Below are 56,171 nucleotides of genomic sequence, written 5' to 3' on the forward strand. Positions count from 1 at the left end.
GGGCTGGGCCACGGGCCGGATGTTCATCAGGTAGCCGTAGATCAGGTCCGAGTCTTCGCGGCTCATCAGGTGGTAGGAGGCATAGGGCATGGCCGGGTAGAGCTGGCGCCCGCCCGGTGCCGTGCCGCGGGTGACGGCGGCGTGGAATTCCTCGGCCGTCCAGCGGCCTATGCCGTGGTCCGGATCGGGGGTGATGTTGGTGCCGTAGAGGGTGCCGAAGGGCGTGGGCAGGGGCTTGCCGCCCGCAAAGGGCTGGCCTTCCCGGGCGCCACCCATGCCACCCACCCCGTCATGGCAGGCCATGCAGTCGGCGGCGCGCGCCAGGTACAGGCCCTGGGCCAGCTGCTGGGGGCTGCGGTGAACGGCCTGCGGCTCGCGCTGCGGCACATGGGGCCGGTTGCCCCAGACGGCGGCAATGGCAAACAGCACGGCCAGCAGCAGGAGGACGAGCAGCAGCCCGCGCCAGCGGCGCCTGGGCCTGCGCGGTGGCGGGGGGCGGGCACCGCTGTAGTCGGCAGGTGGCGCGGCGGTGGCGGAGCCGGTGGCGGCGGCAGGGGCGGCTGCGCTGGGGTCGGCGGCGGACATGGCGCTCATCCTTTCAAGGTCAGCCCGGGCGTGTTCAGGACCAGGTCCTTCACGGCCGCGTAGTAGCGCACATAGCCGGTGCAGCGGCACAGGTGGGGCTGCAGCGCCTCGCCCACGACCTGTTCCACATCGGCCGCGCGGATGGGCGCCTTGGCCAGGCGCTCGACCAGCACCGTGGCCGCGATGACGAAGCCCGGCGTGCAGTAGCCGCACTGGAAGCTGAAATGCTCCAGGTACTTCTGCTGCACGGGGCTGATGGCGATGACCTTGCGCGGCTGGCCCGAGGCGCCGGGCGGGGGCGGGGGCGCGGTGTCCGCGCCGGCCGGGTCGGCAATGCCTTCGATGGTGCGGACCTTGCGGCCCTGGAAGTAGTGGGCGCCGGTGATGCAGGTGCGCATCTCGCGGCTGCCCTCGGGACCGTCCACGATGATGGTGCAGGCCCGGCATTCGCCGATGCCGCAGCCCAGGCGCGAGCCGGTGAGGTTCAGGTATTCGTGCAGGAAGTCGATCATGGGCATGCCTTCGGGCACGTCCATGGGGCCGACGCTCTGGCCGTTGACGGTCAGCGACAAGGGGCGCGGGACAAGGCTCATGGTGCGAGTGCCTCCCTGATCTTTTGCGGGGTCACGGGCAGGTCGTGGAAGCGCTTGCCAATGGCGTGGTGCAGTCCGTTGACGATGGCGGCGACGATGGGAATCATCACCACCTCGGCAATGCCCTTGGGCGGATCGGTGTCCGACAGCGGTGCCAGCAGCTCGGCCGTCTGCTTCCAGACCGCCACCTCGCTGCCGCGCGGCAGGTGGTAGCGGTGGAAGTTCCAGTTGCCGTCGCCGGGGCCGCCCTCGTACAGCGGCATGGTTTCGTACAGGGCGTGGCCTATGCCCATGGCGATGCCGCCTTCAAGCTGGCCGTGCACCAGCTCGGGCACGATGGGCCGCCCGCACTCCATGATGGAGTGGTGGGCCAGCAGCTCGACCGCGCCCGTGCCCGTGTCCACCGCCAGCTCGACCAGGGCCGCATTGGCGCTGTAGTAGGTGACGCCCGCGTTGTTGCGCTGCATGGGCGGATAGAACAGGTTGCGCCGCGCAATCATGCGGTAGCCGGCGGCGCTGCGCCGCGCTGTGAGAGAGGCCTCGACGGGCGTGGCCGCCTGCGGCGTGTCGGTGGTGTCAGGGGCAGGCGTGACGGCGCCGGCATCGGGCGCGCTGCCCAGGCGCACGGCCAGCGCGTCCAGCGGCCGGCGCGCGCTGGTGCCCAGGATGTCGAAGTCGGCCTCGGCCCATTGCCAGCGGTTGAAGGTATGGCCCACGGCGCCCGTGACCAGCTGCATGGCATGGGCCTTCTGGGCCAGGGCCTGCAGGGACAGCGGCTGCATGCCGTTGGCCGTGAGCATGCCGTTGACCCAGCGCGCGTCCTCGCGGCGCACCACGTAGGGCGCCTTCTGGCCGCCGCCCGTGCCCTGGCTCCAGATGGCGACGGCGGCCGGCCACAGGCCGTGCTCGAAGACCACGCGCGCCGTCTCGCTGGTGGCGTGGCTGTAGTAGTAGGCCGAGTTGCTGGCGCTGGCCGGCGAGGCGTAGACCGGCGTCCACAGCGGCCGGGCGGCGAAGCGGTCCTGGTCGGCCTGGGGCATGGTGTAGTTGTCGCCCTCGGCCTTGAGCGGCAGCTCCGGCCAGTCCAGGCAGGCGGTCTGCAGCTCGTCGGCGGGCTTGCCGAACCACTGCACGCACAACTGGGCCTGCGAGGTGCCCATGCCCGTGCCGATCTCGGTGCCCGAATGGTGCAGCAGCACGCGGCCCTGGGGCGATATCTCGATGCGGGCGAAGGCCGCCTCGCCGCCCGTGCCGAAGTCCTTTTGCACGCAGGCAAAGCCCACGCCGTAGCGCTGGCCCGGGTGGCTGGCCTCGTAGGCGGTCTTGCGCTTGGCGCGCTCGGTCCACAGCGGATGGCGGCGGGCGCGCTCCAGCACCTCGTCGGCGCGCAGTGCGCCAGCGGCAATGGCGCCCTGGGTGTTCTTGGCGCCCGAGGTCAGCACGTTGCGCAGGCGCAGCTCGATGGGGTCGATCTGCAGCAGTTCGGCGATTTCGTCCACCATCATTTCGGTGGCCGCCATGCTCTGCAGCGTGCCGTAGCCGCGTGCCGAGCCCGCGTCCAGCGCGCGGCTGGCAAGAGCCACGGCGGTGATGTCGTTCTTGGGAAAGTAGTAGATGGACTGCGCCGCCGTGCCGCCCACCATGGCGACCGAGGGCGAGAAGTTGGCCCGGCCGCCGCCATTGGCCGTCATGTTGGCCACCAGGCTCTGGAAGAGGCCGGTCTTCCTGTCGATGGCCATGGTGTAGTCGATCTCGAAGGCATGGCGCTTGAGCGAGGACTGGAACTGCTCGAACCGGTCATTGGCCAGGCGCACGGGCTTGCCGTCCGCATACAGCGCGCAGACCAGGCCGTAGTAGGGCATGGGCGCGTGGTCCTTGGAGCCGTAGCCCACCGTGTAGCACGGGTGCACGAAAAGGTTCTTGAGCGGGAACCTGCTGGCCTGCACCATCTGCGCAGCCCATTCGGCCACTTCGTGCGGCGATTGCGTGGCCAGCACCATGTGCAGGCTTTGCGTGGCCGCGTCATACCAGCAGTTGGCGTTGTCGGGTTCCAGCGCGGCCGTGTCCACCGATTGCGTGGCGTAGTGGCGCTGCAGCACCAGCCAGTCGGCGGGCGGCGTGGCCAGCTCCTGGGCGATCTGCTCGGCCGCGCGCAGGCCGCGTGCCGTGACCGCGTCGGCCTTGGAGATCTGCGGCCAGACCAGCGGCTTGCGTTCGGCGGGGAACAGCGGGGCATCGCGCAGGCTGGAGAACACGTCGTCGTCAAAGGCCGTGGCGCCGCCCTGGCGCACATAGCGGAACACGCCCCAGGGCGGACGGTCCAGCGCGCCCGTGATGCGGCCGTAGCGGATGACGCCGGCCGTGGCCTGCAGCCTTTCCTTGGCAAAGCGAAAGCGCGCGAAGTCGTGGTAGATGAGGATGGCCACGGCCTGGCCCAGGTAGGCGGGGGTCTTGCCTGCGGGCAGCAGCATGTCCTCGCCATAGAACTCGGGAAAGGCCAGGCCGTCGCGCGCCAGGTCTTCGGCGGTGACCACGCGGTCGGGCGCCAGCTCGCCGTCCAGTGCGGAAAGGTCCATGCCGTCGAACAGCCGGTCGGCCAGCGTGGTGCGCACGATGAAGGCATGGGATTGCTGCTGGGGCCAGTGCGGCATGTCGCGTGCGCGGATGTCGCGGGCGAAGACCTTGGCGCCCATGACCTTGGAGCGGCCATCGAGCCGCATGCGCGGCAGCTGCGTGGCCGGCTCGCGGGCCACGCTGCCCAGGACGCGGTCTTCAAAGAGGGCTGCATAGGCCTGGCTGGCCAGCGGCGCCACCCAGACGCTGACGCCTGCGATGCTGGCGGCCTGCAGAAAGCCGCGCCGCGACAAGGGAGCCGTGCCGGCCTGGCTGCCGGCGCCGGAGTGTTGTTCTGGGCGCATGGCGCTCTTCTCCTGTGGGGTTGAGCCCACTGTAGGAGGGCGCATGCCGCGCGGCCTGTCAGCAAAGGCTGCTTCTGGCGTCAGCGCGGCGGCAGCGGCAGGTGCGTGCCATCATCAAAAGCAGGAGCGGGCCGGGGCCGCCAGGCCGAGACGGCAGCGTGCCGGCCGCGCTGTCAATCAGACGCCGCCGCAAGAAGGGCCTTGCCGCAGTGCTCCGTGGCGCCGCGCATAGCCCGGCAGGGCAAGGGCGTGTCCACATTCAGGCATAGTTGAGGGTTGTGCAGAAAGTAGTGAAGTCCCGGGCATAACCGGAGCTTCTTATTACTTTATTTTTTTATAGTTTGCGTTTTTATACGCGCAACCTATATTTGCTCCCACTTCCCAACAATGCGCAGCGGCGTCCCCAGGCCGTCCTGCGCCGCGGCGTTTTTTCATGATCGAGATTCGGGATCTTTCCCTGACCTACAAGGGCCCCACCGGGCCCGTCCATGCCTTGCGGGGCATCAACCTGCAGATCGAGTCGGGCGAGGTGTTCGGCATCATCGGCCGCAGCGGCGCGGGCAAAAGCTCGCTGGTGCGCTGCCTGAACCTGCTCAACCGCCCGACCTCCGGCCAGGTGCTGGTGGGCGGCCGTGACCTGATGCAGCTCAGCGATGCCGAGCTGCGCACGGCGCGCCGCGACATCGGCATGGTGTTCCAGCATTTCAACCTGCTGTCCTCGCGCACGGTGTTCGACAACGCCGCGCTGCCGCTGGAGATGGCGGGCATGTCGGCCGACGACATCAAGAAGCGCGTGGACCCGTTGCTGGACCTGGTGGGCCTGAGCGCGCTGCGCGACCGCTATCCGGCACAGATCTCGGGCGGGCAAAAGCAGCGCGTGGGCATTGCGCGCGCGCTGGCCAGCCACCCCAAGGTGCTGCTGTCCGACGAAGCCACATCGGCCCTGGACCCCGAGACCACGCGCTCCATCCTGGACCTGCTGCGCAAGGTCAACCGCGAACTGGGCCTGACCGTGGTGCTGATCACGCACCAGATGCAGGTGATCAAGCAGATCGCCGACCGCGTGGCCGTGATCGACGGCGGCGAGATTGCCGAGCTGGGCCCCGTGATCGACGTGTTCACGCGCCCGCAGCAGGCCATCACGCGCAGCCTGATCGACGAGATCGTGCCCCAGCAACTGCCCGAGTCGGTGGCCGTGCGCGTGAATGCGCTGGCCGCCCAGCTGGCGCCGGGCCAGCAAGGCCGGCTGCTGCGCCTGTCGTATGCGGGCGAGAGCGCCTACCAGCCCATCCTGTCGCACCTGATCCGCGAGCTGGGGCTGGACCTGTCCATCCTGCATGGCCAGATCGACGAGATCCAGGAGCAGACCTTCGGCTCGCTGGCTGTCTTCGCCAGCGGCGACGCGGCAAAGATCGATGCCGCCGTGGACCATCTGCGCGCCACCGGCGTGCAGGTGCAGATCGTTTCGACCAGGGATTGAGCGATGTTTGAGAATTTTTCGGAAATGATGCTGGAGCTGTTCGTCAGCTCGCTGTGGGAGACCATCATCATGGTCGGCATCTCGGGCCTGGTGGGCGGCCTGATCGGCATTCCCCTGGGCGTGTTCCTGCGCCTGACCGACCACGGCGGCGTGCTGCAAAACGGCCCGGCCAACAAGATCGTGGGCTGGATCGTCAATGCCCTGCGCTCCACTCCCTTCATCATCCTGCTGGTGGCCATCATCCCGCTGACGCGGCTGATCACGGGCTCGTCCATTGGCACCTGGGCGGCCGTGGTGCCGCTGACCATTGCGGCAGCGCCCTTCGTGGCGCGCCTGGTGGAGACCGCGCTGCGCGAGGTGGACAACGGCCTGGTGGAAGCGGCCCAGTCCATGGGCGCCACCACGGGCCAGATCGTCTGGAAGATCCTGCTGCCCGAGGCGCTGCCCGGCATCGTGGCGGGCCTGACCATCAGCTTCGTGAGCCTGACCGGCTACTCGGCCATGGCCGGCGCCATTGGCGGCGGCGGCCTCGGTGACCTGGGCATCCGCTACGGCTACCAGCGCTTTTTGCCCGACGTGATGCTGGCCGTGGTCATCATCCTGATCTTCTTCGTTCAGGCCATCCAGAGCCTGGGCGACTGGGCGGTGCGCAGGCTCAGCCACCGCTGATCCAAACACCCCGGCGGCCGGCGCGGCCGGGGCGGCAAGCTGCCGCGAGACTGTCTGAAAGAGGGATTCCATGAAAAAGCGCGCATTGCTTCAATCGCTGGCCCTGGCCGCCATCCTGCCCCTGGCGGGAATGGCCGCGCTGCCGGCCCATGCGGCCGACGGCTCTGTCACCATCGGCGTGACCTCGGGCCCGCATGCCCAGATCGCCGAGGTGGCCAGGAAGGTGGCCGAGAAGAACGGCCTGAAGGTGAAGCTGGTCGAGTTCGGCGACTTCATCCAGCCCAATGCGGCGCTGTCGCAGGGTGAGCTGGATGCCAACATCTACCAGCACCAGCCCTTCATGGACGCCCAGAACAAGGACCGCGGCTACAAGCTCGTGCCCGTGGCCCGTGCGGTCAACCAGCAGATGGGCGTGTACTCCAAGAAGATCAAAAGCCTGGCCGACCTCAAGAGCGGTGCGCGCGTGGGCATCCCCAACGACCCCACCAACGGCTCGCGCGCACTGATGGTGCTGGCCGCGCAAAAGCTGATCGAACTGAAGACCGGCGCGGGCGCCCGTGCCTCGGTGCTGGACATCACGGCCAATCCGAAGAAGCTGCGCTTCGTGGAGCTGGAGGCCGCCCAGCTGGCGCGCTCGCTGGACGATCTGGACGCCGCCGCCGTCAACAGCAGCTATGCCGTGGCCGCAGGCCTGTCGCCGCAAAAGGATTCGCTGGCGCTGGAAGCCACGGACACGCCCTATGTCACCGTGCTGATCGCCACGCGCGCCGGCCATGAAAAGGACGCGGGCCTGCAGGCCTTCGTCAAGGCCTACCAATCGCCCGAGGTGCGCCAGTTCATCGACACGCAGTTCAAGGGCGCCTACACGGCGGCCTGGTAAGACCATGGGCGCCCTCGCATCCCACCGGGTTTCCGACACGGACTTCGTGGCCGCCATCGGCGTGCAATGGCAGCACCGCCCGCTGGCGCCCGAGCCCGGCCTGGCCGCGCTGCTGGCGCAGGCCCAGCTGGACGATGGCGGCAAGGCCACCGTGGTCCAGGCCGTGGGCATGCTGGTGGTCGACGAATGCGTGGCCCATGGCTACCACAGCATGGACCTGGTTGTGCTGCACCCGGGCACGCAGGGCCTGGACGAGGCGCTGGAGCGCTTCGACAAGCCCCACACCCATGCCGATGACGAGGTGCGCTACATCCTCGAAGGCGAAGGCCTGTTCGGCTTCTTCGATGCCGGCGGCCAAGAGCGCGTGCTGCGCGTGCAGCCCGGCGACTACCTGCGCATACCGGCCGGCGTGGAGCACCGCTTCACGCTGACCGCCACGCGGCGCATCAAGGCGCTGCGCCTGTTCGCCGATACGGCGGGCTGGGTGGCGCAATATACCCAGCGGCCCGCCGCTGCCATGGAGGTGCCTGCATGAGCCTGCCTGTCCCGACACTGTTCCAGACACTTGACGAGGCGCTGTTCACGCGCGCCCAGGACCTGCTGGACGAGGAATGGCTGGCCAAGGATGCCGACCTCGCTCCTGTGCTTCCCGTGGTGCTGGCGCGCGGCGTGGGCCAGGACTGGCACAAGGCCGGCACCTTCCGCCACCACCTGGCGGGCGTGGCCCGTTCGCTGGCGCTGTGGCGCCAGCCGCGCGACGTGCGCCTGCTGGGCCTGCTGCACAGCGTCTACGGCAACGCCTTCGTGGACCTGGTCAAGTTCGACGCGGGCAGCGAGCGCGGCCGCCTGCGCGAGCTGGTGGGCGAGGGCGCCGAGCACCTGGTCTACCTGTTCTGCACCATGAGCCGCACGCAGTTCATGCAGAAGATCCTGGCCGGCGACCTGGCCGAAGACGGCTCCATGGCGCTGGAATCCGCCGGCCGCAGCCAGCGCCTGAGCGCCTATGAGGTGGCGGCCTTCACCATCGTGAGCATGGCCGATGCCATGGAGCAGTGGTTCAGCTGGCAGGAAGACATCTATTCGCAGTTTCCGCAGGTGCAGAACCAGCGGCAGCAGGGCGTGCACTGGGCGGCCTCGCTGTGGCCCGGTCCCATGCGGCCTGCCAGCCGCATGCTCAGCCAGATCAGCGACCTGGGCCTTGCGCTGCAGCATCCGGCGCTGCGCGCCCAGCTGCCGCTGCCGCCGGTGTTCGACCATTGCAGCCGGCAGCTGCCGCCCGGCGACGAGGCCGCTGCCGTGTCGCTGTACTGGTCGGTGATCCAGCTGGACCAGCCGCTGGTGGACCTGGATGCCGCCACGGCCGTGCTGGAAAGCGCCGTGCGCCTGAACCCCTGGGTGGGCGAGCCGCAGATGGTGCTGGCCCAGCTCTACCTGTCTGCCGGCCGTGCCGACGACGCCGCGCGCGCAGCCACCAGCGCGCTGCAGTGCTTCAGCGGCTGGGGCAATGCCTGGGACAAGCGCGTGCAGTGGGACGCCTGGATCGCCTGGACGCGCATCCTGCTGCAGTCGGCGCAGCAGGGAAGCTGGCCCGAGCGCCTGGACAAGCTCAACAACCTGGCCCTGAAGGGCTGAGATGCAAAAAAGCCTGGCGCGAGAGCCAGGCTTTTTTGTGATGGGAACGCGCCCGCGCCTTATTTGGCCGGCGCCGTTTCGGCCTTGGCGGCCGGCGCAGCGCTGGCGGGCACGGCGCCATCATCGATCGCCTCGGGGTGCATGGGCCGGCGTGCATAGCGCTGGGCCAGCACGGCGCAGACCATGAGCTGCAACTGGTGGAAGACCATCAGCGGCAGCACGATGGCGCCCACGGCGCTGGACTCGAACAGCACCTTGGCCATGGGCACGCCGCTGACCAGGCTCTTCTTGGAGCCGCAGAACACCAGGGTGATCTCGTCCTCCTTGGAAAAGCCCAGGCGGCGCGCCGTCCATGACGTGATGACCAGCACCAGGGCCAGCAGAATGGACGACAGCAGCAGCAGGCCCAGCAGCGCAGGCAGGGGCGTCTGCTGCCACAGGCCGCTGATGACGGCGGCGCTGAAGGCCGTGTACACCACCAGCAGGATGGAGCCCTGGTCCACGAACTTCACGCGCTTGGCATGGCGCGAGATGAAGCCGCCGATCACGGGCCGCAGCAGATGGCCCAGCACAAAGGGCAGCAGCAGCTGCAGCGCGATCTTGCCGATGGCCTGCAGCGCGTCGCCCCCTTCGGCGCTCTTGTGCAGCAGCATGCTGACCAGGATGGGCGTGATCACGATGCCCATCAGCGTGGAGGCCGATGCGCTGCACACGGCAGCGGGCATGTTGCCGCGCGCCATGGCCGTGAAGGCGATGGCCGACTGCACCGTGGCCGGCAGCGTGCACAGGAAGAGCACGCCCATGTACATCTCGGGCGTGACCAGGGGCTCCAGCACGGGGCGCAGCGCCCAGCCCAGCAGGGGAAAGAGCACGAAGGTGGCGGCAAAGATGGTCAGGTGCAGGCGCCAGTGGCCTATGCCGGCAAAGATGGCCTCGCGCGAGAGCTTGGCGCCGTGCAGGAAGAACAGCAGGCTGACCATGAGCGTGGTCGCCACCTCCAGCCATTGCGAGACGGCGCCCGAGGCGGGCAGGAAGCTGGCCAGTGCCACGGTGGACAGCAGCATCAGCGTGAAATTGTCAGGGGCGAAGCGGGGGCGTGCCATGGGAAAACTCTCTCCAACTAACTATCGGTTCGTGCAGCCAGGCTGCAAGGCCCCGATTGGACGCCACGGCCATTGAAAAGAGAAATGGATTTATCTGATGGTTTTATAATTTTTCCGTATGAATATCAGCCTGCGCCAGCTGCGCGCCTTCCTGGCCGTGGCGGAAAGCCGCAACTTCAGCCGTGCCGGCGAGCTGATGGCGCTCACCCAGCCCGCCGTCAGCCGCAATGTCACCGAGCTGGAGCAGGCCCTGGGCGTGCAGCTCTTGCACCGCACCACGCGCGAGGTGGAGCTGACCGACGCCGGCCGCCTGCTGCAAGGCCATGCCACGCGCGTGCTGGACGCGCTGGATGAATGCCTGCTCGAAGTCAGCGGCCTAGCCACCCAGCGCCTGGGCAAGGTGCGCGTGGCCAGCAGCCCCACGCTGTCGGCCCACCTGATGCCGCGCTGCATTGCGCGCTGCCGCGAGCAGGCGCCGGGCATCGAGCTGCTGCTGCTGGACCGCATCCAGAGCGATGTGCTGCAAAGCGTGCGCAGCGGCGAGGTGGACTTCGGCGTGGTCATTGACCCGCAAGGCCGCGATGACCTGCACTGCGAAACCATACTCAGCGAGCCCTTTTGCCTGGTCTGCCCGGCCACGCACAGGCTGGCCCGCAAGCGCCAGGTGGCCTGGAGCGACCTGGCCGGCCAGCCGCTGGTACTGCTGGACCACGCCTCGGGCAGCCGCCGCCTGATCGACGCCGCGCTGCAGGCCCACGACGCCGAGGCCGCCGTGGTCCAGGAAGTCGGCCACACCACCACCATCTTCTGCATGCTCCAGGCGGGCCTGGGCCTGAGCGTGGTGCCGGAACTGGCCGTGCCGCAGGAATGGCGAACTCCCGCGAGTGGCGCCACCCCCCCCGATGCCCTCGCCAGCCGCCCCCTCCTGCCGCGCGTGCAGCGCGACATCATGCTGGTGCGCCGCCGCCAGCGCGAACTGTCGCCGGTGGCGCAAAGCGTGTGGGATTTGATCAGGGGGGAGGCGGGGCAGCTGTGAGGCTGTGGCCACAAGCCGCCGCATACGGCCTGATCGCTTCGCGCACGCGGTCCAGCACCAGCGCGTGGGGCGAGGGGGCCAGCCGCCCGGCGCGCACGGCCTGGTATTGGGCGGGGAGGAACTGGCTGAGCATGTTCTCGGGCAGGGCGCAGGCGGACAGGTTGTCCAGCAGCCGCGCCACGGCGGCGTTCACCGCGGGGTCGGCCCAGTAGTAGCGGATGCGGTCGCTGTAGCTGTAGATGCGCAGCAGCCTTTGGGCGCCGGGATCCGGCTGCTCGCCGCGGTAGTAGCGTTCCCAGCTGGCGGGGCGGCCCAGCATGGCGGACTCCAGCACGGCGGGCAGGTGGGAGCGCTGGTGCGCGTCGATGAGCTGCTCTTCGATGGAGGCCAGCGCGAACAGCACCTCGCGCAGCGCAAAGGTGGCGCCGGGGCCGACCTTGAGGATGGCAAAGCCGTCCTGCACCAGCTGGCGCAGGGCCTCGGGCCGCTGGTAGTCGGTGGAGTGGGCTTCGAAGACCAGTTGCGGGTGCTGGCGCAGCAACTGCTTGAGGTCGGCCGCTTCACCGGGCGCGTAGTCCACCACGCGCGTGTGATCGAACTCCACGCCGGGCTGGACCACCATGGCAATGATGCGCGGCCAGACGGGGTCCAGCCCCTGTTGCGCGAAGACTTCACGGTGCACCTGCAGCGTGCGCTGGGCGTCGGCGCGGGCAGTGACTTGCACATGCTCCAGCGCATGCGCGGCGCCGCCGGGCACGGGCACTTCGGTGCCGATCACGTAGACGGGGCCGGGCGCCGGGCAGGTGCTGCCGCGCTCGGCCGCCTGGCAGAGCAGGGCAGCGCGGCGGGCCACGGTTTCGTCGTCCAGCGCCTGGGGGTCGTCTGCGCAGGCCATGCTGGCGTCCAGGTGCAGCTTCACGAAGCCGGCCGCCGCATAGGCGTGTACCAGGTCTTGCGCCAGATCCATGGCCTCGGCGGCTGGAAGATCGGTCCACGCCGTGGGGCCCAGGTGGTCGCCGCCCAGCAGCACGCGGTCGGGCGGCAGGCCGACGCGGTGGGCGATGGCCAGCACGAAGCGGCGGAAGTCGGCGGGCTGCATGCCGGTGTAGCCGCCGAACTGGTTGACCTGGTTGGCGGTGGCTTCCACCAGCAGGGGCGTGCCGTCGTCCAGCGCCTGGTGCATGGCGGCCTCGATGACCAGGGGATGGGCCGAGCAGATGGAGTAGATGCCGAGTGCGCTGCCTGTTGCGCGCGCATCGCCTGCGGCTGCTGGCGTTTGCCCGGAGCGTGACTGCGCCAGGCGGGTGAAGTGGGTGAGATGGGTGGGGTGGGTGAGGTGGGCGGGCATGGTTTCAGCCCTCCATCACCGCATGCCGCAGGTGCTGCGGCTGTTGTGCCAGCAGTGCGTCAAGCCCGGCAAAGCCGGATGTCCCCTCCATCGGCCCCTTGCTGGCGACGGCCAGAGCCCCGGCCGCATTGGCGTAGCGCAGCGATTGCAGTGCGGTCTTGCCCAGGCGCCGGCAGGCGATGAAGGTGGCGCCAAAGCAGTCGCCCGCACCCGTGGGGTCGGCCACGTTCACGCGGAGGGCGTCGAGGTCGATGCGCTCGTCGGCACTGAAGTAGCTGCAGCCGTCGGCGCCGCGCTTGACCACGATTTCGCGCACGCCGCGCGCGAAGATCTCGGCGATGGCGCCGGCCTCGTCGGCCGAGCGGGCCAGCTGCGTGACCTCGTGGCCGCTGGGCAGGAAGATGTCGGTGAACTCCAGGATGTAGGCCAGGGCTTCGCGCATTTCGGGGATGCGCAGCATCTCCTTGCGCACATTCGGATCGAAGGACACGGTGCCGCCCTGGGCTTTGACGATCTCGATGGCCTTCTTCATGGCATCGATGATGCGAAACGAGAACAGCGACGAGCCCATGACATGGAAGTGCGCGCAGTCCTTGGGCACGGCCTGGTTGACCTGCTCGGGCTGCAGCTGTGCCGAGGCGCTGTTGGTGATGTTGAAGATGAAGTCGCGCTCGCCGCTGTCGCGGTAGGTGACGAAGGCGCTGCCCGTGACGGCGCCCTTGCACACGGCGATGGCGCTGGTGTCCACGCCGTCGCGGCGCAGGCGGTCGATGTTGAGCCAGCCAAAATCATCATCGCCCACGCAGCCGATGATGGCGGCCGGATGCCCCAGCCGGGCCACCTGGTCGATGAAGATGGCGGGCGCCCCGCTGGCATAGGGCCCGGCCAGCGGCCCCGGCGCGCGAAAGCTCTGGCCTTTTCGCTCGGCCATGATTTCGACGAGGATCTCGCCCATGGTCATGATGGATTGCATGCTCTCCCTCCCTTTGGAATCAAACCCCGTGCGCCGTTCGCTGCACTGCCGGCCCATGCGTCAGCGCCTGCGCCTGCTGTGCACATCGATGCACACGGCCACCAGAATCACGCTGCCCTTGACGATGAGCTGATAGAAGTAGGGCACGCTCATCAGGTTCATGCCGTTGTTGATGACGCCGATCATCAGCGCCCCTATCAAGGTGCCCGCAACGCTGCCGTGGCCTCCGGCCAGGCGCGTGCCGCCCAGCACGGCGGCGGCAATGGCGTCCAGCTCCCAGCCCATGGCCGCGTTGGGCTGGGCCGAGTACAGGCGCGAGGTGAGCAGCAGGCCGCCCACGGCCGCCATCAGCCCCGACAGCATGAAGATGGCGATCTTGAGGCGCCCCACCCGTATGCCCGCATAGGTGGCCGCCTCGGCATTGCCGCCTGCCAGATAGGTCTTGCGGCCAAAGACGGTACGGGCCAGCACGAAGTGGTTGGCGGCCAGCAGTGCGGCCAGGATCCAGATGGGCACGGGCATGCCCAGCCATTCGCCGTTGCCTATCCACAGAAAGGCCTCGTTGTCCACCGGCGCCGGCATGCCGCCCGAGACGATATAGGCCAGACCCCGGAAGATGCCCATGGTCGCCACCGTCACGATGAAGGACGGCAGATGCAGCAGCGCCGACAGCGAGCCGTTGAGCGCGCCCAGCAGCAGGCCGCACAGCAGCACGGCGGGCAGCACCAGGGCGGGCGCCAGGCCCTGGCCCAGCATCAGGCCGGCCACGCTGCCGGCCAGGGCGACCACCGATCCCACCGAGAGGTCGATCTCGCCCAGCAGCAGCACATAGGTCATGCCGAAGGCCACGATGGCGATGATGGACACCTGCAGCAGCACGTTGCGCAGGTTGCCGGCCGTCAGAAATGCCGGCGACAGCAGGGAGAACAGCAGCACCAGGGCGGCCAGGCCCATGAGGGTGCCGGCGTGGCGCCTCAGCGATCGCCAGCCACCTCGCAAGCCGTCTCGCCATGTTTCCTGGCTGTCCGGGATGCCTTCGGCGGCGTCGGAGGCGTTGGAGGCGTTGGAGGCGTTGGAGGCATTGGAGGAGCCAGACGCGGTGATGCTCAGTTCGGAAGGGGTCATGGCAGTCCTGCTCCGGTGGCGTGCGCCATCACGGTCTCCTGGCGCAGATGGAGAGTGTCCAGGCTCTGGACGAGGCGCTTGTTGCGCATGACCAGCAGCCGGTCGCTCAGGGCCAGTGCCTCGGGCAGTTCCGACGACACCAGGATGACGGCCGTGCCGGCTGCTGCCAGCTCGCGGATCAGGGCATAGATCTCGAACTTCGCGCCCACGTCGATGCCGCGCGTGGGCTCGTCCAGCACCAGCAGCCGGGGCCGCATGGCCAGCCACTTGGCGAACACGATCTTTTGCTGGTTGCCGCCCGACAGCTGGCGCACGGGCTGGTGCAGGCCGGCAACGCGTATCTTCAGCCGCTGCACGCAGGCGCGGGCCAGCGATTGCTCGGCCGCCTCGTCGGTGAGCAGTGCGCCGCCGCGCCCGCTGTGCACCTGCACCATGCAGATGTTGTGCTGCGCGGACTGGTCCAGCACCAGGCCTTGCTCCTTGCGGTTCTCGGTCACGAAGGCCATGCCCTGGCCGATGGCGTCGGCCGGCGAGCGCAGGCGCAGCGGCCGGCCGTGCATGAGGATGCTGCCCGTGCAGCGGTGCATGCCGAACAGCGCATCCATGACATCGGACCGGCCCGAGCCGACCAGACCGAAAAATCCCACGATCTCGCCCGCGTGGACCTCGAAGTCAATGCCTTCGAAGCGCCCGGCCAGGCCCAGGCCGCGCACCTGGAGCAGGGCGCGCGTGCTGCGGTCAGGGGCGGGGCCGCGCGGCGGATAGATGTCCTGCATCTGGCGCCCCACCATGAGCGCGATCAGCGCCCCGATGTGGGTCTCGTCCCGCGCCAGGGTGCAGATGGAGCTGCCATCGCGCATGACGGTGATCTCGTCGGAGATACGCATGATCTCGTCCATGCGGTGCGACACGTAGATGATGGCGCGCCCCTCGGCCTTGAGGCGGGCGATGAGGGTGAAGAGAATCTGCGCCTCGCTGTCGCTGAGCGAGGAGGTGGGCTCGTCCATGATGACGATGCGCGCGGGCTGGGCCAGCGCCTTGGCGATCTCCACCAGCTGGCGCTGGGCCAGCGACAGTTCGGCCACCTGCGCGTTGGGGTTCAGGTCCATGCCCAGTCTGGCCAGCAGCGCGGCGGCGTCGCGGCGCAGTGCGCGGCGGTCCACGCAGCCGGCCCGCTGCGGGAGCCGCGCGGCGAAGAGGTTGTCTGCCACGCTGAGGTTGGGCGCCAGGCTCAGCTCCTGGTGAACGATGGCGATGCCGTGGCGCTGCGCATCGGCGGGGCTGGCCAGCTCGGTGCCGGCACCATCGATCAGCAGCTGGCCGCCATCGGGCCGGTGCACGCCGGCCAGGATCTTGAGCAGGGTGGATTTGCCGGCCCCGTTCTCGCCCAGCAGCGTGTGCACCGTGCCTGCGCGCAGGCGGAAGGACACGCTTTTGAGCGCCTGCACGGCGCCGAAGGATTTGGCCAGCGCCTGGGCCTCGAGCATGGGGGGCGGCGCAACGGCGTCGAGCATGGCACGGCCTGGGTGGCTGTGTGCAGTGGGGCCTGGCATGGCGGGCTCCGCAGGTCCATTTACCTGGCGGCAGCCGTGTACACGCCGGGCAGCACGGGGTGGAATTTTTCCACCGGCTTGCCCTGCAGCAGCTGCGCGGCAATGGCCACGGCTTGCAGTCCCAGCTGGTCGGGGTACTGGCGGATCACGCCCACAAAGGCTGGTTCGCGGTCCACGGCCGCGCGCGCCTCGGCCATGCCGTCAAAGCCGACGATCTTGACCTGCTCCAGCTTTCTTGCGCCCTTGACGCTGGCCAGTGCAGCCAGGGCCGCGTCGTCGCCAAACCCGAAGATGCCCGCGAGATCGGGGTGGGCCTGCAGCATGTTCTGCGAAGCGGCCAGGGCCTCGGCCCGCGTGATGCCCGGCTGCACGGAGACGATCTTCATGCCGGGAAAGGTGGCGATGGCGGCCTTGAAACCCTCCACGCGATCGACCACGGACTGTATGGACGGGTAGTGCAGCACGCCGATCTGGCCCTTGCCGCCCGTGGCGCGGCCCATGAGCTGGCCGGCCAGCACGCCGCCGGCGCGGTTGTCGGTGGCCACGTGCGATGCGACCTCGACCCCGCTGGCGGCAATGTCCACGGTGATCACGGGAATGCGGGCGGCGGCAGCCTTGAGCACGGCGGCCTTCACGCCCCGGGAATCGACGGGAGACAGGATGATGGCATCGACCTTCTTGCTGACGAAGTCCTCCACATCGGAGATCTGCTTGCCCAGGTCCTGGTTGGCAATGCTCAGGTCCAGTTTCAGCCCCTGCCGCGCCGCCTCCTGCTGCATGGCCTGGGCCAGCTCCAGGTAGAACGGGTGCTGCTGCGTGAGCAGGGACACGCCGATGGTGCGGGCAGGGCTGGGGCCGGGGCCCGGCTGTGCAAGCGCCGGGCTGGCCGGCAGGCCGAATGTGAATGCGCCGGCCAGCATGCGCCGGAGAAACGTGTTGCGGTCCATGGCTGTCTCCCTCCCTCTGTCGTTGTGGAAAAGCTCAGGTTCTGGCGAATTCGATGCGGCCCTCGGCCTTGCGGGTGGCCTGCAGCCGGTGGTGCGCCAGCAGATCGAAGGCGCCCGGCTCCATGTCCTGGTGCGCGCACAGGCCGTCGATCTGGGCGATGTCGCAGACCGGGTGCCCGCCCGTGGTGCTGTCCAGATCCAGGGCCAGCGCCACGGCCTTGGTGCTGTGCTCCACGGCTGCCGAATACAGGCGAGCCGCGCCCGGGTCGCGGCACAGCAGGCGGTTGCGGTCGTCGATGCCGCAGATCTCGAACAGGCAGATGTCCAGCGGCCGGGCCCGCAGACCCGCTTCTGCCCCGGGGCCGATGAGGCCGGGCTCGTCGCCGGCCAGCGCGCCGCCCGTGACGTGAATGGCGCAATCGAGAAACTGCCGCGCCGTCGCCACCATGGCCAGGTCGTGCAGCGTCAGCGCAATGCCCTGGCGGCTGGCCAGCAGCGGCAGCACGCGGTGGGTGATGCGGCCGCTGCCCAGGAAGACCGAGGCGTCGTCCTCGATCCAGCCCAGCGCGCCCTGGGCCACCTGGGCCTGCGCCGGGCCTTGCGCGGCGGCAGGGGCGCCGGGCAGCTCGGCGGCCGTCTTGAGCAGGGCCGGGTTGTAGCGCGCCTTGCCGAAGGCGCGCACCACATAGCCTTGCTGCTCAAGGTAGTGCAGGTCGTTGCGGATGGTGACGGTGGAGACGCCGAAGAGCACGCTCAGCGCCTCCACCCGCACCTCGTCGGTCTTGCGCGCCAGCTCCACGATCTGCAGCCTGCGCTTGAGTGAACTGTTGCCTTGGTCCTGCATGGATTCTTTCGATTCGAAAGTTTTTTATTTCGTATCGAAAGTTTCCCTGCGTGCAAACGCCACGTCAAGCGCTCCCCGGGTATTCACCGGGGCGTCCGCTTCGGGGAGGGCTATCGGCTGGCCACGCCCAGGTTCACGACCACCGGCCGCTGCAACTGTGCCGTCCAGGCCCGGTAGGTCCGGTGGGCCAGGGCGTTCAGCACGGGAATGCGCAGGTCCAGGTGGCGCAGGATCTCGCTCTCGGTCTGCGCCGCAGGGCCGCGTGCGCGCAGCAGCTCGTCATGGCCTTCGGTGCACCAGGCGGCCACGCTGGCGGCGGTCACTTCCATGTGGCCCTGGAAGGCCCAGTGCCGGCCGTGGCGAAAGCCCTTGTTCAGGCAGTGGCTGCCGTACATGGTGCGCACGGCCCCGCGCGGGATCTCGAAGGTGTCGTAGTGCCAATGGAAGATCGTCGCCTCGCGCGGCAGGTCCATGACCTGCTGGGCGGCGGCCGTCACCCAGATGCGGCTCCAGCCAATGTTGGGGCAGGGGTTGCGCCAGACCCTGGCGCCCATGGCACGCGCCAGCATCTGTGCGCCAAAGCAGTGGCCGAGCACGGGGATGTCGCTGCGCAGCGCATCGGCCAGCAGGGCCTGTTCATCCTCCATCCACGGCAGGCCCTCGTTCACGCTGTGGTTGCTGCCCAGCACCACGATGCCGCTGTAGTCGGCGGCGTGCACAGGGGCTGTGCCATCGAGGGCGGGCTGCAACAGTCGGTAGGGAATGCACTGCTGCTCCAGTTGTTCACGCAGAACGCCGGGGCCCTGGGCGGATTCGTGCTGGAGGATGGCGACAGGTCTCATGGCGGCGCGGCTTCATCGGGAAGCCATTTGTTGTGAGGCCTTGACTCTAGGGACGGCTGCCTCAAGGGCGGATTGTGTTTGCGCACAACGCCATCAAGGCCGCATCAAGGCCGCCCCATGCCTTGCGCAGGCCCAACGCAAAAAGGCGCCACGGCCGTGGCGCCTTTGATGGTGGCAACTACGTCAATCGTGGTGCCGCCCGGAGCGCTGCGGGCCCTCCTGCCTGCCACGGCGGCGCAGTCCCAGCGCCGCCGCGCCCAGCAGGAGCAGGGAGGCCCAGGCCCCGCCCACGGGGATGGCTGCGACGGAGTCGCTGCCTGGGACATCGTCCGCGCCAGGCGTGGTCTTGGTGGTGGTCGCAGTGCTTGAGTCGACATCGCCCGTCGCCTGGGTCTGGGTGACCGTGATGGTCACCGATCCCTTGGGCAGGCCGCTCACGTCTGTGGCAGGAGTGGTCCAGTGGCCATTGCCATCGCAGGGCACGGTCACCACCACGGCCTTGGGTGCCGTGCCGATGGTCACCGTCACGCTGCCGCCGCCGGCCGTGCAGGTGCCAGAGAGGATGTAGCCGCCCTGGTTGCCCGCGTCTATCGGGGGAGGATTCACCACCGTGACCGAGGGTGTGGTGGGCGGCGTGGTATCGACCTTGGTGACCGTGGCATCGGCCGTGCCCGAATTGCCGGCGGCATTGGTCTGAGCCACATGGATGCCCACCGTGCCCGCAGGCAGTGCGCTCACGTCGGTGGCGGGGGTGGTCCAATCGCCATTGCTGTCGCAGGGCGCAGTGGCCACCACCGCGTTGGGCGCCGTGCCTATGGTCACCGTAACGCTGCCTGCGCCGACTGTGCAGGTGCCAGAGAGGATGTAGGCGCCCTGGTTGCCAGCATTGATCTGGGGCGGGGTGCCCACTGTGACCACAGGCAGCGTGGTGTCTGCCTTGGTGACGGAGACATTGGCGGTCCCTGTATTGCCAGCCGCATCGGTCTGGCTTGCCTGGATGGGCACCGTGCCCGCAGGCAGCTCGCCCAGGTCGGTGGCGGCAGTGGTCCATTGGCCGTTGCTGCCGCACGCTGCGATGGCTTCCACGGAGTTGGGCGCCGTGCCGATGCGCACCCTGACATCGCCATCGCCGGCCGTGCAGGTGCCCGAGACGGTGTAGCCGTGCTCATTGCCGGCATTGATCGCGGCTGCGTTGTCCACCGCGACCACGGGTGCCGTCGTGTCCGTGGCTGCGGCCGTGGTCTTGGTGGTGATGACACTTCGCGTGCCGGTGTTGCCGGCCGCATCGGTCTGGGTGGCCGTGATGTCCACCGGACCCAGGGGCAGGCTGGCCACATTGGCAGCGGGTGCCGTCCAGGCTCCGGCTGCATTGCAGGCCGTCGTCATGGTCACGAACTTCGGGGCCGTGCCGATGGTCACCTTCACATTGCCATCGCCCGCGGTGCAACTGCCTGCGACGATGTAGGCGTCCTGGTTGTCTGCATTGATCACCGGGGACGTGGTGATGTCTACCGCAGGTGGCGTGGTATCTCCTTGCGCTGCGGTGCAGTCGGCAAGCGAGGCTTGCGAATGGCCCAAGACGAGGTTGACGTCGGCGAGGGTGGGTATTTTCGCGCCAATGCGCAGGGCATTGACTTCCATTCCCCCATCCACGGGAGTTTGCTCATTGAAAACGATTTCCAGGATTCCGGTATTCAGTCCGGTATTGGGGGATGGATTCAGTGGAATTGGGACAGGGATACCGAGCACGGAGATGCTCAGGTTCTCGATGGTCGCGGCCCCGGTAGGCTGGACGGCGCCATTGACGCAGGTTGCCTGCACTTGGGACTGCAGCACATCAGCCTTGATGGCCACGACGCCAGCGATGGACAGGTTGATGTCACTGATGCCTGCGGTTGTTTCGACGCGGTTTTGCGCCAGCGAGCTCCCGGTGCTTGCCGAGAGCACACCCGCCTTCAATGAAATCAAGCTGTCGGTGGCGCCCCCGATGTCTGCAGCAAGCATTTTCCCGGAGACATTGAACGCCGGCGGCGCACTCTGCAGTCCGGTATCTACCAGCGGGATATCCAGCCCGAGGTCTACCAATGAAACGCCGGCCTTCACTTCCAGCGCATAGCCGCGACCTTCCCCTGCCGAGGCGGCCCATGCGGTGCCACCCGTCCCCAAAACGATTGTGCAGCTGACTGCCATTGCCGCCGTAAAGCCGGCCAATTTCCGTCGATTTCCCGCGCCACGCTTTTGCATGCCATCGCCCTTTCATGAGTTCCTGAATTGAATGACCATCAAGCCGATGAATGGCTTGCCTGTTTTCAAAAGCGGAATCTAAAGGGTTGATTGCGTTTTGTAATGATCTTTTTGATGAAAATCGGATTTTCAGAGTCGTCCTAGGATTATTGAGGAAATGGGATTTATCCTAGGAATAGCTTATTTGATCTCGGATGTTTCTGATTGATTATGAAAATACCGTTTTTCAAGAGCTTCTGAGAAGTGTCCTGGCCGGGTTTTCGAGGCGCCTGGCATGCCCCCGCAATTTGTCCTGCGCAGCAATTCGCCTGTGGCCTTGCCGCAGGGTTGGACAGGTGCGGCCCAGCACGCAGGGGGCCGCAGCCGGGGCGCGTTACGGCTTGGGTTTTTGCCTGCCCAGGCGCAGCTCGCTGACCAGCACCCCGCCCACGATCAGCGCGGCCCCCAGAATTGCCAGTCCCGGCAGCCGGTCGCCGGCCATGCGTCCCACGATGCCGGCCCAGACCGGCTCGCTGGCATAGATCACGGTCGCACGCGTGGGCGACAGGGACTTCTGGGCCCAGTTCATGGTCAGCTGGATCAGGATGCTGGCGCAGGCCATGGCCACCGCGGCGGACAGCCAGACCCAGGAGAAATCGGGCACGGATTCGCCCGCCACCGGCATGGCCAGCAGCGCCATGACGCCGGCCGCCAGCAACTGCACCGTGGTCACGCGCCGCGCATCGACCTTGCCCGCGAAATGCCCGATCAGCAGCACCTCGGCCGCAATGGCCAGCGTGCTCAGCATGGTTGCCATCTCGCCCACGTTCAACTCCATGCCGCCGGACTCCGGTCCCGCCACCAGCATGAGTCCCGTGAAGGCCAGGCCAATGCCTATCCAGCTCATCAGGCGCGGCGGCTTGCCCATCACCAGCCATTGCACAAGAGGCACCAGCGGCACATACAGCGCCGTCAGAAACGCCGACTTGCTGCTGCTGATGGTCTGCAGCCCAAAGGTCTGCAGGCCATAGCCCAGGAAGATGCTGGCGCCGATGGCGATGCCTGCCACCAGCTCGGTGCGCGTGAGCCCGGCCATGGCCTTGCGGAACACCAGCAGCCCGATCAAACCCGCCGTGACAAAGCGCAGGCCCACAAAGAACAGCGGTCCGCTGTACTGCATGGCCAGGTGGACCACGAGAAAGGTGCCGCCCCAGACCATGGTGACGGCGATCAGGGCCAGCTCCTGCCGGCTGAGCAGCGGCGTGCGCGAACTGTGAGAAGATGACGTGTGCAACATATTGCGCAGATCATATGAGAAATATATTGCACAGCGCTGGCGAGCGCTCCGATGTCCTGGCTTTCGTCAGCGAAAACCTGCGCCGCCTGCGCCAGCGTGCAGGACTGAGCCAGGCGGCCCTGGCCGAGGCCGCAGGCCTGAGCCGGCGCATGGTCGTGCAGCTGGAAGGCGGCGACACCAACATCAGCCTGTCCAGCCTGGATCGGCTGGCCGACGCGCTGGGCGCCAGCTTCATAGAAATCGTCAGCGACCCGGCCGCGCAGCGCCTGCGCATGGACGCCATGGCCTGGCGCGGCACCCGGCCCGAAAGCCAGGCCATGCTGCTGGGCAGCGTGCCTGCCACGCGCGAGGCCCAGCTGTGGTCCTGGTCCCTGGGCCCCGGCGAACGCTACCAGGCCCAACCCGACCCGGAAGGCTGGCATGAAATGATCGTCGTGGTCGAAGGCCGCCTGCTGGTGGACCTGAGCGAAGGCCCCATGACCATCGAGGCCGGCGACTATGCCATCTACGGCAGCGCCCAGGACTACGCCTACGTGAACCTGCACGAAGGCGTGACGCGGTTCATTCGCAATGTGATTTCCTGAGGGCGTTGCAGCGGTCTGTGCCGTGCTCTGGGCAAGGCACTGTCGTCAGTGAAATGCGGTGGGCTGCGGTGCCGCTTCAGACTGAAGCCGTGCATACACAGCGCGGACCACCAAAGGATCTGTGCTGCGCAAATCAAAGGAACGGGCAAAGCCGCAGATCGACTCGCCGTTGCGGGTGGCGGCAAGTGCCTGCAGTCTGGTTTTCTCGCGGTTGTTCAACCATGCTCCGCAACTGACCAAGGCAGTGATGGTGAGTGCCGTGGCAGCCGGATGTGCCACGGAAATGGTGCCTGTGGCGCACGCCAAGATTGCAATGAGGCTCGAGAAAGCCAAGCGCTGCAAAACGCCGGGCACGGTAACCGGTACCGTGCGGGCGGGCGAGGGAAGCTGTCGGCGAGAGGATCTGCGCATGGAGAGAGTGCAGCCCGTGAACGGATGCAGGAAGAAAACGATTATTCGTGGCGATCATAGATGCGCAGCGGCTGGGCGCAACGAGGCATGGATTGCCACAGGCGACGGTTTGGTGACCCGCCGCGCCCCAGCCCATGCACCCTTGCGGCCGTCCCTCTGAACAACTGCGCCTTGTCTCCCATACACCGGCGATGGAATGCTGCCGGCCTTGCAGGTGCGCCGTCCTTGCAATTGCGGAACGCCACTGAACACGCAGCGCATCACGCAGATAACTCGTTGATTTCTCACGTCCTATCAAGCCATGCGCCATCGATCTTTAGAGAGATGCGCCACTGTACTTTCGTCTGTACGGAAAACGCGCCACTGTACTTTAGATTTTTTGGCCAGCAACGAGCTATCGGCCGAGGCGCAAGCGCTCAGGGCCGATGTGTGGCGGTGGCGCGGGTTGGCAAGGGCTCTCGTGTGGCAGCTACCGACCCTTTGCGGTCGGTTGAAGTTCGTCCTTCAACGCCTGCTGTGCAACGGTTGCTGCCCAAGGCTTTGCCAGTGACCTCGGCTCAATGTCAGGTATTTTTCTGAGGAACCGGGTAAGATTGACGCGTGCTGAGAAGCACCGCGCATGACAGGCGCATCCCACCCGCCAATGGGAAGCTGGCAACGGCACTGTTAGGAATTCCTTGCACAACCTGGTTTACTTCGGGTTCTCGCGACGGTGGGCGGGTGACGTTCTGCTTGGGCCCGTGGAGTAACACCATGTTGAACACGCCCCCATCGACCGTTGATGGCCTCAAGCGCCGTGCCAAGAAGCTCAGTAAAGCACTGGGCATCCCTCTCCACCAAGCGCAGGCGCAAGCCGCAGTATTCTGCGGCTACCAAACTTTCTCTCACGCCCTGAAATCTCTTTCCGCGAAGCCTTCTGCGGGAAATATACCAATCAATAGTCCGAGGCACAGAATTTATGTTTCGGCCTGGTGGACGAATAGACAAACTGGGCAATCAGGTCGTGAGGTTTGGTGGATTGATCTCAGTACGCCTTATTCGCAGCTCTTGACCCCAACGCAAATGCGACTGCAAGGCGCCTTCGCACGAATTACGCCCATCGCTGAAGACCACCTGTTCATCGACTACAGGCACGACTCTCAGGAGCGTGCAAGGCACTATATTTGCCGTGCGTTGCGCGTTTGGCAGTTTGCGGATGCTACCAAGTTGCGCCCCTCCACGACCCACAGCCGGGTCTACCCTGACGGCAAGTCCAGCAATGCCATTCCGGGCCGAGACCATTACAGTCGCTGGTATGACCCCACGACCAAAGGCTATGTGTTCGTGGACGAACCGTACGAACCCGCCGCGCAGAGCAATGCAGCAGCCCGTGCCCAATGGGGTGAACAGCATCAATTCGATATCGCCAAGCCCAAATGGCCCGGCATGTATATGCCTGGTGGTGAGAACGGGTCCCGTCTGTACTTGGTGGCCAGCAAAAGGAACGGGCCGCCCCTGGCCCCCCTGGTGAAGGCCCTGAACGAGCTACCCACACCTCCAGTGATAGAGGACTGGAAGGGAGATTCGGCTCAAGGGCTCAGCCACTTCGTCAGCCCAGCAGAAAAAGCTGCCCAGACCAAGAAGCCAGAGCTACCTAAGACTCCTTCGGTGCGGACACCCACGCCTCGTGGAAAACAGCCCAACCGGATGCCAATTGAGGTCCATGAGCGCATCGGCCATCTGCTCAAACTCGTCAACGCCGAAACACACTTGCGTGTCGGCGTGCGCAACCGGCTGGTCACACTACGCGGAACGTTGGACAGCTGGATTCAGAGTGAATACAGTTTGAAGGATTTGCCCTTTGAACGTTTTACCGAGGTTTACTTTGGCGATGCACCACCGCCTCAGTCCGTAAAAACCTTGGCGCCTCATCAGCGTGAATCTCACATGGCGTCATTGCTAGAGGTCAAAAGGACTTTGCAGGCCCACTACAAACCTACCAAGGTTCGTTCACTGGCCAATAGTATAGACCAGATGATCAAGTCGCTAGCGACATGGAAATAAACTTGCGTTTTGGGCCAGGCCATCCTTCACCAGGGGTTTCCTGAGTGGAGAACCCAGTTCGCTGATGAAGTGGCCTGGGTTTTCTTACCAGTGGGCTTGGAAGATTTTTGAAGCTCATGCGGAAGGTATCTTAAAAAAGCGGCGGGCCACGCGGATAACTTGGTGATTTCTCACGTCCTCGCAAGCCATGCGCCATCGATCTTTAGAGGGATGCGCCGCTGTACTTTAGATTTTTTGGCCAGCAAGGCTGAGGAGCTAGCTATCGGACGAGGCGCAAGCGCTCAAGGCCGATGTGCGGCTGCGTCGCGGGTTGCCAAGGGCTCTCGTGTGGCAGCTACCGACCCACAAGAGACATTCATCTCTCAGACGGAAGTACCGTTGAGCAAGCTATGCGAATGTGACATATTGACTCTGCAACTGTAGAGTTCAAAATCAATATGCCGACCATCAAACTCACGAGTTGTGAGATCGAATTCTCTCAAACCTTGATAACAGTTCCTGCTGATGGCTCTGACGACTGGGATTGGATGTGCACAAACTGGATGGACATCCCCCAAGTAATTTAAATTTCTCAAATGCAAGGCTGTGCAAACGTCACGGGCCTGACCGGACGTGCCCCATACTATGGGGAACACTTGATTGCCGAGATTAACCCACGCATTTTTTCGCTACCTGAGTTAATTGACTATGTCATAGCATCTGCTGTTAACGATTATAGCAGAAAGGAAAAAGTCCGCTCTGCTACTACAGTCAAAACCATGGCTTGGGGTAATGTGGTTACACGTTCATGGGAACTGCGTGGATATGCACCCGGAGGGGATGAAAGCTACATCCTTCCCAGTAAGGGTTGTGCAGTTCACATTGGATTTCTACGTCTTGACTGGGAAAATTTAACGTGCACTTTGCTGATCTGAAGTTGCCTTTTATTGGCTATTTAGTGACTGCTGATGGCCGACAGTGACCGACTGGACACGACCTTACTCGGGCCTTCGCATGCTCCGAAAAGTCATATAAATCGGCTGATCGCACATCGCCGGGGCGCTTTGTGCGTCAATTCAAATCAACACCGCGAAAAGCTGCTATTTCCATCGGATATCCTGACGACAGCACGAACTGCTCGAGTGACATCTTCGAGTCGCGAAAATCGTCGCCTTGCCAATTCGTGCGCCCAAGCGATAATTCCGGGAGAGGATAAATAAGATGCTCTCGTGATTGCCAGGACGTCTGGTGATTCGTAGTGACGAGAAGCCCACATTGACCACTTTGAGGAATGATCACGATTCGAGGGTATGCAGCTTGCTTCCGTAAATGATCTAGGAGAGAACCAATGCGAGTTAGAAATTCCACTGATGCGATAAATATCGACGATATTCTAGGAATTCCTCTGTCATCATATTCCAAATGACTAAAAGTCGCGGCATTTCCCATCAGTTTTTCGCCCTCCAAGAGGCCAAATTGAAACGCAACGAACTCCGAATTAGATTTATAAAACCAGTGATAAGATCCATTTATTGAGCGGCGAAATACGGTGCCTGTCGGCGCATCAATCGGTTCTCGACTGACATACCATACCGGAAGCCTGCCTAAAACACGACATGCAATCTTATCATTATCTCTAATTTCTATTTCCCTTTGATGGGAATACGAATGGAAGGCATATGAATTTGCAATAATTTTTGAAAGCCATTCGTTCGGGATATCTTTCAACCCTCGAGAAGAAGGAAAATTAGAGATATTCATTTTGAAATTATCCAGCTCTTCCGCCATCCACCCAACTCCGCCATCTTTAGACTGGATATTAGGACTGGTTCGCCTTTCAATGGATCAGAAATCACAAGCATATCATCCATTTCATCATTTTTCTCTGCTCCAGTGATCAGCACTACATGCGCCGAGCGCCCATTGTAATGCTGGAAATATGCTTGTACGGGCTTTCCTTCTTTCAGCCAATCACGTATACCAGAAAAACTTAGCACACCATCTATTTCAAAAGTTTTAATGTATTTGAAGTGATGCCAATCATTCGTTATATGGCCTGGGGATCTTGGCACGTCACAGCTCTTCCCTTTACAAACCTGATTGCAGCTTCCACAGTCAGAAGACTGGCGCTGAACATATTCGCAAAATTTCTTTCCATCTTTGTTCCATGCCCCTACCATTGCCATACAAGTGGCCCAACAAACAGAATCCCCTGGCTGTTGTATGTGAGGTATCGGCAGAGTCGCGCTGTGCAGGTGCTTCAACATAGCCAACGCAGCAACCATATCAATCTCGTGTATCTCTGGCATCAAGACTCCTATATAAAATCGCTCAGACTGATATTGAAAAATCACAACCATTTCTCGAAAAATGCCGACTTCTGGCTATTTTTCGCCCGAAAGCATAACGATTTATCAATCCAAAAATCACACATTGTCACATACTGGTACGAAGATCTGCTTTGGGGCATTAGTTGCACTTCGTTGAATGTCCGTTCTTGGCCGACAGCTGTCCTTGTGCGAGGGCATGCCTTTCTACGGAGCGCTAAGCGGCCCTGGTGTCGCGCATAAGCCTCCCTGTAGCGTGGGGCATGGTGGCCGCGACATCCCCGGGAGCGCGCCACTCAGGCTCGATTTGAGCTATCCAAACGATGCTCACCCCTCATCGCGCCAGTGAGGCAGGGCGGCCGAGCACTCGAAACCACCCCGCATAGGTCATCGCCAGCGGCTCCGCTCCTCATCCGTCCCCGACCTGGTCAGGCCCCCCGTCATCGCGCCACGAAGGCGGAGCTTCCCTCCCTGACTCCACAGAGGTCACCAGCCGGGGCTTCGGTCTCGTTCGCGCCTGATCGAGGGCAGTCACTCTGCACGGCTGGCTGATCCTGGGTGCGCTCAGCCCCACGGCCAGGGGTGCCCTCGATGCGAGGTTCGGGCACAGCCCGCAAGGCTGCATGGTGATTCAGCGCCAGCCTTTCGCCGGAAGTTCTGTGTGCTCCTGCAGGCCACGCTGAGCCGCTGGCCAGCGCGTGCGCGCCCCGAAAAAACTAAAGATCAGTGGCGGAAAAACTAATGTGTAGTGGCGTTCCGCAGCAATTCCGCTCTTTGCTCTGTATTCCTGGGGTTGATACCTAATGTCTAAGCATGTATAGACAACTAAAGTCATCCCATACCAAGGAGATGCAAATGAGGCGAGGCAGGCTTTTCCGGGGCTGGTACATCGTGGGCGCCGTGCATGTGCTGCTGGCGCTGATCTTTGGCGCGGCCTATTCGTTCGGGGCGTTTTTCGCCAGCATCCAGGCCCAGTTCGGTGCCAGCAGCTTTTCCACGGCCTCTATCTTTTCCCTGACGGCCCTGATCTACTACGGCGTGGGCGTGTTCTCGGGGGCCTGGAGCGACAGGACCTCGGTACGCACCGTCACCTCGGCCGGCATCGTGCTGCTGGCGCTGGGCTTTGTGGCCAGCAGCCTGCTGTCCTCATCGCTGGTGCTGTTCCTTGGCGCCTTCTGCATTCTGGTCGGCCTGGGCGTGGGCCTGGTGTATGTGCCCGCCGTCTCTACCATTGCGCGCTGGTTCGTGCTGCGGCGCAGTTCTGCCTCCGGCATCGCGCTGGCGGGCACCGGGCTGGGCACGCTGCTCGGCCCCGTGGTGGCGGGCGCACTCATGGAGCACCTGTCCTGGCAGCTGACCATGCAGGTCTATGCCGCAGCCATTGCACTGGCCGGCCTGGCTGCGGCGGCCGTCCTGCGCGGCAGGCCTGAGGAGCTGGGGCTGCATCCCGATGGCGTGCCGCCTTCGGGTGTCCCTGCCGCCGGGCAGTCCGCTCCGGGCATGGACCTGGCCCAGGCGGCGCGGCAGGCCCGTTTCTGGTGGTATTTCGCGGCCATCTTTCTGGGCTCCATCGGCCTGTTCCTGGCCCTTATCCACATCAACCCGCTGGCACGCCAGCAGGGGTTGTCTGCCGCGCAGGCCAATGGGCTGATCGGGCTGATCGGCGTAGGCAATGTGCTGGGGCGCCTCGCGCTGGGCCGGCTGGGCGACAGGATGGGGGCGCTGCGCTTTCTGCTGCTGCTCACCGTGTCCCTGGCCGTGCTGTGCGGGCTGTGGTCCATGGCGCGGGGCTTCGTGGCCCTGGCCGGTTTCGCGCTGGTGTTCGGCGCGGCCAACGGCGGCTGCATCGCGCTGTATCCCGCCGTGGCCGCCACCTGGTTCGGCACGCGGAACCTGGGCGCCATTTTGGGGGCGCTGTATGTGGCGGTCGGTATCTCGGCCATGGCCGGGGGCAGCCTGGCGGGCTGGCTGTTCGATATCTGGGGTGGCTACACGCCGTCCATCCTGCTGGCGGGAGCCAGCGCTGCGCTGTCGGCCCTGGCGGTGTGGCGGGCCGAATGCGCTGGGCGCGGTTAAGAAAAGCCTTGTGCAGCAGGCGTGGCTCACAGGGTTGGCGTCTTGCCGCAGTCCCAGGCGATACGGGCTCTGCGAACTGCCGTCGCCGCACCTGCACCGAAGGCGGCCTGGGCCCTTCATGCAAAAGGCCCTGGCTCTTGCGAGCCAGGGCCTGCCGTGCTCCCGGGCGGCCCGCGTGTCAGCGCCGGGCCGTGAACACCTTCCTGCTGCGCAGGGCCAGGCCTCCCAGCAGCCCGGACAGCATTGCGAGTGCCCATCCACCCAGGGAGGGAATGGCCTGCGCGCCGCCGGGTGCCACGGCAGCCACCACGGGAACGAACGGATCGCTGACGGTGCCCGTGGCCGGGTTGGTATCGCCCAGACCGTTGTCGGTGATGGTGTAGCTGACCGTGGTGCGGGCAGCGTTCAGGACCACGTTCAGCGAGGTGGCTGCATTTGTGGGGTCGAACCAGCCTCCTGCTCCGTCGGGCTTGCGGAACTGCACGCCCACGGGCAGCGGGCTGGGGTAGACCAGGGTCATCGTCACGGCGCCCGTGCACTGCTCGGCCGTGAAGGCGAATTGGCCGTTGGGCGCCTGCAGGCCTGGCGGTGTGGACGCTGCAGGGCCGAAGCCACCGGTGGCCTGCAGCGTGCAGGTGGCACCGCCGCCGGACAGCGTCGCTGTCGGCGTGCCGGCCATGCCGGGCACGCTGCCTGGCGCGCCCACCAGCTCCAGCTTGCGCGGCGTGGCTTGTACCGCTGCGGAGTCCGCGCTGGTCTGTGCGCCGTTGGTGGCCTTGACGGTGAAGTTGTAGACAAATCCATTTGTCAGACCCGTCACGACGATGGGCGATGTGGTGCCCGTCTGCGTTGTCACGGAGGGGGCGCCGGGTACCGCCACTGGTGTGGCGGTCACGGTGTAGCCGGAAATGGGTGCACCGCCGCTGCCCACGGAGGCCGTGAAGTTCACCGTGGCCTGGGCGTCTGCGGCAGTGACGGTGCCGATGACGGGGATATCAGGCGCGATGGCGTTCACGGCAAAGCTCTGCGTGACCTGGGGTGCGGCGCTGATGGCGGCATCGCCGGCCTGGTCGGCTGCAATGGTGCAGCTGCCTGCGGTCACGAAGGTCAGCGAGCCCGTTGGCGTGATGGTGCACACGCCCGTGGTGGACGATGTGAAGCTCACCGGATAGCTGGCGCCTGCGCTGGAGGTGGCTGTCAGTGTGGGTGTGGTGCCGAAGTTGTAGCTGGCAGCGGGCGTGAAGCTGATGGTCTGCGAGGCCCTGGGCGTCACGGCGTTGGATGCAGCCGAGGGAGAGCCTGGCCCGGCAGAGTTGGCGGCCGTCACCGAGAAGGTGTAGGCCGTGCCATTGATCAGGCCGGGCACGGTGATCGGGCTGCTGCCCGTCGCCGTGAAGCTGCCCGGGCTGGATGTGGCGGTGTAGGTGACGGCGGCTCCCCCGGTGGAGGCGGGTGCGGTGAAGCTCACCGTGGCCTGGGCATTGCCGGCTGTTGCCGTGCCGATGGTGGGCGCTCCCGGCGCGACGGCGTTCACGGTGAAACTCTGCGCGACCTGGGGCGCGGCGCTGACGGCCGCATCGCCGGCCTGGTCCGCGTTGATGGAGCAGCTGCCAGCCGTCACGAAGGTCAGCGAGCCCGTTGGCGTGATGGTGCACACGCCCGTGGTGGACGATGTGAAGCTCACCGGATAGCTGGCGCCTGCGCTGGAGGTGGCTGTCAGCGTGGGTGTGGTGCCGAAGTTGTAGCTGGCAGCGGGCGTGAAGCTGATGGTCTGCGAGGCCCTGGGCGTCACGGCGTTGGATGCAGCCGAGGGAGAGCCTGGCCCGGCAGAGTTGGCGGCCGTCACCGAGAAGGTGTAGGCCGTGCCATTGATCAGGCCGGGCACGGTGATCGGGCTGCTGCCCGTCGCCGTGAAGCTGCCCGGGCTGGATGTGGCGGTGTAGGTGACGGCGGCTCCCCCGGTGGAGGCGGGTGCGGTGAAGCTCACCGTGGCCTGGGCATTGCCGGCTGTTGCCGTGCCGATGGTGGGCGCTCCCGGCGCGACGGCGTTCACGGTGAAACTCTGCGCGACCTGGGGCGCGGCGCTGACGGCCGCATCGCCGGCCTGGTCCGCGTTGATGGAGCAGCTGCCAGCCGTCACGAAGGTCAGCGAGCCCGTTGGCGTGATGGTGCACACGCCCGTGGTGGACGATGTGAAGCTCACCGGATAGCTGGCGCCTGCGCTGGAGGTGGCTGTCAGCGTGGGTGTGGTGCCGAAGTTGTAGCTGGCCGCAGGGGCAAAGCTGATGGTCTGCGTGCCCTGGGGAGTAACGTTGTTGGACGTGGCCGCAGGGCCGGTCAGTCCTGCCGAGTTGGTGGCCGAGACGTTGAAGCTGTAGCTGATGCCATTGGTCAGGCCGGGCACGGTGATGGTGCAGGCCGCCGGCCCTGGGCAGGATCCGGTCTGGCCTCCGCCCCCGCTGGCCACGGCGGTATAGGTGGAAATGGCCGAACCGCCGTTGCTGGCCGGGGCAGCGAATGTGATGGAGGCCTGGGCATTGCCGGCCGTGGCCGTGGCACCCGTGGGAGCACCAGGGGCCACCGGAACGGCGACCGTGTGAGTCCCGCCGCTGTTGAAGGACGCAGGCGGCCCGTTGCCCACGCTGTCGGCGATGTTGGTGCTGCCGTTCAGGTTGATCTTGATGGTGCCGGTGCCCGTGATGCCCGAAACGTTGACGTTGACGGAGCTGCCCGTGCTGGCCGAGACACTGGATATGGTGCCTGAAGCCGTGCCCGTACCGATCAGGGTGAAGTCGTCGGTGGAGATGTTGGTGACTGGCTTATTGAAGGTTGCCGTGAACGCCACGCTGGCATCGCCCGGGGCTGGCGAGCCGCTGACGGCGATGCTGCTGACGGCGGGGACCAGGGTGTCCACGGTGGCGTTGGCGGTGCTTGCCGTGGTGGTGATGTTGCCGGCGTTGTCCACGGCGCTGATGCTCGCATTGAGGTTGTTTCCTGCAACCCCAGCCGGCAGCGGGTGGGTGGCTGTCCAGATCCCGGCGGCGTTGGTGGCCGGTATGGCCACCGGGCCGTTGAAGGCGGACAGGTTGATGGACACCGCACTGATGGTGTCAGTGTTGTTGTCGCCCGCAGCAGTGTTGTTCCACTGGGCGATCACGGTGTCACCGGCCTTGAAGACGCCACCCACGCCCGACGCTCCCGACAGGGCGATGTTGCCAGGGGTGACGACAGGGGCAATGGTGTCTACCGTGGCATTGGTGGTATCGGCCGTGGTCGTGCTGCCGCCGGCATTGGTGGCCGTGACGCTGACGTTGCGGTTGGTGGCGTCGATTGAGCCGGCGACGATGGTATAGGCCGCTGTCCAGACGCCGCCGGAATTGGTGGCCGTGACCGCTGAAGGCCCGCCGAACTGGCTGAAGTCCACCGTGACGCCGGTGATGCCGCTATTGTTGTCGCCGCCGGCGCTGTTGTTCCAGCTGGCGATGACGGTGTCATTGATCTTGTAGGCGCCACCGGTGCCGGATGCGCCCGAGAGCGAGATGCGTGCATCGGTCACCGTGGGCGCCGGGGGGGTGTCGATGGCGTTGGCGATGGTGAAGTTTCTGAACTCCAGGAAGGCCGTCTCATTGGCAGCGCAGGAACCTTCGCAGTCAAAGTACAGCTTGAAGCCCTGCAGCTTCACCCCAGCGAAGGCCGCCAGTTGTGCGGGGCCGAACATGAACGCCTCACTGCTGGCTCCAGCGGAGTTGACGGCGGCCGATTGGATGGTTCCGCCGCCGTGGACCGTTCCCACGATACGCAGATTGGTGAATTCGCCCGAACCATACTCACCGGCGTTCAGCCCCGTCAACTCGAAGGCCGTGGTATTGGAGCCGTCGGCTTTGACATACAGGTAGTGGCCGCTGTTGTCGTTTGCCGCATTGGTCAGCATGTAGGAGATCCCTCCTGCATAGATTCCGACGTTGGGAGTGGATCCGTTGCCGTTCCTGGCGGTCAGGCGGAAGTCGGTGGTACTCAGTTGTGGCGACAGTGCTCCCGACCATCCTGCGAAATTCCGGGTTCCATCGGCTGCGACCAGCACCTCGGAGAAGTCCGCCCTGGCCTTGTCCGAGAAAGCCACCGGGGTGTCGATGTGGCCGCGCTGGATCTCCAGGGTCCAGTCCGCTCCCAGGGCCGGGCTGCCGGTCGGATTGCTGGAGGCAGCGACATCGAGCCCCGTCTGCCGATGGACGATGTCCAGCAGGGCAGCCCCCTTGTCGCCGGCCGCCAGATCGCAGCCGTAGAACAGCAGGTCGCCGCCTGCGCGCACTGCCTGGCGCAACGCGGCCAGCGCCGACGGCTGCTGCAGGACGCTGTCGGAGGTGACACGGCTGCTGCCGAGCTGCAGTTCGCCATCCCAGGCGTGCGAGACCACATGGACCGCGGCCAGGTCGCGGTAGTTGCTCAGGGCGGCGGCCAGCTGAGGGAGTCCTGGCCGCGATGGATCGATCTCCACGGCCGCCACGCCGGGCCTGAGCCCGCGGTACAGGGTGGCCTTGTCGGCCACCGCCCCGTCGATCACCACCAGTTCGGAAATGGCCGCAGGCTGAACGATGTCCAGGCCTGCCGCATCCGTGGCCGCCGGGGGGCGATGGGGCTTTGCATGGTGGGGCCTGTCGAAGGCGCGGCTGGAGGCATCGAGCTGCAGGCGCGCATGGCGCCCCGGCTGGTAGCCGCCACGCATCAGGTATCCGCCGGCCGGTGTGGCCGCCGCATGGGCGGCGAAGGGAAACAGCAGCGAGGAAAGGCCGCTGAGCAGGGCACGGTTCATGGGGTCTCCTCCGGTATGGGTCGTTTCTGGGTGTCTGCCCTGCGCGGGGCGATGATGCCTGCCTCGGTTCCCGCCTGGTCCTGCCAGAAATCCATGTCCTGGTACTTGGCGAACAGGTCGGGAGGAAGAATGCTGCGGCGTGCCTTGAAGGCCACTTTCCTTTGGACGTCGTGCAGGCCCTTGACGCCAAGGTTCAGGTCGAACTCGTTCTCGGAGTACTCGACATTGTCGAAATCGTGTGCGAAGGCGGGTTCGCCGAGGAAGCGGTAAATGAGTTCCAGCGTGCGCCCGGGATGCTGCGTGAGCAGGTCATAGTCCACCAGCAGCAGGCGCTCGGACAAGGGGCCGTAGTAGGCTTCCTTGAGCGCCGTCCAGGCGCCACCCACCGCGCCGGCCGCAGACATCATGGTCTCGCAGCGCGAATACACCGTCTGCCGGCTGGCGGCGTTGAACATGCGGCTGTAGTCGAAGGGGTTCTTGCGATGGATGAGCTCGAAGCTGTCCATGACCCAGGCGGGATTGCGCACGCAGCAGACCACCTTGAAACCCTCCACCAGTTCGGCCAGCTGGTGCAGGCGTGCCGTCCACTGGCGGTTGGTGTCGAAGATCACCGGCTGCGGGATGTCGGCGTAGTAGGCGTCGATCAAGGCCCGGCACATGGTCTTGCGCCGGGCCTCGTTGAAGAAGGGGTAGGACTCGCTGCCGGCGCCCATCTGCTCCAGGACACTGTTGAGCAGCCCCGCCACGGGACTGCTCATCGCGGCATGCATGCGGGGGTTCTGACGCAGGATGCCCGCGAGCAGAGTGGAGCCCGAGCGCGGCAGGCCGGAGATGAAGTGCAGTGTGCGGGGCATGGCGCCGGCTGTACTCAATTGCGTGGCGGGAAAATCCCGTCCGAGATCGCGATGCAGTAGCTCAGCGCGAGAAACGGTTGCCGGTTTTCGTGGGCCGTGGAGCCGCCGCTGGGACCCAGTGTGGTGGGCGCCAGGGTGGTTGAAGGGGCCGCCACATTGGCCTGCATGTAGCGGACCACGCCGGAGCCGCCGCGCGCGTCGAAGCCCAGATAGCAGCCGGTTTCCGGGGATGGCTTGGTTCCCGCATTGTTCAGGCCGATCACCGCATGGTTGTGCGTGGGCATTTCGCCCTGTATCAGCGTCACGGAGTCCGATCCCGCTTGGGTACCTATGGGCCAGTTGGCGTTGGGATCCATCCCCAAGGGCACGCCGCCCTGCAGGTTGGGCAGGCCAAAGGTAGTCTTGCCATCGCCGCCATAGTAGGTACCCAGCAGGGCGAACAGCGCCGAATACCGCTGGATGGGCATCAGTTGGCCGTTGCACAGTGCCCAGCCACGCGGGGCAAAGTAAAAGGCGAATTGGCGGATTTCTCCGAGGTAGTAGTCCATGTGCCTGGCCTTCAGTTGCTGCTTGGGAAAACGCCGTAGAGCGCGATGATGTAGTTGACTGCCGTGCTGCGCATGATGTTGCTGTGCGGCAGGGTGGAGCCGGACAGGGTCACGCTGTTCGGCTTCATGCTCTGGGGGAGGGCGCCGCTGCCGGGCTTGGGCAGATAGAAATTGTCGGTGCCGTTTTGCGCAGGAACCAGGTCCGGCGCCGGCTGCGAGGCCGTGGCGGCCGAGGTGCTGGCACGCAGGTCGTGGGTATGGGCGGGCATATTGTTCTGGAGCAGCGTCACCTCCGCGACGCCGAATTGCTCGCCCATCACCCGGTTGGTCAGGCCCGGGCCCTGCCCCTGGCCCACGGGTATGCGGGCACGCAGGTCGGGCAGGGCGAAGGTGTTCTGGCCGTCGCCCCCGTAGGTGGTGCCAATCAGCGCGAACAAGGTGTCGTATTGACTGATGCTCAGGATGGCGCCATTGCACAGCGCCCAGCCTGCGGGTGCGAAATTGCCCCCGAAAAGACGTATTTCACCGACAAAGTTGTCCATGGTCTTGCTCTCTTGTATGGCCTTCAGTTGCGCGAGGGGTAGACGCCCTGTACCGCGATGCAGGGGTTAAGCACCAGGGAGGGTTGGCAGTTCTCGTGGGGCAGGTTGCCGCCGGTGGGCGAGACCGAGCCCGGATCCAGGGCCACCAGATTGCCGGGCGGTGCGTAGAAATTCGTGGCCGCCGGTGGCGTTGAAGTGACCATGGCCGTGGCCATGTAGTTGTCTGTGAAGGTGGCCGAGTCGCCGCCGCCCGTGCTGGCTGCCAGCATGTGGGTGTGCCCGGGCAGGTTGGAGACCGTCAGGGTGACGTGTTCGCTGCCTGCGCTTGTGCCCAGCGCAACGGGGGGACTGTCGGTGCTGGACCAGTGCATGGAGACCCGGCCACGCAGGTCTGGCAACTTGAAGGTGGTGACGCCATCGCCACCGTACGTGACGCCCAGCAGGCTGAAGAGGGCCTGGTTCTGGGTGATGCCCAGGGTCTGCCCTGAGCAAGCCATCCAGCCCTTGGGAATCCTGTTCCAGGCGAACAGGCGGATTTCTCCGAGATACGGTGTCGTCATGGGGTGTGTTGCCTTTCTGGGGAGGTCATGGAGGGTGGGGTGCGCGCAGGGTCGGCCTGCTGGGGTGCCTGCCACTGCATGTCGAACTGGATGGCATCCGCGCTCAAGGTGGAGAAGCCCAGGCGCCGGTAGAGCCGCTGCGCAGCCGGGTTGGTGGCATCGACACTGAGCGTCACCCGGCGGCCCAGCACGGCGGCACTGCCTTGTACCCAGCGCAGCAGCGCCGTGCCATGTCCCTGGCCGCGCGCGGCCAGTGCCAGCACGATGTCCACGATGTGCAGGTCTGCCGCGCTGTCATGCAGTGTCAAGGCGCCAATGGGTGTGTCGCCGGCCTGGACGACGAGGTGGCTGGCGTGGGGAAAACGGCGCTGGTGGCCTGCCTGCTGGAAGCCGTATTGCTGGTCTATCAGTGCCGCCAGCGCGGCCTGCGGCAGCGGCAGCGATTGGAGATGCGGGCGTGCGCAAAGGAACAGATCCCGCAGCAGGCCCTGATCCTCGGGTTGCGCGGGCCGTGCGCTCAGGCCCCGCGGGCGCAATGCTTCAAGTAGCATGCAGGACCTCCAGGCTATCGAAGGAGCCGGCCCGTCGCAGCAGGTGCGCATAGGGCTCGGCCAGCCGGCTTTCGATGAGATGACGGTCACGGGCGTCGAACACGGCCGCCTTGCTACAGCCGTCGGGTACGAACCGCTGGTCCAGCGCCTTCGCATGCTGGCGCAGGCGCGCCGCCATGCGGGCAAGGGCGGCGTTGCTGCTGGCGAGCCCGAAGCCGTGGGCGATCCGTTCCAGGGTCTCGGGGCCGAGACGGCCGTAGTCCAGCACGGGCAGGCCATGCCTGTCGTGCAGCTCGCGCATGCGCTGCATCAATGCCTGCAGCACCCGGATGCGGTGGTCCAGCACGGAGACGAACGGCTGCCGGTCCGACTGGAGATCAAAGACCGGGGCCAGCCGCGCCAGCGACGGATCGCCCGACATGTGCCGGCCGCATTGCCGGTGGTGGGAGGCCAGGATTTCGACGGGATCGCGCACCAGCAGCAGGCAGGGGACCTGCGGGTACAGGTCGCGCAGCAGCTCCCATTGCAGGAGGTCCCAGGCATTCCACTTGATGACCAGGTCCTGGCGACCGGGTACGGCGGTGCCGATCACGGCCAGCAGGCCGCTGATGGCCTGGCGCTTTTCCTCGGCGCGGAGCGTGGGGTCCAGCAGAAGCTCGGTGAGCACCGGCGGCTCCGACAGCACCATCGTGCTGTCCAGTTCCGACAGGCAGCCCGAGACCAGGGTAGAGCCACAGCGCGAGAGATGGAAGATGAAACCAGCGGGCCGGCGCACCGGGCCTTTCGGTCCCAGGTCTGTGCCCAACCGTGCCAGGGTGGCCAGCGGCGTGCGCGGTCGCAGAAACTGGTTCAGCGGCTGGCGCTGGAGGCAGCGGCCGATGTATTCGTCATGGAAGGGTTCGGTGGCGGGCCCGTCCGGCAGGCACCACTGGATGCTGCGCGTGCGTGCCTCGTACCTGTGGGGCAGCCAGCCGCCGGCCACCAATGCGGCGGCCGGCACGGCGGCCGCCTGGTTCACCTGCTCCAGCGCCTGCATGAGCTGGGCATCGTTCCAGGCGGGAAGACACCACAGCCGGCGCAACTGGGTGAGCAGCGACTCCACGCTCCTGGCCTGCTGGAGCAAGGCCTGTTGCTGGGGGCTTGCAATCAGTTCTGCAAAGGCTGCCTGCAGCTCATGCATGGGCCTGCCCCTTGCCGATGCGGTCGGCCAGCCAGGCGTTGGCAATGCAGTCGATGACCAGATGGGTGCGGTCCTGCGTGCTCTGGTTCAGCACTTCATGCGTGGCGTCGGCGTTGAAGTACCAGAGCTCTCCTGGGGCCATGGGGATCTCCAGGCCTTCCACGATGAACCGCACATCGGGGTGTGTGTAGACGGGCACGTGCAGTCGCGCCTGGCCGTGCTCCAGGCTCAAGCCATGGTCGCGATGCGGCTTGATGGATGAGCCGGCCTTCAGTTGCATCAGGCGCACGGAGCGCAGCGGGCATTGCAACTGGTCCAGCACCTCGCGCATCGCCGGGCTGTGCTGCAGCGAGGGCAGATCGTCCCATTCTTCGTCAGGCGCCTCGATGGAGAAACTCTGAAGAAGAGGGTGGGCCGTCACATGCTGGCGCTGGCAGCGCAGCGGCACCACGCGCCATGCCCCTTCGTAGCCGCGGTGGTTCACATGGTCACACCAGTGTGAGGACAACAGCGCATCGACCTCGTCCCGCAGCCCCTGCAGCCGTACCTCGGCCTCCAGCCGGGCAAACAGGGGTGCGTCTGCGCATGCGTCGGCAGGTGTGCAAGACGGGATGGCCCTGGCATTCATTGCAGTGCCTTGGCCAGCGGCAGGGGTGAGTCCACCAGCGGCACCACGCCACATGCTGCCGGGCCTGGCTCGGCCGCCTGCTCCATCTGCAGCAGCGCCTGTATGCGCGAGACGCAGGCAGCGATGCTGAGCTGGTGCGTGGCCAAGGCCAGGTCCGGAGCAGGGGGCGCCTCGTAAGGAGAGTCGATGCCGGTGAACTGGCGCAGCTCGCCGCGGCGCGCTTTCATGTACAGGCCCTTGGGGTCGCGCTGCTCGGCGACGGACAGGGGAACATCCACGAAGATCTCGAAGAAGTCGCCCTTGTCGAACAAGGCCCGTGCAGCATCGCGCTCGGCCCGGAAAGGGGAGATGAAGGCGGCGATCACGATGGTTCCCGCATCCACGAACAGCCGTGCGACCTCTGAAACCCTGCGGATGTTCTCTGCACGGTCTTCGTTGGAGAAGCCCAGATCGCGGTTCAGGCCCTGGCGGATGTTGTCGCCATCAAGCACATAGGTGCGTCTGCCGGCGGCATGCAGCCGGGCCTGCAGCGCATTCGCGATTGTCGATTTGCCAGATCCGGAAAGACCGGTGAGCCATATGGCGCATGCCCTGTGTCCGTGCAGATTTTCCCTGTCTTGCCTTGTAATGCAGAACGGTTGTGCATGTACGTCGGGCGGTGGGGTATGGCCGGAAAATGGCATGGCTTGGGTGGGAAAGCGGGAAAACGAAAGACGGGTCAATCGGACAGGGCGAATATCTACGAATTGTTAAGAAATTTCAAGAAAAATTACTGACGGCACCATTTGCTACTTCGCAATGCGAACGCATCCGTCTCCCCTGGGAAATACGTGTCGTAGCGTCCTGTCAGGGGAGTGGGGAGTGTCAATAGCCATTGGCGAAGGTTGTTGGCTATTTATTTGTCTCAAGAAGGTGTTTTCAATAGCTTTTCCTGAAAACGTTTATCGACTATTCTCGCAAGTGAGATTCTGGTTGAAATGGTTTTTCATTTTCATTAATACCAATTGCTCCAATGAATATCCCTGAAATGAGAGGAAGCCGCGATCATAGGAGCCGCACGGAAAGTGGTATATCACTGGAAATAGGTATTTGTATGGGACGCTCCGTTGCCGGCATCAAGTTCATATCGGCTGCCGAGCGTTCCTGCGCGTGCACGGGCCCGCAGCCCTTTTTCCAGCCGGCGCCGGCAGGTCACGTGTGATGGAGGTTGGAAGCAGGACCGCTGCGTGTATGTCGCCCGAAGGGGCTGCAGGCGGCGCAGGCAGCGAATGGCGGGTCCCGGCTGCGACCCGAGGCCATGGCAGAGGCCGGCCATGCCTGCGAGCCGTTGAGCGACAGAGGGCTGGCAGCGCTCCTACCGGCAGGAGGCAGGGGAGATTTCCCGCGGCAGCATGAAAAAAGCCCCTGGCTCTTGCGAACCAGGGGCTTCTTGTTTGGTGCCCGGCGTTTGTCAAGGTAGTTGTCGCTTCAGTCGTCAGGCCACTCGCCTGACCGAGGAGCAGTTGCAGCACGTGGCCGAGCAGCTGCCTCGCAAGAGCCGCGGCCGACTCGACATGGTTGGCGCCCGCGTTGCCGAGTGCCGGTGACAGATGAAGCGCCGCATGCAGATCCTGTGCAGCCTGCCGCAGTACAGCCGCCTGGTGGACACGCACGCCGGCTTCATGCCCTGGGTGCTGGCGCAGGGCATGAAGAATGCCCGCGCCAAGCTGACCGACGTGCTGCTGTGGTTGTGCGACCGCAAGTGCCCAGGCTGTGGCGGCGTCAAGCTGGGCAAGATGGCGATCTGCGAGACCTGTAAGGACTTTGGCACCCGTGAAGTGCCGCACGAAGCCGAGGGCATGCTGATCTCCGAGCACATTGGCGAGCATGTGGACCGCGCCCGCTGCGGCACCATCGCCGCGCTGAAGCTGATGAAGGGCCTGAAGGTGGTTGCAGCCCAGGCGGTGAGTCTGGCAAGACATTGAAGCGATGGGGGGAAACATCACACGTCCCTAAAGATCACTAGCCCGCTGGCAATGCCTGCGGGCTTTGTTTTTCTGGGTACAGAGCGAATGAATGTTGCGAAGGCGGGAGAGCGCCTTCCCTTACGCCGCGCCGGCTGAGTGGACCACAGGTGCGAGTGAGCAGCAGGGAGTACAACGAAGGTGAGGCGAGGTGCTTCTATCTTCCTCATCTCTGGGGAGAGTGCCATGACTTCATCGATTTCGCTTAAGTACCTGCTGGGACGGCCCGTTGACCCGGATCTTGTTGAGCAGGCCGTTCAGGGGCATGGTGTGCCCTCGCAAGATCCTGATCCCTCCGCACAGATTCGGATGACCAAAGAGGAGTCATCCCGGGAATCAAAATCAACCATGGTGGCCGGCTTCATGATGCTTGGCGCAGTGATGGGTGCGGGAGTCGGCGCCGTAGCTGCTGGCCCTGTAGGCATTTTTGTTGGCGGCGCCCTTGGAGGCTTGATAGGCGCTGGAGCTGGAGAGGCAGCGGGTATGGCGACAGTAGCGCGTGAGGCCTGAAGGCGTCCTACCTGCCATAAATTCTTCTTGATACGCTTCGTATCCCTCCCCTGCTGGCTTAGTCCAGCAGTTACCTACCCTGGCTTGCCTTGGTAGGTTTTTTTTGCAGTGACCCCGCTGAAGCTGCCTGGTCAGTTGCGGTCAAGCTGGGCGAGGTAGTGGCAGATATCAATCCGCGCGTCATACACCGCAGACAACCAATTTCCCGCTATCGGATGAGAGCCGGAGGTTGGCTTCAGGTGCAGAGCTGCCTCATTGACTGCAGGGGAAAAAAATGCAGCAACTGCGCAAGCTGGGTCCTTCCCGGCGCGACGCGTGGCAGCGGCATCGGCCTTGAGATCCCTTTTGAGCGCGATGTATTGGTCCCTGATCTGCTCGACCCGTGCGGTGACCGTTTTGTTGTCGCCGATTGCGTGCAACAGTAGCGTGCAACGCTCCTCGTAGCTGCGTAGCCGCAGCCGGATGGCGTTTGTATCGGCGTGGTCGAATGGCTCGGTCATCGGACCAGTCTATAGAGAACGTTAAGTGACTCATCCCAGACCCGGGGAGTACACATGTTCGCTCAGTGGTTTGCGCCACTTTCGGGTGGCTTTGTTGTTTCCGCCGCCATCAGACGCATCCATGCAAAGCATGGATGGCATGGGGGATGCGAGGCTTGCGAGTGTGCAACGGCACTCGCCGCCGAATCGCTCAGCTCTCTGCTACGTCGATGAGCAGGGAAAGGTAGTTGTCAAGAGCGCGTTCGGTTGTCGCGAGCTCCAACTCTGGGCCACCGGTAGAAGTTCCGATGCGGATGGCGTCTCGGTCAATCAGAAGCGCCTCATGAGCGTGGGCTGCTTGCTCAGGTGTGATGGTCTCAATCAGCCGCACCACGACAGTGGCCAGCGCGCTCAGTTCACCGGCGAGCACATCCATACGTTCATTGTTCAAAAATTTATCCCAGTAGATTTAAAGATGCATCTTAACTGGCGGCCATAGGCAGGCGGCATCCTTATGTCCAAGCTCCAGACATTGAAGAGTACGCTGCCCGTGCTGGACAACCGTCGCGTGCAGACGATGCAGGCCGGCAGCTGGCGCACCAGCGACCAGACGGCCGCGCAGCGGGGCTACGGCTACAAGTGGCAGAAGGCGGGCGAGCAGTTCCTGCGCGAGCATCCGCTGTGCCTCATGTGCCAGGTGCAGAGCAGGGTCGAGGCGGCCACGGTTGTTGACCACATCACCCCGCATCGCGGGGACCAGTCGCTGTTCTGGCGGCGCAGTAACTGGCGCTGACCGGCGTTTGTTCCTGCTGCACGTGCGGTAGTGGACCGCTCATGGCCAGGAGCGGTCTCTCGTCTAGCCAGCTCCGTCGAGTGCCCCGCTGACAAAGGGTTCAATCGTCTGCCGGCGCAGAAGGACCATAGCTAGCTCAGCTTCATGCCTTGTGAAGAACGGAACGGGCGGACTTGACCCTCTGATGTCAACCTCTGTCAGATGCCAAGCCCCGGCGCTTTCGGTCAGCTGAATTCCCCAGTCGCCAAACTCCTTTGGCAAACCCTCCGACTCGATGTAGCGCAACACCTGGTTTCAGCAACGCGTCGGCCTGCGACAGTCGAGCCGCCCTGGTCGAGATCGACCGCCGCGAGGGCTACGAGGTGCGGCTGCTGGCCGAGCTTACAGCCTGCGTGCGACCCCTGATGACGCGTCTAGTCTCAAAGCAGAAGTAAGTGCAGTAAATTATCTGACAACTTCAAATAATCTGATTAGCAGCGGTTCTCTTGATTTATTTGGCTTTGCTGCGGAGTAACAACGACAAAAAGGCGATCATCGAAGACAAAGCGACTAATCCAAGTTCACCAATGGTTGGTACTGCAGTGATTGTCGGTTTGGGAGGAGTTATGTTTGTAAGGGTGACATTGCCAGTCGATGTTCCGCCTCGGCCATCAGAAATCTCATAATGAAATGAGATAGGATCTGTAGTATTGCCAGAGGGGGAAAAAGTGATTTCTCCTGCTGCCGAGACTCCGATGCTTCCGCCTGTTATCAAAATGTTTGATGGAGTACCGCGAGTAATTGGATTTCCATTAATACTGGTGATTTGCAAAGCATCCGAATCTGTGTCAGTATCGTTCGCCAAAATATTTAGTATGGTGGGCGAGTTAGGTATAGAGTATTTGTCCGGATTGGCTATCGGCAGATTGTTCTGGATTTTTGGATTGGTGTAAGTCTGGAAGTTGTGGAAGCCGACAACTTCACCCGTTGAATCAATGCCCACCCAGCGAATCTCTTTTATGAAGAGACCAGCCGCAATATCAGAAAGAGACAAAGTCACTCCGAATTTCTGAGGTGGGGAATCAAAAACGTTTGTGGCATCAGAAACTATTGCGCTAGTGCCGTCGCTTGCAAAAATTTGAAGATTAGATCTCTCAAACAAATCATTCCAATCGACAAAATCGAAGCTGAAAGCGGCAATTGCTGAGTTGGCTAGTTTGAAGGAGATGCCGTTGTCTATATTAACTGCAGCATATATTCCGGGAACTGCTGGTGCTCCGGAGTTCCAAAATAGACATTCTTTCGAGAAGTCTCCTGCTCCTGATCCAGAATTCAAGGCTTGACAATATTTTGAAGGAGACCAAGCGGTGCTTGTATTGGGACCGTAAGCTTCTACAGTGAAGCCATTCCAAATATCCGGATTCCCTGCGCTTCCTATGGGCTTCAGGTTTACAGAGGAGCTGAAATCTTCATGGGTGGCGAATGTCCCTGAACCAATGGCAGACAGGAAACCGGCTTGGTCGTCGATGAAGGTTGAAAATGTCGCCGCCTGGCTGCTTGTGACCCAAGAAAAAATCACCAGAAAGGCCAATTCTTTTGGTGTCGGTATTCCAAAACGCATGTTGATCGTCCATAGAGGGAATTTATGAAGAAGGGGAGCGTGATGGAAATCATTCTTATTATCAATAAGGGTTTTTGTGAAAGTTTGTCAAGAGGATTTTGGGGGTACTTAGCCTTTGCTCACTGCTAGCTAGCGGTATGTAAGAGGCCGAGAGTAGGTTCAAACAATCCAGCAACGATTAACGAACAAGCGTCTCGGTACATGATTTTTAAGGGTTAATGCCTACATCTAAATTCCCTGTAGTTGTTGTGAGAAATGGATGCAACATGGATTTTTGTGTTAATTGCAGGTGAATCTGAGGTGACAGCTCTTGCAGTGCCGAAGTCGGATCTGCAACGCAGGATGACTTTATGAAAAAATGTTAATTTTTGGCATGAAGTGTTACTTGTCGATAGCCGTAGGGCATGATGAGAATGACCTATCGATAACGCAAAAATGAGCATTTTGCTTAAGCAAAACAGGATGGGTTTGGTTCGAAGCGGATGCTTGTTTAGTAAGCTTGCGAATTCCGCTCTGTGAAGATCCTGAATAGCTATTCAAAAGGCTCTCGGAATGGGTAATAGATATAGCTCTCCCGATATTTCTGATATTGATGAACTCTATCCTCTGCAAGGACCTGCTCCTAAAAAGGGGTGGGGTGTATATATAATTCCATTGGCATGCGGTCCATATATTAAAGCATGCGAATGCTTAGAAGTTGGGCAATGGGGATTGATTCCAACGACGTCGCCAAGCAGGCGTCCTTTAAATTTGGATGGTTCCCCTATGTCAACGGAAAGAGCGTTCAGAGAAACGTTGAGCAATGATTACGTCTTTGGCCCGTCTTGGCATGCGGGTCGAAGGTGTCTTATCCCAGTGAGCAGCTGGATCGAGAATTACTCTGGTTTATCTGGTCGCAGTATTAATTGGATGTTCCGGCGTTCCGACGGAAAGCCTGCAATGTTGGCGGGGCTGTATAGTGAATGGATAGATCCGGTGAGCGGAGAAAAGGTGCCGAACTACACGGTGATCACACAAGATGCCAGCGCACATCCAATTCTCTCTCTCATGCACAGGCCTGGCAGAGAAAAGAGGTGTGTGGTAGTTCTGGAGCGCCAAGACTGGGATGCTTGGCTGCATTGCGCTCCGTCCCAAGCAGATTCATTGATTAAGTTGCCCATGATGGGGACGTTGAAGAGCGGGGCAGAAAACCCAGACGAAGAAGCTCTGTTGCCTCTTGAGCAGTTGCGCGCATTAAAGGCAGGTGGTTAGTTTGGTGCTTGCTATCCAATCGCGTGGTAATTTATCAAGTTTTTCCTCGTGCGGAAATCAGCTATAAATTAGGCTTGGTAATATTGTTGAAAATGGTGAGAGCATGGAATTAAATATTTATGAGATTCTGCTATTCATTGCATTGCAATTAATTTGCTTCTCGTTTTTTATAATAATATTTTGGACGTATTGTATTGTTGTGAAATCAAAAATAAGAGAATCTTTTAATATCTTGGCTTTTATTTTTGGAGTTTCGGTATCTTTCGTTGCTGCAGATTTTCTCACGCCGTAGCGGATTTTTATTGAAAGTGCCTTACCGCATCTTGTCAAGATTTGCTGCGCATATTTTTTGTTAAAAGACTGAGTGGGAAGATAAAGATCACTCCGCGTCCGGTATCAGGAACTTATGCAAGGCCGTCAAGCCATGATCTACACGCTGCACATAGATATGCAGGTTTCCGGTTGCTATACGGACCGGATCTTGCATGGAAATGTCGAGCTCTTTGAGTTCCAGGCGGCAACTCTCTCCGGTGCAATCCGAGATGGTTATTCCGTTGGCAACTTGCTGCGATTAGAGGGATTCCACATCTGGTACGGCCATGTGTCCATCGGCACCACGTCGCTCTATGCCATGCGCCAAGACGCCGAGGCGCTGGCGCAGCGTCTAGTGAGCCTGCATTCGCAGTTCGGCGGGCAGGGGGAGCGCAACCCGAACTGTCTTGGTCGGATCTGAAATCCGAGCAAGTTGAAGGCAGGTAGTGTGCTGGTGAGGGTACGGAGAGGCCTGAGGAAGAAGCGCCGCTGCGGGCGAGCCAGCTGCAAGCGCCATGGGCTGAACATGCTGGCTTGAGCTGTCGAGGCTCAGGTATGCTTTGGCCGCTGCAAAACAAAAAGGGAAATTGAGTTTCCCCAATTTCCCCTCAGAATCCTTGCGGAACCCGCATGGATGCTATGTTTTTGGTGCCGGAGAAAGGAATCGAACCCTCGACCTTCTCATTACGAATGAGCTGCTCTACCAACTGAGCTACACCGGCGACAGACAAAAATTATAACGGCAAATTCATGCCTCGGAATGGTACTGCGTCACTTTTTCGACTTCGTTCTTCGAGCCGAGGATGACGCTCACACGTTCGTGCAGTTGGGTGGGCTGGATGTCGAGGATGCGTTGCTTGCCGTTGGTGGCGGCGCCGCCGGCCTGCTCTATGAGCCAGGACATGGGGTTGGCTTCGTACATCAGGCGCAGCTTGCCGGGCTTGTTGGGCTCGCGGCGGTCCCAGGGGTACATGAAGATGCCGCCGCGGGTCATGATGCGGTGCACGTCGGCCACCATGGAGGCGATCCAGCGCATGTTGAAGTCCTTGCCGCGCGGGCCTTCCACGCCGGCCAGGCATTCGTCCACGTAGCGCTTGACGGGGGTGTCCCAGTGGCGCATGTTGGACATGTTGATGGCGAATTCCTTGGTGTCTTCGGGGATGCGGATGTTTTCCTGCACCAGCACGAAGGAGCCTTGCTCGCGGTCCAGCGTGAACATGGACACGCCGTCGCCCACGGTCAGCACGAGGGTGGTCTGCGGGCCGTAGATGCAGTAGCCGGCCGCGACCTGCTGGGTGCCGGGCTGCATGAAGTCCTGCTCGGTCACGCCGGGGTGGCCTTCGGGCTTCTTGAGCACGCTGAAGATGGTGCCGATGGAGACGTTGACGTCGATGTTGGACGAGCCGTCCAGCGGATCGAACATCAGCAGGTATTCGCCGTGCGGGTAGCGGTTGGGCACCAGGTAGATGCCTTCCATTTCCTCGGAGGCCATGGCTGCCAGGTGGCCGCCCCATTCGTTGGCCTCGATCAGCACCTCGTTGGCGATGATGTCCAGCTTCTTCTGGACTTCGCCCTGCACGTTCTCGCTGCCGGCCGTGCCCAGCACGTCGCCGATGGCACCCTTGTTGACGGATTGGCTGATGCGCTTGCAGGCGCGTGCCACGACTTCCAGCAGCAGGCGCAGCTGGCCGGGGATGAGGCCGTCCACGCGTTGCTGCTCGACCAGGTAGCGGGTCAGGCTGACGTTTTTCTTCATGGGTTCAACTCCTAAAAATCCGGGAGCAGATGCGGTGTGGAGTATGCATCTGCTGATGAACAGCATTTCAGTGATTCCTGGCTCGCAGCATGAAACCGGCGTTGCTCAGGCCAGGGACACCGAGGAAGAGCCGCCTCGCACCGAGGGTGTCGTCCCCCTGCAAGGGGGAAGGCGCGAAGCGACTCAGGGGGTGGCTCGTCAATCCGCCAGGGCGCGGGTGACTACCTCACGCACGTCGTTGCTGAGCTCAGCGCGGGCCGCCACGCGGGCGACGGCCTCGCGTGCGGCCGTGCGGTAAGGCTCGGCCAGCTTGCTCCAGCGGTCCAGGGCGCGCGCCAGGCGGGCGGCGACCTGGGGGTTGATGGCGTCCAGCTCGATGACGCGCTCGCTCCAGAACACATAGCCCGCCGCGTCGGCGCGGTGGAAGGCGCCTGGGTTGGCGCTGCAGTAGCTGAAGATCAGGCTGCGCGCGCGGTTGGGGTTCTTGATCTGGAAGTCGGGGTGCTTCATCAGCTGCTTGACGGCCGGCAGCACGTTGCCGCCACGGTCGCAGGCGCCGCCCTGCAGCGCGAACCACTTGTCCAGCACCAATGCATCGTGCTGGAACAGCTTGTGGAAGCGCGCCAGGGCCTGGGCGGCCAGCGGGTGGCCGCTTTGCACCAGTGCCGTCAGGGCGCTCATGCGGTCGGTCATGTTGCCGGCGTCCTTGAAGCGCTGCAGCGCCTTGCCGGGCCAGACGCTGTCGCCCGAGGCGCGTGCGGCCAGGCACAGCATGGACAGGGCCAGGCCTGCCAGCGCACGGCGGCCGGAGCTTACGGGGTCGGGGCGGTAGGCGCCGGTGTCGCTGTGCTCTTGCCAGGCTTGCTGCCAGTCGGCCTGCAGCTCGGTCGCCAGTTGCTGGCGCATGGCTTCACGCACGGCGTGCACGCGCTGCGGATCGACCACGGCCAGTTGCTCGGCGATGTAGCTTTCGCCGGGCAGGGTCAGCATCAGCTCCTTGAAGGCCGCATCCAGCTGCGGATGGCGCAGCACGCCGCGCATGGCCTCGACGAAAGAGGCCGGCAGCAGGGCGGCCGTGATCTGGCCGCTGGCGTCTGCCGTGATGGAGGTGTCGCCGATGGCCTGCAGCGCGATGCGCAGGCCCAGGCGCTGGCCGGCTTCCCAGCGGTTGAAGGCATCGCTGTCATGGGCCAGCAGGGTCAGCAAAGCGGCATCGCTGTCGCTGTGCTGCAGCACCACGGGCGCGCTGAAGCCGCGCAGCAGCGAGGGCACGGGCTCCTGGTCCACGTCGGTGAAGACGAAGCTGTGGCTGGGCTCGGACAGCACGAGCAGGCGGCTGTCGCCCGCTGCCGCCTGGTCCTCGCCCTGCAGGCGCAGGGTCAGCGCGCGGCCGTCCTGGCCCAGCAGGCCCATCTGCACGGGGATGACGAAGGGCAGCTTCTCGGCCTGGCCCGGCGTGGGCGCGCAGCTTTGGCTCAGGGTCAGCGTGTAGGTGCGTGCGGCGGCGTCGTAGCTGCCTTCGGCGTGCAGCTGGGGCGTGCCGGCCTGGCTGTACCAGCGCTTGAACTGGTCCAGGCGCTGGGCCAGCTCGCTGCCGGGGTTGGCGTCGGCCATGGCCTGGGCGAAGTCGTCGCAGGTGACGGCGTGGCCGTCATGGCGCTCGAAATACAGCTTCATGCCCTTGGCAAAGCCTTCGCGGCCCACCAGGTTGTGCTGCATGCGCACGACCTCGGCACCCTTTTCGTAGATGGTGACGGTGTAGAAGTTGTTGATCTCGATGTAGCTGTCGGGCCGCACCGGGTGGGCCATGGGGCCCGCATCTTCGGGGAACTGGGCGGTGCGCAGCACGCGCACGTCCTCGATGCGCTTGACGGCGCGCGCCGAGGGGCTGCCCGCCATGTCCATGCTGAATTCCTGGTCGCGGAAGACGGTCAGGCCTTCCTTGAGCGACAGCTGGAACCAGTCGCGGCAGGTGACGCGGTTGCCGGTCCAGTTGTGGAAGTACTCGTGGCCGACGACGGACTCGATGTTGGCGTAGTCGGTGTCGGTGGCCGTGGACTGGCTGGCCAGGACGTACTTGGTATTGAAGACGTTCAGCCCCTTGTTCTCCATGGCGCCCATGTTGAAGTCGCTGGTGGCGACGATCATGAAGCGGTCCAGGTCCAGGGACAGGCCGAAGCGGGCCTCGTCCCAGGCCACGCTGGCCATGAGGGAGTTCATGGCGTGCTCGGTCTTCTCCAGATCGCCGGGGCGCACGAAGACCTGCAGCAGGTGGTCGCGGCCTGCGCGGCTCTTGATCTTTTGCTCGCGCGCAACCAGATTGCCGGCCACCAGGGCGAACAGGTAGCTGGGCTTTCTGTGCGGATCGGCCCACTTGGCGAAGTGGCGGCCGTCTTCCAGCGCGCCTTGCTCGACCAGGTTGCCGTTGGACAGCAGCACCGGGTACGCGGTCTTGTCGGCGCGCAGCGTCACGGTATACATGGCCATCACGTCGGGACGGTCCAGGAAATAGGTGATGCGGCGGAAACCCTCGGCCTCGCACTGGGTGAAGAACGTGCCCTGGCTCACATACAGGCCCATGAGCTTGGTGTTCTTGGCGGGCGCGCAGGTGGTGAAGATTTCCAGATCGACGGGGTCGCCGCCCTCGGGCAGGTTCTCCAGCACGAGCTGGTCGCCGTCCATCTTGAACGAGGTGCCGCCGCCGTTGACCAGCACGCGCGCAAGGTTCAGTTCATCGCCGTCCAGGCGCAGCGGCTGCGCCGGCACCTCGGTGTTGCGGCGCACGCGCATCTTGTTGAGCACGCGGGTCTTGGCCGGATCGAGATCGAAGGTCAGGTCCACGGTGTCGATCCACCAGGCAGGAGCCTGGTAGTCGGCGCGGTGGATGGCGGTGGCAGGGGCCTGCCCGTCACGCAGTTGCAGCATACAGATTCCTTCCTATGCCAATATCAGGGGACAGAGTTCAAGCCCCTGTGCGGCCGGTGCCGCCCAGGGGCTTGAAATCAGAGGCCTTGCTTGAGCGAGGCTTCGATGAAAGCGTCGAGGTCGCCGTCCAGCACCTTCTGGGTGGCCGAGATTTCGACGTTGGTGCGCAAATCCTTGATGCGGCTGTTGTCCAGCACGTACGAGCGGATCTGGTGGCCCCAGCCTACATCGGTCTTGGTGTCCTCCAGCTTTTGCTGCTCCACCATGCGCTTTTGCATCTCGTGCTCGTAGAGCTTGGAGCGCAGGCGCTGCCATGCCACGTCGCGGTTGCTGTGCTGGCTGCGGCCGTCCTGGCATTGCACGACGATGCCGGTGGGCATGTGCGTCAGGCGCACGGCCGAGTCGGTCTTGTTGATGTGCTGGCCGCCGGCGCCCGATGCGCGGTAGGTGTCGGTGCGCACGTCCGAGGGGTTGATCTCGATCTGGATCGAGTCGTCGATCTCGGGGTAGACGAACAGCGAGGCAAAGCTGGTGTGGCGGCCGCCCGAACTGTCGAAGGGCGACTTGCGCACCAGGCGGTGCACGCCGGTTTCGGTGCGCAGCAGGCCGTAGGCGTACTCGCCCTCGATGTGGATGGTCGCGCTCTTGATGCCGGCGATGTCGCCCGGCGTCTCTTCCTCGACCGTGGCCTTGAAGCCCTTGCGCTCGGCGTACTTCAGGTACTGGCGCAGCAGCATGCCGGCCCAGTCGCAGGCCTCGGTGCCGCCGGCGCCGGCCTGGATGTCCACGAAGCAGTTCAGCGGATCGGCTTCCTTGCCGAACATGCGGCGGAACTCCAGCTCCTCGATCAGCGGCTGCAGCTTGGCGGTCTCGCCCTCGATGGTGAGCAGGCCGGTCTCATCGCCTTCTTCCTTGCTCATCTCGAACAGCTCGGCGTTGTCGGCGAGCTCGGTGGTCAGCTTTTGCAGCGTCAGCACGACGCCGTCGAGCAGCTTCTTTTCCTTGCCCAGTTCCTGGGCCTTCTTGGGGTCGTTCCAGACGCTGGGATCTTCCAGCGAGGCATTTACCGTGCGCAGTCGTTCGTACTTTGCATCGTAGTCAAAGATACCTCCGTAGATCTGCCGCACGCTGCGACAGATCTTCGAGGGTGTTGCCGATGAGGTTGATGCGTTCTGCTTCCATGATGTGTTCCGTTCTTCTGATGAATGTGTTCTTGGCCGAATCGCCGATTTTCTCATGCTGGGGCATCGTGCCGGGGCAAGCGCCCGCCGCGCGGGCCTGGAGGCGCGCTGCCGTGTGACGATGGCTTTCAAAACAAGGGCTTGCAGCGGCCGATCATGGCAGATTTGAAGGGCTTGGCCATGGCAATGCGCAGGTTGCAGCGTGGACCCTGGCGTGTTCTGGCTGCAGACCTCCCGGAAAAAAGGCCCGGCCAGCAGGAGCTGGTCGGGCCTTGGCAGGCATGTCCGCCCCCGGCGGGGCGGGCGAAAACCTGGTTCAGAAGGTTTCCCAATCGTCGTCGGAAGCCGTGCTGGCCGCCTTGGCCTTGGCTTTGGCCGATGCCGTCACGGCGGGCCGGGCCGGCTGTGCTGGCTGGGCCGGGCGCGCGGCGCCTGCCGGGGCAGGGGGTGCACCGGTTGCACCGGCCACAGAAGGCAGGGCGGCCGAAGCACGTGCGGGCACCGCGCGTTTGGGAGCGGAAGGCGCCAGATGCGGACGGGGCGCCGTCGGCGCGTGGCGGGGCGCCGTCGGCGCGTGGCGGGGCGCTGCCACGGCGGCGGGGTTGACGCCACGGCTGTTGCCCAGCATGCCGGTGGACGGCGAGAGCTTGAACACGCTGACCACTTCGGCCAGCGCCTTGGCCTGGGCCTGCAGGGCGCCGGTGGCCGCCGCCGATTCCTCCACCAGTGCGGCGTTCTGCTGGGTCATCTGGTCCATCTGCGTGACGGCCTGGTTGACCTGCTCGATACCGGCCGTCTGCTCATGGCTGGCGGCCGAGATCTCGCCCATGATGTCGGTCACGCGGCGCACGCTGGCCACGATCTCCTCCATGGTCTTGCCGGCCGAGTCGACCTGGGCGCTGCCTTCCTCGACCTTGCCCACCGAGTCGTCGATGAGCTGCTTGATCTCCTTGGCGGCGGCGGCCGAGCGCTGGGCCAGGGTGCGCACTTCCGAGGCGACGACGGCAAAGCCGCGTCCCTGGTCACCGGCGCGGGCCGCTTCCACGGCCGCATTCAGCGCCAGGATGTTGGTCTGGAAGGCGATGGAGTCGATGACGCCGATGATGTCCACGATCTTGCGCGAGGCATCGTTGATGGCGGACATGGTCTGCACCACCTGGGCCACGGCCGAGCCGCCGCGCACGGCGACCTGGGAGGCGGCGGCGGCCAGCTGGTTGGCCTGCTGGGCGTTGGCGCCGTTTTGCTTGACGGTGGAGGTCAGCTCCTCCATGGAGGCGGCGGTCTGCTCCAGCGAGCTGGCCTGTTCCTCGGTGCGGGCCGACAGGTCCTGGTTGCCCGATGCGATCTGGCCGCTGGCCGTGGCGATGGAGTCCGTGCCCTGGCGCACCTGGCCGACGATGCGCTGCAGGCTCTCGTTCATGTGCTGCAGGGCCTGCAGCAGCTGGCCGGTCTCGTCCTTGCCATGCACCTCGATGCGGCTGCCCAGGTCGCCGGCGGCCACGGCCTGTGCCAGGCTCACGGCCTGCTGCAGGGGGCGTGCCACGCTGCGGGCGATCAGCAGCGCCATGCCCAGGCCGAAGAGGACGGCCCCCGCCAGCAGGGCGATCACCCACCAGCGCGCGGCGGTGAAGATGTCGTCGCCGGCCTGGTTGGCGTCCTCGATGCCCAGGGCGTTGATCTTGAGCAGTTCGTCCAGCTTGGTGTTGATGGCACGGCTGGTCTTGACCGAATCGCCGCGCAGCACCTCGGACGCCTCGTCGGTGCGCAGGGCGTGGGACAGGTCCACGATCTTTGCCGTGTGCTGCGCGTACTGGCCCAGGTCGTCCTTGATGCCGGCCATCAGCTCGCGCTCACGCGCGGTGTTGGCATAGCGCTCGAAGGCCTGCTGGTTCTTGAGCAGCTCGGACCACAGCGCCGGCATGCTTTTGTCGTAGATGGCCATTTCATCCATCGAGGTGGCCAGCACATGCTGCATGGTCTGCGAGCGGTAGCGCTGCAGCTGGTAGCGCATCTCCATGATCACGCGCTCGGCGGGCATCCAGTGGTGCGCCAGGTCGGTGGCCGTGCGGTTGACACGGTCCAGCTGGACCACGGAGAACAGGCCCAGGCCGGCGGTCAGCAGCAGCAGGGCGATGAAAGAGGCCAGCAGCTTGTGGGCCAGCTTCAGATTGCGGAAAAACATCATGGTGGGGAGTGCCGTACGGCGAGAAGCGAAAGCGGGTGAGCGGCGGTGGCTGCGAATCGAGGGGATGCGGTGGCGATCGGTGGCGATCAGCGGGACCGACACTCGGCCCCGCCATGCCGCAGTTATCGGTCACTTGCCGGCGAGGCTTAGGGAAAAATAGGTCCAGTCCGAATATTTATTGCGGATTGTTACTTTTTCCGGCCAAGGTCTCCGCGCGCATGGCCTGGTCCGCGCACGTGCCCGCTCACATGCCGTTCACATGTCCGTCGCCACGCCGGCTTGCAGGCTCGATGCCTGCAGCCACCGCTCCAGATCCGCTGCCGGCAGCGGGCGCGAGAACAGATAGCCCTGCGCGACCGGATAGCCCTGTTCGCGCAGGATGGTGTTCTGCGCAGCCGTCTCCACTCCCTCGGCCACCACGGTCAGGTGCAGGCTGCGGCCTATGCCCAGGATGGCGTTGCTCAGGGCCTGGGCGGCTTCGTCGTTTTCCAGGTCGGCCACGAAGCTGCGGTCCAGCTTGAGCTCGCTGACGGGCAGGCGGCGCAGGTAGCTGAGGCTGGAGTAGCCCGTGCCGAAGTCGTCCATGGACAGGCGCACGCCCTGGGAATGCACGGCCTGCAGCGTGCGCATGGTGCCCGGGTTGGTGTCCAGCAGCAGGCTTTCGGTGATCTCCAGCGTGAGGTCCTGCGGCTTGAGCGCGTTGTGCTCCAGCGTGTCGGCAATCATGCGCGGCAGGTCCAGGTTGTGAAAGCTCGTGGGCGAGAGGTTGACCGACATGGCCGGCACGTCAATGCCCCGGCTGCGCCACTCGCCCAGCTGGCGGCAGGCCTCGCGCAGTGCCCAGGTGCCCAGCTCGCCGATCAGGCCGCATTCCTCGGCCAGCGGAATGAAGCGTGCGGGCGAGATCTCGCCGAATTCCGCATGGCTCCAGCGCGCCAGGGCCTCCACGCCGTAGAGGCGCCCGTCCTTCAGGTCGAGCTGGGGCTGGTAGTGCAGTCGCAGGCCGCCGCTGCGCAGGGCGTCGCGCAGCGCCGTCTCCAGCACCAGCCGCTCCTGCGCCAGGCGGTTCATCTCGGGGCTGAAGAAGCTGTAGAGCCCGCGCCCGCCCGATTTGGCCTGGTACATGGCCATGTCGGCGCGGTGCAGCAGGGTCTCCATGTCGCGCCCGTCGGCGGGAAACACGGCAATGCCGCAACTGGCCGTGCTGGCCAGGGACACGTCGTCGATCATGCAGGGCTCGCCAAGTGCCGACTGCAGCCGCTCTATCACCTCGGCCGCCTGCGCACCGCCGCAGTGTGGCAGCACGATGACGAATTCATCGCCCGACAGGCGCCCGGCAATGTCGCCCGTGCGCAGCTCCGCCTGGATGCGCTGGGCCACGCTGCACAGCAGCCGGTCGCCGGCCGGGTGGCCCAGCGAGTCGTTGACCTGCTTGAAGCGGTCCAGGTCAATGAAGACCACGGCCAGCTCGTGGCCCTCGTGCGAAGCCACGGACAGCGCCTGCTCGGCCTGGGCCAGCAGCAGGCTGCGGTTGGGCAGGGTGGTCAGCCCGTCGTAGAAGGCCAGCTGCCGGATGCGGCGGCGCGCCTGCTCGCGCTCCAGCGCCAGCGCGCACAGGTCGGTGCAGGCCTCCACCAGCCGCTGGTGGAAGGGATCGGGGCCGGGCCGGTCGAAATGGCGGTAGTAGAAGGCAAAGGTGCCGGCCACGCCGCCCTGCAGCCCGCAGATGGGCGTGGACCAGCAGGCCGTATACCCCAGCGGCAGGATGAGGTGCTTGAAGTCGGCCCACAACGGATCGGTGGCGATGTCGCCCACCAGCACGGGCCGGTTGTGGAAGGCCGCCGCGCCGCAGGAGCCGACATTGGGGCCGATGGGCACGCCGTCCAGCGCCGCCGAATAGGAGGCCGGCAGGCTGGGCGCGGCCAGCGGATGCAGGCGGTTCTGGTCATCGACTTCCAGCACCGAGACCGCAATGTCGGGCGCAATGCGCTCGACCTCGCGGCAGACCAGGTCCAGCACCTCGGTCAGCGGCTGG

Annotated in this window: 47 protein-coding genes, 1 tRNA gene and 1 pseudogene (1 of these 49 running past the window's edge); 15 read left to right on the forward strand and 34 right to left on the reverse strand. The window is 64.3% G+C overall.

Going from position 1 to position 56,171, the window contains the following annotated elements; genetic code table 11:
* The 3 genes and pseudogenes from BW39_RS16510 to BW39_RS16520 form a co-directional block, all read right to left on the reverse strand.
* A pseudogene (locus BW39_RS16510) lies at positions 1-585 on the reverse strand (c-type cytochrome); the annotation flags it as partial.
* Between the two features lie 5 nt (positions 586-590).
* Positions 591-1,178, reverse strand: a complete 588-nt coding sequence (locus BW39_RS16515; protein WP_043823085.1) for a (2Fe-2S)-binding protein — start codon at positions 1,176-1,178, stop codon at positions 591-593.
* Entirely contained in the window at positions 1,175-4,096 is a 2,922-nt protein-coding gene (locus BW39_RS16520) for a xanthine dehydrogenase family protein molybdopterin-binding subunit (protein ID WP_043823086.1), read from the reverse strand. Before BW39_RS16520 ends, BW39_RS16515 begins: the two co-directional genes overlap by 4 nt.
* Before the next feature lie 433 nt (positions 4,097-4,529).
* Between BW39_RS16520 and BW39_RS16525 the strand changes: the two genes are divergently transcribed.
* From BW39_RS16525 to BW39_RS16545, 5 genes are all read left to right on the forward strand, one after another.
* The gene (locus BW39_RS16525) at positions 4,530-5,576 is read left to right on the forward strand and encodes a methionine ABC transporter ATP-binding protein (RefSeq protein ID WP_012205010.1); all 1,047 of its coding nucleotides are present in this window, start codon (positions 4,530-4,532) and stop codon (positions 5,574-5,576) included.
* Positions 5,577-5,579: 3 nt separating this feature from the next.
* On the forward strand, positions 5,580-6,245 hold the full coding sequence (locus BW39_RS16530) for a methionine ABC transporter permease (protein WP_043823088.1): 666 nt from the start codon (positions 5,580-5,582) through the stop codon (positions 6,243-6,245).
* Positions 6,246-6,315: 70 nt separating this feature from the next.
* A complete protein-coding gene (locus tag BW39_RS16535; RefSeq protein WP_043823090.1) occupies positions 6,316-7,125 on the forward strand; it encodes a MetQ/NlpA family ABC transporter substrate-binding protein in 810 nt (269 codons plus the stop codon).
* Between the two features lie 4 nt (positions 7,126-7,129).
* Positions 7,130-7,660: a cupin domain-containing protein gene (locus tag BW39_RS16540; RefSeq protein WP_043823093.1), complete on the forward strand. Its 531-nt coding sequence runs from the start codon at positions 7,130-7,132 to the stop codon at positions 7,658-7,660.
* Positions 7,657-8,757, forward strand: coding sequence for a DUF6817 domain-containing protein (locus BW39_RS16545; protein WP_043823096.1), 1,101 nt, complete (start codon positions 7,657-7,659; stop codon positions 8,755-8,757). Before BW39_RS16540 ends, BW39_RS16545 begins: the two co-directional genes overlap by 4 nt.
* A 59-nt stretch (positions 8,758-8,816) precedes the next feature.
* On the opposite strand, the gene BW39_RS16550 is transcribed toward BW39_RS16545, so the two are convergent.
* Positions 8,817-9,860 (reverse strand): bile acid:sodium symporter family protein, encoded by a 1,044-nt coding sequence (locus BW39_RS16550; RefSeq protein ID WP_043823098.1) that lies wholly within the window; start codon positions 9,858-9,860, stop codon positions 8,817-8,819.
* 118 nt (positions 9,861-9,978) lie between these two features.
* On the opposite strand from BW39_RS16550, the gene BW39_RS16555 reads away from it, so the two are divergent.
* Entirely contained in the window at positions 9,979-10,896 is a 918-nt protein-coding gene (locus BW39_RS16555) for a LysR family transcriptional regulator (protein ID WP_043823101.1), read from the forward strand.
* Here BW39_RS16555 and BW39_RS16560 read toward each other — a convergent pair.
* The 8 genes from BW39_RS16560 to BW39_RS16595 form a co-directional block, all read right to left on the reverse strand.
* Positions 10,871-12,244: a D-tagatose-bisphosphate aldolase, class II, non-catalytic subunit gene (locus tag BW39_RS16560; protein ID WP_043823103.1), complete on the reverse strand. Its 1,374-nt coding sequence runs from the start codon at positions 12,242-12,244 to the stop codon at positions 10,871-10,873. The genes BW39_RS16555 and BW39_RS16560 overlap by 26 nt on opposite strands.
* 4 nt (positions 12,245-12,248) lie before the next feature.
* A complete protein-coding gene (locus BW39_RS16565) occupies positions 12,249-13,217 on the reverse strand; it encodes a tagatose kinase (protein ID WP_043823105.1) in 969 nt (322 codons plus the stop codon).
* A gap of 60 nt (positions 13,218-13,277) precedes the next feature.
* Positions 13,278-14,342 (reverse strand): ABC transporter permease, encoded by a 1,065-nt coding sequence (locus BW39_RS16570; protein ID WP_043823107.1) that lies wholly within the window; start codon positions 14,340-14,342, stop codon positions 13,278-13,280.
* A complete protein-coding gene (locus BW39_RS16575; RefSeq protein ID WP_200871522.1) occupies positions 14,339-15,856 on the reverse strand; it encodes a sugar ABC transporter ATP-binding protein in 1,518 nt (505 codons plus the stop codon). The genes BW39_RS16570 and BW39_RS16575 overlap by 4 nt, the downstream gene beginning before the upstream one ends.
* Before the next feature lie 59 nt (positions 15,857-15,915).
* Positions 15,916-16,842 carry a substrate-binding domain-containing protein gene (locus tag BW39_RS16580; RefSeq protein ID WP_043823111.1) on the reverse strand — a complete coding sequence of 309 codons (927 nt, stop codon included), beginning with the start codon at positions 16,840-16,842 and terminating at the stop codon, positions 15,916-15,918.
* A 34-nt stretch (positions 16,843-16,876) separates the two neighbouring features.
* Entirely contained in the window at positions 16,877-17,686 is an 810-nt protein-coding gene (locus BW39_RS16585) for a DeoR family transcriptional regulator (protein ID WP_013802836.1), read from the reverse strand.
* Between the two features lie 110 nt (positions 17,687-17,796).
* The gene (locus BW39_RS16590; RefSeq protein WP_043823114.1) at positions 17,797-18,528 is read right to left on the reverse strand and encodes a type 1 glutamine amidotransferase; all 732 of its coding nucleotides are present in this window, start codon (positions 18,526-18,528) and stop codon (positions 17,797-17,799) included.
* 183 nt (positions 18,529-18,711) lie between these two features.
* Entirely contained in the window at positions 18,712-20,106 is a 1,395-nt protein-coding gene (locus BW39_RS16595; protein WP_235264225.1) for a hypothetical protein, read from the reverse strand.
* Here BW39_RS16595 and BW39_RS32015 point away from each other — a divergent pair.
* Positions 20,098-20,490 carry a hypothetical protein gene (locus tag BW39_RS32015; RefSeq protein ID WP_235264226.1) on the forward strand — a complete coding sequence of 131 codons (393 nt, stop codon included), beginning with the start codon at positions 20,098-20,100 and terminating at the stop codon, positions 20,488-20,490. The two genes, BW39_RS16595 and BW39_RS32015, sit on opposite strands and share 9 nt — an antisense overlap.
* 655 nt (positions 20,491-21,145) lie before the next feature.
* Here the strand turns inward: BW39_RS32015 and BW39_RS16600 are convergent.
* The gene (locus tag BW39_RS16600) at positions 21,146-22,048 is read right to left on the reverse strand and encodes a DMT family transporter (RefSeq protein WP_043823119.1); all 903 of its coding nucleotides are present in this window, start codon (positions 22,046-22,048) and stop codon (positions 21,146-21,148) included.
* Positions 22,049-22,062: 14 nt separating this feature from the next.
* Between BW39_RS16600 and BW39_RS16605 the strand changes: the two genes are divergently transcribed.
* The gene (locus BW39_RS16605; protein WP_013802832.1) at positions 22,063-22,632 is read left to right on the forward strand and encodes a helix-turn-helix domain-containing protein; all 570 of its coding nucleotides are present in this window, start codon (positions 22,063-22,065) and stop codon (positions 22,630-22,632) included.
* A gap of 45 nt (positions 22,633-22,677) precedes the next feature.
* Here the strand turns inward: BW39_RS16605 and BW39_RS31710 are convergent, their stop codons facing one another.
* A complete protein-coding gene (locus BW39_RS31710; protein ID WP_200871523.1) occupies positions 22,678-22,851 on the reverse strand; it encodes a hypothetical protein in 174 nt (57 codons plus the stop codon).
* A 945-nt stretch (positions 22,852-23,796) separates the two neighbouring features.
* Here BW39_RS31710 and BW39_RS31115 point away from each other — a divergent pair.
* The gene (locus BW39_RS31115) at positions 23,797-25,086 is read left to right on the forward strand and encodes a DUF5623 domain-containing protein (protein ID WP_152547256.1); all 1,290 of its coding nucleotides are present in this window, start codon (positions 23,797-23,799) and stop codon (positions 25,084-25,086) included.
* 1,050 nt (positions 25,087-26,136) lie between these two features.
* On the opposite strand, the gene BW39_RS31120 is transcribed toward BW39_RS31115, so the two are convergent.
* Both BW39_RS31120 and BW39_RS30425 read right to left on the reverse strand, forming a co-directional pair.
* Complete coding sequence (locus BW39_RS31120; RefSeq protein ID WP_152547257.1) at positions 26,137-26,853, reverse strand: hypothetical protein; 717 nt, start codon at positions 26,851-26,853, stop codon at positions 26,137-26,139.
* Entirely contained in the window at positions 26,823-27,374 is a 552-nt protein-coding gene (locus BW39_RS30425; protein WP_161786996.1) for a papain-like cysteine protease family protein, read from the reverse strand. The genes BW39_RS31120 and BW39_RS30425 overlap by 31 nt, the downstream gene beginning before the upstream one ends.
* Before the next feature lie 873 nt (positions 27,375-28,247).
* On the opposite strand from BW39_RS30425, the gene BW39_RS16610 reads away from it, so the two are divergent.
* Entirely contained in the window at positions 28,248-29,468 is a 1,221-nt protein-coding gene (locus tag BW39_RS16610; RefSeq protein ID WP_043823152.1) for an MFS transporter, read from the forward strand.
* A gap of 178 nt (positions 29,469-29,646) precedes the next feature.
* On the opposite strand, the gene BW39_RS29820 is transcribed toward BW39_RS16610, so the two are convergent.
* Genes BW39_RS29820 through cysC form a run of 9 tightly spaced genes read right to left on the reverse strand, consistent with a single transcriptional unit; the run spans position 29,647 to position 39,824 of the window.
* Positions 29,647-34,278: a DUF4347 domain-containing protein gene (locus BW39_RS29820; protein ID WP_052155362.1), complete on the reverse strand. Its 4,632-nt coding sequence runs from the start codon at positions 34,276-34,278 to the stop codon at positions 29,647-29,649.
* Positions 34,275-35,132, reverse strand: coding sequence for a sulfotransferase family protein (locus BW39_RS16620; protein WP_043823120.1), 858 nt, complete (start codon positions 35,130-35,132; stop codon positions 34,275-34,277). The genes BW39_RS29820 and BW39_RS16620 overlap by 4 nt, the downstream gene beginning before the upstream one ends.
* Positions 35,133-35,146: 14 nt before the next feature.
* On the reverse strand, positions 35,147-35,680 hold the full coding sequence (locus BW39_RS16625) for a phage tail protein (RefSeq protein WP_043823122.1): 534 nt from the start codon (positions 35,678-35,680) through the stop codon (positions 35,147-35,149).
* 11 nt (positions 35,681-35,691) lie between these two features.
* Entirely contained in the window at positions 35,692-36,222 is a 531-nt protein-coding gene (locus BW39_RS16630; RefSeq protein WP_043823124.1) for a phage tail protein, read from the reverse strand.
* Positions 36,223-36,245: 23 nt separating this feature from the next.
* Positions 36,246-36,782, reverse strand: coding sequence for a phage tail protein (locus BW39_RS16635; protein WP_016450615.1), 537 nt, complete (start codon positions 36,780-36,782; stop codon positions 36,246-36,248).
* A complete protein-coding gene (locus BW39_RS16640) occupies positions 36,779-37,333 on the reverse strand; it encodes a GNAT family N-acetyltransferase (RefSeq protein WP_043823126.1) in 555 nt (184 codons plus the stop codon). The genes BW39_RS16635 and BW39_RS16640 overlap by 4 nt, the downstream gene beginning before the upstream one ends.
* Positions 37,323-38,513 (reverse strand): sulfotransferase family protein, encoded by a 1,191-nt coding sequence (locus tag BW39_RS16645; RefSeq protein ID WP_043823129.1) that lies wholly within the window; start codon positions 38,511-38,513, stop codon positions 37,323-37,325. The genes BW39_RS16640 and BW39_RS16645 overlap by 11 nt, the downstream gene beginning before the upstream one ends.
* The gene (locus tag BW39_RS16650) at positions 38,506-39,141 is read right to left on the reverse strand and encodes an aspartyl/asparaginyl beta-hydroxylase domain-containing protein (protein ID WP_043823131.1); all 636 of its coding nucleotides are present in this window, start codon (positions 39,139-39,141) and stop codon (positions 38,506-38,508) included. Before BW39_RS16650 ends, BW39_RS16645 begins: the two co-directional genes overlap by 8 nt.
* Positions 39,138-39,824 carry an adenylyl-sulfate kinase gene (gene cysC, locus BW39_RS16655; protein WP_043823134.1) on the reverse strand — a complete coding sequence of 229 codons (687 nt, stop codon included), beginning with the start codon at positions 39,822-39,824 and terminating at the stop codon, positions 39,138-39,140. The genes BW39_RS16650 and cysC overlap by 4 nt, the downstream gene beginning before the upstream one ends.
* A 918-nt stretch (positions 39,825-40,742) precedes the next feature.
* Between cysC and BW39_RS16660 the strand changes: the two genes are divergently transcribed.
* Together BW39_RS16660 and BW39_RS30430 are read left to right on the forward strand one after the other, a co-directional pair.
* A complete protein-coding gene (locus BW39_RS16660; protein WP_233626367.1) occupies positions 40,743-41,105 on the forward strand; it encodes a hypothetical protein in 363 nt (120 codons plus the stop codon).
* Between the two features lie 225 nt (positions 41,106-41,330).
* Positions 41,331-41,654: a hypothetical protein gene (locus tag BW39_RS30430; protein ID WP_081816231.1), complete on the forward strand. Its 324-nt coding sequence runs from the start codon at positions 41,331-41,333 to the stop codon at positions 41,652-41,654.
* A gap of 131 nt (positions 41,655-41,785) precedes the next feature.
* Here the strand turns inward: BW39_RS30430 and BW39_RS16665 are convergent, their stop codons facing one another.
* Together BW39_RS16665 and BW39_RS16670 are read right to left on the reverse strand one after the other, a co-directional pair.
* Positions 41,786-42,154 carry a hypothetical protein gene (locus BW39_RS16665; protein ID WP_043823136.1) on the reverse strand — a complete coding sequence of 123 codons (369 nt, stop codon included), beginning with the start codon at positions 42,152-42,154 and terminating at the stop codon, positions 41,786-41,788.
* Between the two features lie 190 nt (positions 42,155-42,344).
* Entirely contained in the window at positions 42,345-42,569 is a 225-nt protein-coding gene (locus tag BW39_RS16670) for a hypothetical protein (RefSeq protein ID WP_013802825.1), read from the reverse strand.
* Positions 42,570-42,647: 78 nt separating this feature from the next.
* On the opposite strand from BW39_RS16670, the gene BW39_RS16675 reads away from it, so the two are divergent.
* Complete coding sequence (locus tag BW39_RS16675) at positions 42,648-42,926, forward strand: hypothetical protein (protein ID WP_043823138.1); 279 nt, start codon at positions 42,648-42,650, stop codon at positions 42,924-42,926.
* A gap of 490 nt (positions 42,927-43,416) precedes the next feature.
* Here BW39_RS16675 and BW39_RS31130 read toward each other — a convergent pair whose 3' ends face one another.
* On the reverse strand, positions 43,417-44,526 hold the full coding sequence (locus BW39_RS31130) for an Ig-like domain-containing protein (RefSeq protein WP_152547259.1): 1,110 nt from the start codon (positions 44,524-44,526) through the stop codon (positions 43,417-43,419).
* Positions 44,527-45,078: 552 nt separating this feature from the next.
* Between BW39_RS31130 and BW39_RS30435 the strand changes: the two genes are divergently transcribed.
* Entirely contained in the window at positions 45,079-45,777 is a 699-nt protein-coding gene (locus BW39_RS30435) for an SOS response-associated peptidase family protein (protein ID WP_081816232.1), read from the forward strand.
* Positions 45,778-46,201: 424 nt separating this feature from the next.
* Positions 46,202-46,510, forward strand: a complete 309-nt coding sequence (locus BW39_RS16680; protein ID WP_052155363.1) for a hypothetical protein — start codon at positions 46,202-46,204, stop codon at positions 46,508-46,510.
* 225 nt (positions 46,511-46,735) lie between these two features.
* Here BW39_RS16680 and BW39_RS16685 read toward each other — a convergent pair.
* The 6 genes from BW39_RS16685 to BW39_RS16710 all read right to left on the reverse strand — a co-directional run.
* Positions 46,736-46,811 (reverse strand) — tRNA-Thr (locus BW39_RS16685).
* A 26-nt stretch (positions 46,812-46,837) separates the two neighbouring features.
* Positions 46,838-47,845, reverse strand: a complete 1,008-nt coding sequence (locus BW39_RS16690; protein WP_013802818.1) for a class 1 fructose-bisphosphatase — start codon at positions 47,843-47,845, stop codon at positions 46,838-46,840.
* A gap of 198 nt (positions 47,846-48,043) precedes the next feature.
* Positions 48,044-50,770: an aminopeptidase N gene (gene pepN, locus BW39_RS16695; protein ID WP_043823140.1), complete on the reverse strand. Its 2,727-nt coding sequence runs from the start codon at positions 50,768-50,770 to the stop codon at positions 48,044-48,046.
* Between the two features lie 77 nt (positions 50,771-50,847).
* A protein-coding gene (prfB, locus tag BW39_RS16700; RefSeq protein WP_013802816.1) for a peptide chain release factor 2 occupies positions 50,848-51,952 on the reverse strand; the annotation gives its coding sequence in 2 pieces (ribosomal slippage) (positions 50,848-51,870 and positions 51,872-51,952; 1,104 coding nt in all).
* Between the two features lie 315 nt (positions 51,953-52,267).
* Entirely contained in the window at positions 52,268-54,136 is a 1,869-nt protein-coding gene (locus BW39_RS16705; protein ID WP_043823142.1) for a methyl-accepting chemotaxis protein, read from the reverse strand.
* A 255-nt stretch (positions 54,137-54,391) separates the two neighbouring features.
* Positions 54,392-56,171, reverse strand: the 3' portion of a protein-coding gene (locus tag BW39_RS16710) for a sensor domain-containing protein (protein WP_043823143.1). The gene runs 809 nt beyond the window's last position; only the last 1,780 of its 2,589 coding nucleotides appear in the window; its start codon lies off the right edge, out of view; the stop codon is at positions 54,392-54,394.

The sequence above is a fragment of the Delftia sp. RIT313 genome, from assembly GCF_000632165.1.
Lineage (GTDB): Bacteria > Pseudomonadota > Gammaproteobacteria > Burkholderiales > Burkholderiaceae_C > Comamonas > Comamonas acidovorans.

What these genes read in the sequence shown, in the direction of transcription:
- BW39_RS16610 (WP_043823152.1), top strand. Translation starts at nt 28,248, where the DNA reads ATGAGGCGAGGCAGGCTTTTCCGGGGCTGGTACATCGTGGGCGCCGTG.
- BW39_RS16580 (WP_043823111.1), bottom strand. Translation starts at nt 16,842, where the DNA reads ATGGACCGCAACACGTTTCTCCGGCGCATGCTGGCCGGCGCATTCACA.
- BW39_RS16670 (WP_013802825.1), bottom strand. Translation starts at nt 42,569, where the DNA reads ATGGATGTGCTCGCCGGTGAACTGAGCGCGCTGGCCACTGTCGTGGTG.
- BW39_RS16540 (WP_043823093.1), top strand. Translation starts at nt 7,130, where the DNA reads ATGGGCGCCCTCGCATCCCACCGGGTTTCCGACACGGACTTCGTGGCC.
- BW39_RS31120 (WP_152547257.1), bottom strand. Translation starts at nt 26,853, where the DNA reads ATGGCGGAAGAGCTGGATAATTTCAAAATGAATATCTCTAATTTTCCT.
- BW39_RS16680 (WP_052155363.1), top strand. Translation starts at nt 46,202, where the DNA reads ATGATCTACACGCTGCACATAGATATGCAGGTTTCCGGTTGCTATACG.
- BW39_RS16520 (WP_043823086.1), bottom strand. Translation starts at nt 4,096, where the DNA reads ATGCGCCCAGAACAACACTCCGGCGCCGGCAGCCAGGCCGGCACGGCT.
- BW39_RS16600 (WP_043823119.1), bottom strand. Translation starts at nt 22,048, where the DNA reads ATGTTGCACACGTCATCTTCTCACAGTTCGCGCACGCCGCTGCTCAGC.
- BW39_RS16550 (WP_043823098.1), bottom strand. Translation starts at nt 9,860, where the DNA reads ATGGCACGCCCCCGCTTCGCCCCTGACAATTTCACGCTGATGCTGCTG.
- BW39_RS16645 (WP_043823129.1), bottom strand. Translation starts at nt 38,513, where the DNA reads ATGCATGAGCTGCAGGCAGCCTTTGCAGAACTGATTGCAAGCCCCCAG.
- cysC (WP_043823134.1), bottom strand. Translation starts at nt 39,824, where the DNA reads ATGCCATTTTCCGGCCATACCCCACCGCCCGACGTACATGCACAACCG.
- BW39_RS16660 (WP_233626367.1), top strand. Translation starts at nt 40,743, where the DNA reads ATGCAGATCCTGTGCAGCCTGCCGCAGTACAGCCGCCTGGTGGACACG.
- BW39_RS16515 (WP_043823085.1), bottom strand. Translation starts at nt 1,178, where the DNA reads ATGAGCCTTGTCCCGCGCCCCTTGTCGCTGACCGTCAACGGCCAGAGC.
- BW39_RS16665 (WP_043823136.1), bottom strand. Translation starts at nt 42,154, where the DNA reads ATGACCGAGCCATTCGACCACGCCGATACAAACGCCATCCGGCTGCGG.
- BW39_RS16525 (WP_012205010.1), top strand. Translation starts at nt 4,530, where the DNA reads ATGATCGAGATTCGGGATCTTTCCCTGACCTACAAGGGCCCCACCGGG.
- BW39_RS16690 (WP_013802818.1), bottom strand. Translation starts at nt 47,845, where the DNA reads ATGAAGAAAAACGTCAGCCTGACCCGCTACCTGGTCGAGCAGCAACGC.
- BW39_RS30430 (WP_081816231.1), top strand. Translation starts at nt 41,331, where the DNA reads ATGACTTCATCGATTTCGCTTAAGTACCTGCTGGGACGGCCCGTTGAC.
- BW39_RS16705 (WP_043823142.1), bottom strand. Translation starts at nt 54,136, where the DNA reads ATGATGTTTTTCCGCAATCTGAAGCTGGCCCACAAGCTGCTGGCCTCT.
- BW39_RS32015 (WP_235264226.1), top strand. Translation starts at nt 20,098, where the DNA reads ATGGCCCAAGACGAGGTTGACGTCGGCGAGGGTGGGTATTTTCGCGCC.
- BW39_RS16625 (WP_043823122.1), bottom strand. Translation starts at nt 35,680, where the DNA reads ATGGACTACTACCTCGGAGAAATCCGCCAATTCGCCTTTTACTTTGCC.
- BW39_RS16585 (WP_013802836.1), bottom strand. Translation starts at nt 17,686, where the DNA reads ATGCAGGACCAAGGCAACAGTTCACTCAAGCGCAGGCTGCAGATCGTG.
- BW39_RS16555 (WP_043823101.1), top strand. Translation starts at nt 9,979, where the DNA reads ATGAATATCAGCCTGCGCCAGCTGCGCGCCTTCCTGGCCGTGGCGGAA.
- BW39_RS16530 (WP_043823088.1), top strand. Translation starts at nt 5,580, where the DNA reads ATGTTTGAGAATTTTTCGGAAATGATGCTGGAGCTGTTCGTCAGCTCG.
- BW39_RS30425 (WP_161786996.1), bottom strand. Translation starts at nt 27,374, where the DNA reads ATGCCAGAGATACACGAGATTGATATGGTTGCTGCGTTGGCTATGTTG.
- BW39_RS16605 (WP_013802832.1), top strand. Translation starts at nt 22,063, where the DNA reads ATGAGAAATATATTGCACAGCGCTGGCGAGCGCTCCGATGTCCTGGCT.
- BW39_RS30435 (WP_081816232.1), top strand. Translation starts at nt 45,079, where the DNA reads ATGGGTAATAGATATAGCTCTCCCGATATTTCTGATATTGATGAACTC.
- BW39_RS16650 (WP_043823131.1), bottom strand. Translation starts at nt 39,141, where the DNA reads ATGAATGCCAGGGCCATCCCGTCTTGCACACCTGCCGACGCATGCGCA.
- BW39_RS16565 (WP_043823105.1), bottom strand. Translation starts at nt 13,217, where the DNA reads ATGCAATCCATCATGACCATGGGCGAGATCCTCGTCGAAATCATGGCC.
- BW39_RS16535 (WP_043823090.1), top strand. Translation starts at nt 6,316, where the DNA reads ATGAAAAAGCGCGCATTGCTTCAATCGCTGGCCCTGGCCGCCATCCTG.
- BW39_RS16620 (WP_043823120.1), bottom strand. Translation starts at nt 35,132, where the DNA reads ATGCCCCGCACACTGCACTTCATCTCCGGCCTGCCGCGCTCGGGCTCC.
- BW39_RS16640 (WP_043823126.1), bottom strand. Translation starts at nt 37,333, where the DNA reads ATGCTACTTGAAGCATTGCGCCCGCGGGGCCTGAGCGCACGGCCCGCG.
- pepN (WP_043823140.1), bottom strand. Translation starts at nt 50,770, where the DNA reads ATGCTGCAACTGCGTGACGGGCAGGCCCCTGCCACCGCCATCCACCGC.
- BW39_RS16560 (WP_043823103.1), bottom strand. Translation starts at nt 12,244, where the DNA reads ATGCCCGCCCACCTCACCCACCCCACCCATCTCACCCACTTCACCCGC.
- BW39_RS16545 (WP_043823096.1), top strand. Translation starts at nt 7,657, where the DNA reads ATGAGCCTGCCTGTCCCGACACTGTTCCAGACACTTGACGAGGCGCTG.
- BW39_RS31130 (WP_152547259.1), bottom strand. Translation starts at nt 44,526, where the DNA reads ATGCGTTTTGGAATACCGACACCAAAAGAATTGGCCTTTCTGGTGATT.
- BW39_RS31115 (WP_152547256.1), top strand. Translation starts at nt 23,797, where the DNA reads ATGTTGAACACGCCCCCATCGACCGTTGATGGCCTCAAGCGCCGTGCC.
- BW39_RS16635 (WP_016450615.1), bottom strand. Translation starts at nt 36,782, where the DNA reads ATGACGACACCGTATCTCGGAGAAATCCGCCTGTTCGCCTGGAACAGG.
- BW39_RS16675 (WP_043823138.1), top strand. Translation starts at nt 42,648, where the DNA reads ATGTCCAAGCTCCAGACATTGAAGAGTACGCTGCCCGTGCTGGACAAC.
- BW39_RS16575 (WP_200871522.1), bottom strand. Translation starts at nt 15,856, where the DNA reads ATGCTCGACGCCGTTGCGCCGCCCCCCATGCTCGAGGCCCAGGCGCTG.
- BW39_RS16590 (WP_043823114.1), bottom strand. Translation starts at nt 18,528, where the DNA reads ATGAGACCTGTCGCCATCCTCCAGCACGAATCCGCCCAGGGCCCCGGC.
- BW39_RS16570 (WP_043823107.1), bottom strand. Translation starts at nt 14,342, where the DNA reads ATGACCCCTTCCGAACTGAGCATCACCGCGTCTGGCTCCTCCAATGCC.
- BW39_RS16630 (WP_043823124.1), bottom strand. Translation starts at nt 36,222, where the DNA reads ATGGACAACTTTGTCGGTGAAATACGTCTTTTCGGGGGCAATTTCGCA.
- BW39_RS29820 (WP_052155362.1), bottom strand. Translation starts at nt 34,278, where the DNA reads ATGAACCGTGCCCTGCTCAGCGGCCTTTCCTCGCTGCTGTTTCCCTTC.